Raw genomic sequence first — 57,671 nt, 5'->3', positions numbered from 1 at the left:
GTGGTCTTCGGCACCCATGCCGTCTTCCAGGAAGGTGTCGATTTCAAGACCCTGCAACTGGCCGTCATCGACGAGCAGCACCGCTTCGGCGTCAGCCAGCGCCAGAGATTGTTTTCCAAGGGTGAGGCTGTGCACTACCTGTCAATGTCTGCGACACCGATACCGCGTACCCTGGCCCTGACGCAGTATGGCGAGGCCGATCTCAGCATCCTCGACGAAAAGCCGGCGGGCCGCCAGCCGATCCACACCGCCGTCGTGCCGCGCGCCCGTTTGGCAGACGTCATGATACGATTGAAGGCAGCGCTGAATGAGGGCCAGCAGGCCTATTGGATCTGCCCCTTGGTTGAAGACTCTGCCGAGTCCGACCTGATCGCCGCCGAAAAGCGCCATGACGCGCTTCAAGAAGCGCTCGCTATCGAAATCGGCCTTGTTCACGGCCGTATGGCATCGGAGATGAAAGACGCCGTCGTGACCCGGTTCGCCGCCGGCGAACTGCGCGTGCTGTGTGCGACGACTGTAGTCGAGGTCGGCATCGATGTGCCCACCGCCTCGATCATCATTATTGAACAGGCTGAGCGCTTTGGTCTGGCGCAACTGCATCAGTTGCGAGGCCGGGTTGGCCGCGGCACCGCCAAGAGCGCCTGCATCCTGCTGTACGATGCCCCCTTGTCGCAGGTTGCCAAGGCGCGGTTGGAACTGTTGCGCGATACTGAGGATGGCTTCAAGATCGCTGAGATGGATTGGCAGTTGCGCGGTGAAGGCGACATCCTTGGCGCCAAGCAATCGGGCTTCCCAGACTATCGCTTCGTCGACCCGGTGCGCCACACAGCCCTAATTGGTTTGGCGGCGCGCGAGGCGGTCTATATCCTGCAGCAAGGCGAGGCCTTGCCGGCGCCGCGGCGCAAGGCGATCGAGGTATTAAAACAACTGTTCTACTGGCGCGCCGATGTCGCCGACAAACAGGACTAGAGCGCAATCCGATAAAGTGTGACGCACTTTTCGGACAAATTGCGCGACAAAACAAAAACTTAGAGCGAGATGGCGATTCTACAAAAGCCATCTCGCTATAGAGCGGGATGAGTTTTGATGGAATCAAAACACCGCTCTAAGTTTTTGTTTTGTCAAGAAAATTTTCCGATGCGAAGCGTCCGCTTAATCGGATTTCGCTCCAGGTCCCAAGTTATTGGACCTGGATGGCCCGGAAGGTCTGCCACCGGGTGTGAAAATCTTCTTGAAGATCTCCATAGAAAAGATTGTAAGCGTTGACTTTTTTGCGATCCTCCCAAGTGTTGGCGTCTTTGAAAGACGGTGAACCGGGCTTATCAACCATCAACATGCCACGGACACAGCGCGCCGACACCTTGCGCGGAATCAGCGCGGGCTCAACCCCCCATTCCAGCCCAGTGGCATTGGTGGCGCCCAGCGAATCCTTGGCTTCGGCGACGTGATCGCCGACAACGCCAAGAACCGGATTGACGCAAATTGCCTTCTGGGAATCGAGCGGCTCGAGACGGTCTCCATCCCAGAAGACCGCCTTCTGCAGGCGTTGCAGGGTCTTGTCGGGACGGTTGGCTTCGACGCTGAGATAGCTCAGGACGCACCCGGTCTGGATCCGCGACAGGCACGCGGGCATGAGACGGCCTTCGCTTCCGAACTGCTGTTCCGGCGCCAGAGTTTCGATGAGATAGGCTGACACCATCTGGGTCTTCAATTCCGGGTCCGGGGCAACGACGTCCCGCAAAACACGTTCGCTCAGCAAACCGCCCTGCTCGACCCCGACAATAACGAAGCCCCGGCCACCTTTGCGTTGGGCCATGAAAGCGCGGAAGGCAGACTCAACATCGCGGTAGGCGAACTGGCGTGCTTCGCGGGCGTCTTCGCGCAGCGTCAGTTGGGTATAGAGGCTGGCCTGGCGGTACTTCGGCGCGTAGACATTGCCCATGATAGCGTAGGGCGCGGCGTAGTTGGGGAGTTGGACCCGATGAACTTCCTGATCGATCGTCCGGCTGTCGACACGCCCGAGCCAGTCGCGCCCGCCATTGAAAGTCGTGCCATGCACGAAGAAGACGTCGACCTTGCGCGGGTCCGCATAGTAGCCCGCCATCGCCGGGTGGAGATGCCAGCCCTGGGCCTTGCTGTAGTTCGGTGCGGCCGGCGGCCGATAGACCTGGAACGGAAGCTTGGGGTCCAGCGCGTTGCGATGAATGTCGTTCTGCAGGTATATCCATGCCAGAGCCACGAAGGCGCCGATCAGGGCGCCGACTACCAGGCTCAGCTTGCGCTTCTTTACGATCTGCGACCACATGCTCATGCAGCAGATAACCTAAGGCTCGCGTAGCGAATTGACCAGATGACAGGATTCAATTTTTGTGACCCGGCGTTTCCGCTGCGGATTTGTAGGCGTCGTTTGGCCAGCGCTTGTGGACCCAGAACCACGCTTCCGGTCGCGCGCGAACGGCGTCTTCGATGAAGTTGCTGACCTTGCAGACCGTTGCATCGATGTCCTCGGACTTGCGACCCGTGTCGACCACGTTGATCGGATCGCATACAGTAACCCGAAACCGTGCCCGGTCGGTGCGTTCGACCGTCATCGGTTGCAGCACCGTGCCGAAACGCAAAGCCAGCCGGGCCGGGCCGGGCGCCGTATCGACCGGCCTGCTGAAGAACGGCGTCGAGACACCGCGGTTGAACTTCTGGTCGTTCATCAGCGCCACAGATTCGCCCCGCGCCATACCGGCCAGGAGTTCCTTGGCACCGTCGCCCCCCTTTGGCGCGAATAGCTGCGTGCCGTAGCGTTCACGTGCCTTGCGCCAGCGCGCGTCAACATAGGGGTTGTTGGCGGCGCGATAGGTCATCTGGCAGATGACGCCAGCTTCGTTGATCACCGACGGCATGATTTCCCAATTGGCGAAATGGCCAGAGATGAAGACGACAGGTCGACCTGAAAGCTTGATCTCTTCCAGACGCTCTGCATTCTGGACCACGATGCGGCCGTTGGCGATCGTGATACGGTCCATCATGGCGATCTCGGCAAAGGTCCGGCCCAGATTGTCCCACTGGGCCCTGCAAATGCGCGCCTTCCAGCCGACGTCCTTGTCGGGAAAGGCCAGGTCAAGATTGCGAAGGACCACCTTTTGGACCGGTGAGATCGGGCCCAGGGTCTTCAAAAGGCTGGCGCCCAGGTCCGATGCTGTATCGACCGGGAACAGTCGCAGCAAGCCAACGGTGGCGTCGAAGGCCAACGCTTCGAGGCGCCACAACAGATCTTGCCAGAAACCGACCTTTTCGTTCATGCTGGCGGTCCGTTCGTTGCTTGGCGGTTGCGTTTTGCGTCAAGGAATTTGAGGATGCGTTTGAAGCGCGCCTCGGCGGCGATGTGGCTTACACGCACGCCGTCGATGCCGCCGGTGAAATGGCGGCGGAAGATGTAGTAGCGCAGGAAGCCGAGCGGATACTCCAGTGGCAGGCGCGCCCAAAGCTGCCACGAGGGCTTTTTCAGGACCTTGGACTGGAGTGTGTTGTAGGCTTCGAACTTTTGCCGGATGTGGTCGAAGGAGCGCGACGAGAAATGCGTCACGGTGCCTTTGAGTTGCCCGACCGGTTCGTTACGGGTATCGACTGTATCGTGGACAGGGCTTTCTCGAAAACGCACGACGCGACGATCGTACAGACGGACATAGTTGTGAAAGTCGGCCCACAGGCGCGGCGCCGATCGGCCGGGATAGACATTCATGATGCGAAAGCGGTAGGCGTTGAGTCTGGGCCGTGAGGCGATCAGCGCCCTGATCTCGGCACAGAGTTCGGGCGTCATGATTTCGTCGGCATCCAGGTTAAGGATCCAGTCGTATGCCGCACAGTCTTCACTGAACCTCTTTTGTGGTCCATAACCCGGCCAGTCATGATGAATCACCCGCGCGCCCAGACCTTCCGCCACCGCCACAGTGTTGTCGGTAGATCCGCTGTCGACCACGACCACCTCGTCGACCAGGCCAGAAACAGCGCGAATGACATCACCGATCCTGTCGCCTTCATTCCTGGCGATAATACAACAGCTTAAGGGTGTCAAACGAGGCGGCTCCATGTTCGTCCTTGTGCCCAAGACCTCTTTGGCAGGCAAGTTCTTTCAACAACATTATTGTGACCTATGGCACTTTCAGAACATCCCGTTATCCTGTGGTTCCGCTTTGACCTGCGTCTGAACGACCATGCTGGCGTTGTCGCAGCTCTTGCCACAAAACGACCGGTTTGTCCGGTCTATATCTGGGATGACGGCCAGTATGCCCGTCCGCTCGGCGCAACCTCGCGCTGGTGGTTACACCAATCTCTTCATTCTTTGGATGAGGAATTACGCGGTCTGGGGTCAAGATTGATTGTTGACCGCGGGCCGAGCCACATGGTTCTGGCTGATATTTGCCAAAAAACATCAGCAAAAACTGTTATTTGTTCGCGAACTTTTGAGCCTAAAACCGAAGAGCGCGACTGTGAACTTGAAAATGCCCTGGCGGACATATCTGTCGCTTTAGAGCGTCACAACACCGCCTTCTTTACCGAACCAGGCACTATCAAAACCAAGGAAGGCAAGCCTTATCGCGTCTATACGCCGTTTTTTCGCGCTGTCGACGCGGCTGGCGTTCTGAATGTTGATTCCTTCCGTACACTGTCAACCCATCCATGGCCTGTGCTTGCGCAATGGCCAAAGTCTTTGGCGATCGAAGATCTGGGGCTGAAGCCGGAAAAAACGTCTTCGGGTAGCGACTGGACCGAAGGCTTTGCCGCTTTTTCACCTGGCGAAAGTGGCGCGCGAAAAGCCTTGCGCCGTTTTGTCAGTCACGGTCTCCCCGACTATGAAGACGGCCGCGATCGCCCGGATATGGATATCACGTCGCGGCTGTCACCGCACTTGCGTTTCGGGGAGATCAGTCCGCGGCGTATTCTCGCCGACGTCGATGATGCCGTCTGTGAGGCGCCGCGACTGGCTGCGCCGGCGGAAAAGTTGCGCAAGGAACTGGTCTGGCGCGAGTTCAACTACAACATTCTGCACCAGCAGCCGCAGCTGCATGAACGTAATTTTCGCGACGATTTCGATGGCTTTCCGTGGCGTGATAGTGACGGCGATTTCACCGCCTGGACCCGCGGCGAGACCGGCTACCCGCTTGTCGACGCCGGCATGAAGGAATTGTGGCGGACCGGCTTCATGCACAATCGTGTCCGAATGGTCTGCGCCTCCTTTCTCGTCAAACACCTGCTGATAGACTGGCGGCGCGGTGAGCAGTGGTTCTGGGATTGTCTGGTCGACGCCGATCCGGCCAATAACCCCGGCAACTGGCAATGGGTCGCCGGATGCGGCGCCGATGCCGCGCCCTATTTTCGCATCTTCAATCCGACGACCCAGGCCGACAAGTTCGATCCGAAGGGCATCTACCGTCACCGCCACGTGTCGGGCTATGACCGCGTAGTCGATCTGTTTGACAATTCGACCAAAGATGTCACCTATCCGCAACCGATCGTCGACCACGCCCACGCCCGCGACCGCGCACTCGACGCCTATCGCCGGAGAGACAGTAATGACGACTCAGATTGATGCCGAAGACCTTCACCGATTGATCGCGAACGGGACCGTCAAGGTGCTCGACGGTAGTTGGGCGCTGGATGGCACCGACATGCGGGCGCTGCACGAACAGTGTCATATTCCTGGCGCACAGTTTTTCGACATCGAAGTGGTCAGCGATCATTCAACCGAACTGCCGCATATGGCGCCATCGCCCAAGCAATTCGCCCAGGCCGTCGGCCGCCTGGGCATTTCCGAGCAAGATCACGTCGTAATCTATGATCGCCAGGGTCTGTTTTCGGCCGCCCGGGTGTGGTGGACCTTTCACATTATGGGGCATAAGTCGGTTCAAGTGTTGCGCGGCGGATTGCCGGCCTGGAAAGCAGCCGGCTTGCGGATCGAAGGCGGGGTTCCGGTTGTCGCGGAGGTCGCCTATACCCCTCGCCCGCTGGCGGAAAAGATCATCGGGTTGAAGAGCCTGCTTGGATGTTCTGAGAGATTTCTTGTGCTGGATGCCCGTTCGCGGGCTCGGTTCGAAGGAACGGTGCCCGAACCGCGAGCCGGTTTACGCTCAGGACATATGCCGGGCAGCCGCAGCCTGCCGTTTGGCGAGCTGATTCGTGACGGCGCTCTGAAGTCTGTGGCAGAGTTGCGCGAGATTTTTGCAGGAGCCGGTGTCGGTGGAAATGCGACCGTCGTAACGTCGTGCGGGTCCGGTGTGACCGCAGCCATCCTCAGTATGGCCTTGGCAGAAACCGGCCATACCTCGGCCCTACTCTATGACGGATCATGGGCAGAGTGGGGACAAGAAGGCTTGGGCACGCCCGTGGCAACGGGAGCAGCCTGACACAGGATGGTATAATTTGGTTGCGGGAGTCTTAACAAATGGCGACTCCGACAGGGCTCGAACCTGTAACCGTCCGCTTAGAAGGCGGATGCTCTATCCAGTTGAGCTACGGAGCCATAAAAACCTGGGCTCTAGAGCGCGATGCGTTTTGATGGAATCAAAAGTCCGCTCTAAGTTTTTGGTTTGTCGCGCAATTTTTCCGAAAAGTGCTGCACACTTTATCGCACTGCGCTTTAGTGCGTCCAACTCTGCCGACGCGTGTAGGCGAAGTTGTCGGCATAAGTCTTGATAATTTTCGGTGGCAATTCAGGTTCAATGAGACGGAACGGAATGCCATGGTGTTCGGCATAGGCCATGGCCTGGTCCTTGGTCTCGAAGGTCAGTTGCACCTGGGCTTCTGTGTCCGCCGACGACGTCCAGCCCATCAACGGATCAGGCGTGCGCGCCGATTTCGGTTCGAACTCCAGAACCCATTCGTGCGTCTTGGCGCGGCCGGATTGCATGGCGGTTTTGGCAGGCTTGAAAATACGCGCGAACATGAATGGCTCCATGAGCGGCAAGGAATCCGCTTGTCCGTCTGTTACTACAAAATCCAGCGCAGTTGCAACAAGGTGGTGGGCCTCACATGCTTATATCCGGAAGCTTATGGCATTAAGCGGTCCTTTTACTGCGGGGCGAAAACGTTGGCGTCTCTGCGCTTGCCACTCACTTCGCTCGCGGCTTACACCAACCTGCGAAAATCTTGACTCATCGTGGGTTGGCAAGCGCGCCAGAGAACGTACTTCGGGCGCCCGAGCATTTGCGAGGAGCTATGGGGGGCGCCTGGTCCGGCGCTTGAGCTGAAAAAAAAGCGAATACCAAGCGTCATTCTTTATGAGGCTTGGTATGAGTTCGTTTGGGGTGCCCCGATTAGCCAAAGTGGCAAGTCGCCACGCAACTCGCTCTTTTCGAACCTCTTGTGATTGTACTCTAACGTCTTATCCCGACCATTAAAAAAGCCACCCAGAAGGGTGGCCACTTTAATGGTCGGGGCGAGAGGATTCGAACCTCCGGCCTTCTGCTCCCGAAGCAGACGCGCTACCAGGCTGCGCTACGCCCCGACACTCACTTTATCTGTACCGGCGATTGGTCGGGGCGAGAGGATTTGAACCTCCGACCTGCTGCACCCAAAACAGCTGCGCTACCAGGCTGCGCTACACCCCGACGCTCTCAGCCGAGACTTGAGAGGCGCGCTACATGACATTTTAGATCAGGCTCCGCAAGCCCCATGTACCTCGAAAGCGTGCGATTTTTCCTCTTACCGGAAAAACGGGTGGATAACCCGGTCACCGGCCTTCAAGCCCAATTGATCACTCAGACCGCCGCGAACCTCCAGCACACCACTGGCCGGCCCTTTCGAGGGCAAAGGCGTGCGATCCAACGGCCGGGCGTTTTTTTGAATCGACACGATCCGTCCGTCAGGAGCGATGTATATAATGTCCAGTGAGATCAGGGTGTTGTTCATCCAGAAGGCCCGCTCTTGCACGTCCTGAAATTCGAACAGCATGCCCTCATTGTCAGCGATTTGTGTACGGCACATCATGCCCTGGGCGCGCGTTGCGAAATTCGATGCGATCTCGACTGAAAACAACCGTCTCCCCTTACCCGAATCGACTTCCAGTGACTCGCGCGGCGAATAAGGCGTGACATTCATGCTGCGGCATTCTGCCGGGGCCGCACTTAGCGGCACAGGGGCTGGCGTCGAGGCCTGAACACCGCACGCGCCGAGCACAATCGCACCCCATCCTAAAACAGCCAGCAGATGTCTGGACATGATCCACCCCGTGAAATCGCCATAAAAAGTAAAATGGAAACTGCCGTCGCTGCGTGGCCTTTTCAAGGCAAAAAGCGCAACAGTGACGGAGAGCGGGATGGCTTTAGATGGAATCGCCATCTCGCTCTAAGTTTTTGTTTTGTCGCGCAATATATCCGAAAAGTGGCTTCCACTTTATCGGATTGCGCTCTAGCGCATTTTTCGTCGGGAACCGACACGAATACTGACGTACACAAGCCTCATAAAGAAAGACGCTTGGTATTCGCACGCGTCAGCTTAAGCTCCGCTGCCCCCGATGGCTCCTCGCATGAGCTCTGGCGAGCAGCTGCCCTTGCCAAGGCGAGATGTGTAGAGGTCATCGAGGGTTGGAATCAAACCAGAGCCCTGGGGTGAACTTCCGTCACAACCAGGCCCTTGGGCCCCTCACCAAAGCGCACCATGATGGTGTCGCCTTGCTGCACATCTTCGAGGCCGTAACGGCGCAGGGTCTCGATGTGAATGAAGATGTCCGTGGGATCATTACCACGGACCACAAATCCATAGCCCTTGGTGCGATTAAACCACTTGATAGTAGCAATCTCCAGATCGCCGACACGCATACCTTCTGGCAAAGCGCGGCTCGAACGCGTTTGAACAGCGTCCTGTCGCACGTTCGGCTGTTCCGCCACCTGGTCGAGATGGTCGATGTCAATGACCTGCCAGCCCTTGGCACGCTTGGCAATCTTGCAGGTGATTCTGGCGCCTTCATGTGCACTATCGCGGCCGAGGTCGCGCAGGCTCGAGATGTGGAGCAAAACGTCACGCGTGCTTGTCAGCGTGGCATCCTGTGGAACGATAAAGCCGTAGCCCTTGGCGGCATCAAACCACTTTACATGACCTGAAATCGTTACTAACTCGTCGGCATCGTTCTTGTTATTGTAATCAAACAAACTCATCTATCCTCACCATGTCGCATGCAACTCAAGTGACATACGCAACCATAACACGGATATCTCGTATTGGCACTAAAAAGAGAGATATTTCGCAGAATTTGCGAATTTTAAGCCAAAAACTCACTTATAGCGAGTGATATTTTCTCCTGGTCACAGATTGGGACCGCTACCAAGCGAAGAAAATTTGTGGATAACTTTCCTCCGGCGGGTCGTCCGGGCGGAGCGGGCACATATTTTGACGGAAAGTGCTGAAATCTTGTGGCAGTCCCTAGGGGAGTCGAACCCCTCTCTTCAGGTTGAAAACCTGACGTCCTAACCGATAGACGAAGGGACCGCGATCAAGAGGTGCGCTTGTTACCTGTTCGTGTTTGGCGGTGCAAGCCCTATTTTAAAGTTTTTCACAGGCGCGTGACAGGACCGTTTATGCCAGCGCGATGTCTTCAATTTCAAGTTGTATTCCGCGGCGCCCCATGTAATCATCTGCTTTCAGGCGGCCCAGAAGGTGGATCTTGCCGGCCGGCCGCAACAGAGCGTCGCCCAGAGCGGTGCCTTCGGCGCGCCACATGATGGCTTTGACTTTTCCGCCGATGTCGTCGCAAAGCTCACAGCGGACATGGCCACCTTTCATGACCTGGGCAAAACCGACGCGGACATCGGTAAAAGCGAGCAGCGGCTCGGGATTGCCCTGACCGAACGGCGACAGCAGGTCGAACCGCTCGAGCAACTCGCGCGTTGCCGCCTTCAGGGTCAGGACGGCGTCAATGTCGACGGTCTCGACCTGGTCCTCTTCGGCAACGTGGGTGCGGACATAGTCATTAAGAAATCGGCGCAGGTCTCCGACGCGGTCACGTTCGACACTCAACCCGGCGGCCATGGCATGGCCTCCCCCCGATAGGATCAGGCCGATTTCAAAGGCGGACCCTACGGCTTCGCCCAGATTGACCCCGGCCTGAGATCGCCCAGACCCCTTGCCCATACCGCTGACCGGATCTATGCCAATGATAATGACGGGGCGATGCCAACGTTCTCGCAGGCGGCCAGCGACGATGCCGATAACCCCGGGATGCCAGTCTTCGTGCGCAACGACGATGACCGGATCGTCGCTGGGCCACAGGCCCTGGGCTTCCGCGACGAGGGCTGCCTGCTCCAGCACCTGGGTCTCAACGTCGCGCCGCAGCCTGTTGAGTTCGTCCAGTTCCTGAGCCAAGGCCGCGGCTTCACCGGGATCATCGGTGGACAGCAGGCGGACGCCGAGATCAGAGCGCCCTACCCGCCCGCCGGCATTGATGCGTGGACCGATGACGAAGCCAGAGTGAAACGTGCTCATCAGCTTGCCGGCCTCGTTGGCCGAGCCGGAGATCTCCATCAGCGCCTTAATGCCGGGGTTCTTTTGCTGCGACATGATTTTCAGGCCTTGAGCCGTCAGAGCCCGGTTGAAGCCGGTCAAGGCCGTAACGTCGCAGATGGCGCCCAGTGCCGTCAGGTCCAGCCATTGCATCAGGTCCGGCCGTTGGCGTCCCACGAACAGACCGCGCTTTTCTGCCTCGCGGTTGAGCGCCACCAGGACGACGAAGACGACACCGGCCGCGGCCAGGTTGCCCTGGTCCGAGGTGCAGCCGGGACGATTGGGATTAACGACGGCCAGGGCTCTGGGCGGATCTTCGCGCATCAGGTGGTGGTCGATGACAACGACATCGAGGCCGATCTCGGCGGCATGATCGAGCGCGCGGTGGGCCATGGCCCCGCAGTCGACCGTGATCACCAGGTCGGCGCCCTGGCGCTTCAGGCTGTCGAAAGCTGCATTGGACGGGCCGTAACCCTCGGTCACCCGGTCGGGGACATAGACGGTCAGATCGTGGCCCATGTGCCGAAACCATCGGACAAGTTGCGCCGCGCTCGTAGCGCCGTCGACGTCATAATCGGCAAAGACACATATGTTTGCGTCGGCCTGCAGCGCATCGAGCATGGCGGTCACCGCCCGGTCCATATCCATAAAGCAAGACGGGTCGGGAAACAGCGCCTTCAAGGTCGGGTGAATGAAGCCTTCCAGCGTGTCCGGCGTAATGCCGCGCCCAGCGATGAACCGCGCCAAGGGGTCGACAAAGGCGGCTTCGGCGACATTCATAAGACCCAAACGATGGATAATGTCGCGCAGGACCTCGGGCGCGACCTTGCGCGCCGCCAGTCGTTCACGCCAGGCGCGGCCGCTCAAAGAAGCGGAAACTCCAAGATAAGGCTCAGGGGCGGAGGCGGGGCGTAGTGCGGCGGACAGACTCATTGGGGAAATCTGTCACGCCGGCCAGTCGGTAGCAAGCTTTATGGGCCCGTTGAAAAACAACTGAATCGTCGCGCACCAATCTGCGCGAGATTTGGGCACGGCAGCCAAAGTTTTGAAGCCGCTATCCTTTAAAGAACACGCAAGGGTCTCCGCATGGAGAGTTTGCGCACTGTCCCGGTTTTGGAGATCATTACCAGGCTTTCCGTGGTGACGAAAACCTCGCCGCGCGCCGTCACCTCCTTACGTACGCCTTCCAGCAATGCGCCCTTAGTTACGCCGGTCGCGATAAAGACGGCGTCAGAGCTCACGAGATCGTCAAGATCGTATTTGCGGTCAAAATCGGTCAGCCCGAGGCGTTCGGCACGGGCCCGTTCATCCCCATTGCGAAAAACGAGTCGCCCTTGGAACTGGCCGCCGACGCATTTTAGTGCGGCACAAGCCAGAACACCTTCGGGCGCTCCGCCCTGACCCATATAGATGTCGATCCCGGTTTCCGGCTGGGCGGTATGGATCACGCCGGCAACATCGCCATCGGTGATCAGGTGCACCCGCGCGCCGGCCTTGCGCAGCGAGGTGATGATGCCGTCGTGGCGCGGCCGATCCAGCACGCAAGCGACGATCTCCGAAACATCGACACCCTTCGCTTTGGCGAGGGCGCGGACATTGTCTTCCGGCGTGGCATCGATATCGACGACACCCTTGGCATAGCCCGGTCCGATGGCCAGTTTGTCCATGTAGGTGTCGGGGGCATGAAGCATGCCGCCACGCGGAGCAAAAGCGATGACAGCCAGCGAATTAGCCATGGCCTTGGCGGCCAAGGTGGTCCCTTCCAGCGGGTCCAGCGCGATATCGATGGCCGGGCCGTTGCCAGTGCCTACCTTCTCCCCGATGTACAACATTGGGGCTTCGTCGCGCTCGCCCTCGCCGATTACGATGCGGCCATCCATCTCTATGGCATTGAGCGCCTTGCGCATGGCGTCGACGGCGGCCTGATCGGCAGCTTTTTCATCACCACCACCAACACAGGCATAGGCAGCGATGGCGGCTTCTTCGGCAACGCGGACAATGTCGAGACTGAGATCAAATCCGGAGGCATTGCTGGACATATTTTTCAAAATTTCAAGGGTTTCTGGCATTTTCACGTCTTCTGGCTTTAAGTTTCAAAAGCACGACTATCTGATTATTTTGCGTCGTGTGCTGGCGCCGACGTGGCGATCGGCACGTCATTTCGTGTATCAGACCCCATCAAGCTTGACCAGTCTGGCCGTGACCAGTCTGGGCTTGCACAGTCGGGTGCAGCGTCAATCTGCCATCGGCGGCGCTACAGCGCGGCGGCGCAGGTCGTCTGCCAGGCGTTCTATCTGCTCGACCGACAGGACGGCATCGACTGGCTTGAGATAGATCGGGTTGATGCGTGCGATTGCCGCGGCTGCAAAGGATTCTGGCTCGTCATTGTCCCATACAAGCGCGCGAACCTCCGCTGCCAGTTGAGTCGACGCGATCGCCTGGGTCTTCACCCGCGCGGCAATATCCGCGACGGTCGGAACATCGCTCGGTGGAACCGGGAATTCGGACCATTTTGGAAGGCCCGCCGCTACAGATGTTAAAGACGGAGCGACGGCAGGAATAGGCGCCACAGGACGTTGAGAAGCCGACTCGGCAGTTTCCTGCGCCGATGCACCGCCAGCCAGCACGAGACAAAATCCGGACAAGACAGCTGTCGCACGCAAAGGACGCATCCAAACCGGCAGTATCATGGCAACCGTCTCCGCATTGGCCAAAGGCTGCTGTCGGCAGCGTCAAGGGTCACATTTGAGCAAATTTCTAAGCTCGTGAACAGGCTTACGACAACAAAAATAAAATTTGAGTTGATTTTACGGCGCGTTGTATCGCACTGCAAGATCTTGGACGGCCCTTTGGTGTTGCGATTTCGAAGTTTGTGCGATTCGGTTACAGGTCTTGAGGCGAAATTCGCATTCAAAAGAAACCAGAATAGACGAAGTTGCGAGTGTCCGTTCGATCTTGAGATTCTCCGCAGGTCGAAACAAGGGCCCGCGAAATTCAAAATCAGGACAAGGGAGCATTTCCTCGATCACACCGATCGGTCGATTTGCTTGGGCCTTTGTTTTGTCGCACTTCTTGTCCGAAACGTGGCATCCACTTTGTCGGGAAGTGCTTTAGTCAGGCGAGGAAGCAGATGAGCAAGACACCGAAAGCCCCAGTGGCAGCCAAGGCTAACGCGAAAAAGGCGGCGTCAACCACAAAAGCCAGGGCCAGTGCCAAACCGATTGTTGCCAGTCCCGCGCCCAAGGCAAAGGTTCAATCCAAGCCCGACGTGGTGAAACCGGAAACAGCAAAGCCAGTCCGGCACACGGCAGTTCCTAAACCAGCGCCTTCCGCCAAGGTGACGCCTTCTGCAGAAGCGACGCTGTTTGACGGCGATACTGTCCGCCGCCTGGAGGCGTTGTCGGTTAATATTGCCAAGGCGACGATGACTGCGCAGACTGTTTTAGCCCGCACAGTCATGAAACAGCCCGACCTCGAAGCCGTCGGCGCGCCATCGGATCCTTTTCAGGTTGGCCCCGCCCTGACGCAGGTGATGAATTCGCTTGCAGCCAAGCCGGAAAAGGTTGTTGAGGCCCAGAGCGACTTGCTTAACGGCTATCTCGAACTGTGGGGACAGATGGCGCGCCGATCGCTGGGCGGCGATGTTTCGGTTGAGAAAAAGCCCATAAAGGACAAGCGCTTTTCTGACCCTCTCTGGGATCGAAATCTGGTTTTCGACATGATGCGCCAGTCCTATCTGCTGTCGTCTACCTGGCTAAACACTCTGATAAGCAGCGTTGATGACGTCGATCCGTTGGTCAAGCGCCGCGCCGAATTCTTCACCAAACTGCTTACCGACGCCATGTCCCCGGCCAATTTCCTGCTGACCAACCCGGTGGCCATCGATGCCCTGCTCGACTCCAAGGGTGAAACCCTGGTCAAGGGTATGCAGATGTTCGCCGACGATCTCGCACGCGGTGACGGCAAGCTGAAAATCAGCCAGGCCGACTATAGCCGTTTCAAGGTTGGCGAAAACGTCGCCACTACCCCGGGCAAGGTCGTCTATCGCGGCGACTATTTCGAGCTTTTGCAGTACACCCCGACAACCGAGCAGGTGTATGAGATTCCGCTGCTGATCTTCCCGCCGTGGATCAACAAGTTCTATATCCTCGACCTACAGGCCAAAAACTCGCTGATCAAATGGCTGGTCGATCAGGGTTTCACGGTCTTCGTTGTGTCGTGGGTGAATCCTGACGTCGAGATGAAGGACACAAGTTTCGAAGACTACATGTTCGGCGGTATCTTTGAAGCGACGAACAAGGTGCGCGAGCAGACCGGTGCCAAGACGGTCAATACGGTCGGCTATTGCATCGGCGGTACCCTGCTGGGCTGCGCCCTCGCCCACATGGCCGAAAAAGGTGATACGTCGATCGGGTCGGCCACCTTCTTTACGGCTCAGCACGACTTCACCGAGGCCGGCGATCTGCTGCTGTTCACTTCGGAGCACTGGCTCAAGGAATTGGAGCGTCAGATGGATGCCGCCGGCGGGGTTCTGCCGGGTTCGGCCATGGCCGACACCTTTAACTCCCTGCGCGCCAACGATCTGGTGTGGTCTTTCTTCGTGAGCAACTACCTTCTGGGCAAGGACCTGACACCGTTCGACCTGTTGTGCTGGAACGGCGATCAGACGCGCATGCCCAAGGCGCTCCACATCTTCTATCTGCGGACTTTCTACGGCAACAATGCCTTGGCCAAGGGCGAACTCACCCTCGGCGGGGTCAAACTCGACCTTAAGAAGGTCAAGATCCCGATCTATGAACAATCTGGCCGCGAGGACCACATTGCGCCGCCAGCTTCGGTCTACAAAGGTTCGAAACTGTTTGGCGGCCCGGTCACCTATATGCTGGCCGGCTCGGGCCATATTGCCGGTGTCGTCAATCCGCCGGCAGCGCAAAAATACATGCACTGGCTGAATGACGCCCATCCCGACACTTTGGAAGACTGGCTGGCCGGTGCAACCGAGCATCCCGGGTCGTGGTGGCCGCACTGGGCGGGCTGGTTGGGCAAGTTGTCTGGCAAGAAGATCGCCGCCCGCGATCCGTCCGAAGGGCAGTTGACGGTACTGGGCGATGCGCCCGGCACCTACGTCCTGGTTAAGTCCTGACCGGACAGCTGGAAACTCGCGCAGCCAAAGAATTCAACGATTCCAGATCTTTGAATTGAGACTCTGTGTTTTTGCCTTCAGGCTCGCAGGTGCTTGATCCCCATGTAATCAATGTTGAAATTTTGTGGATTACGCATAGAAAATATATAACGTTCAACACTCTATATGGTAAATATGCGTTAACATATTAGCTTAACCAAAGGCGCGCAGGAATCGACAATCAACATTGACTGGTTTAAACGAATTCGCCGTACAGGTGATCGATTTCACGTCGTTCCCCTGCGCGGCGTTTTCACGCCTGGCGCGACAAGTGTCAGGTGCGCAGGATGATGGTCTCGACGATGGGACGGCGGTCCCAGATAGCCTGTGCGGCCTTCTTGACGACTCGGGCGACGACGGTTTCCACAGTCTGATCGTCGTCCCGCGCCTCTGCCGGCAAGCCTTTCAGCGCCTTCTCGACCGTTTGGCACAGCGATTCGAGTTGGTCGGAAATCGTCTCCTCATTCTCGAACGCCAATCCCAGGCCGCGGACGTCGACCATCGAGGCCAGGCGGTTCTTGGCATCGAGAGCGAAGGCCACAAAGATCATGCCATTGTGGGCGGCATGGCGTCGTTCACGCAGGGCTTCCGAGGCTTCAGGAACCAGCATGCCGCCGTCGACAAACAACCGGCCGGCAGGAACCTCATCGATGATCTCGGGACGGCCCGGCGCCAGGCGAACCATGTCCCCGTTGCGCGGCGTTACCTGGTGCTTGATACCCAGTTCCGCTGCCAGGGCGGCATGTTTCAGCAGATGACGGCGCTCGCCATGGGTCGGGACGGCAATCATCGGCCGAACCCAGCCGTACATGTCCTTGAGTTCGTCCCGGCACGGGTGGCCGGAGACGTGGATGCCGGGATGGTCGCGCTCGGTGTGAATCTCGACGCCCAGGTCCGACAAGCGGTTCTGTAGCGAACGAATGGCGATTTCATTGCCCGGAATGACGCGCGAAGAAAAGACGCAGACATCGCCTTCTTTCAGCTTGACCTGGGGGTGGTTGCCGTCGGCAATGCGCGACAGTGCGGCGCGCGGTTCGCCCTGAGAGCCCGTGCACAGGTACAAAACCTGATGCGGCTTCAGATTGGCCGCCTCACCCTCGGAGATCGGATCCGGAATGCCCTTCATCAGGCCAACATGGCGCGATGCTGCCAGCATGCGGTGCATCGATCGTCCGACCAGGCAAACCTGACGCTTGCAGGCCATGGCTGCGCGCATCACTGAATCCATCCGTGCCACATTCGAGGCGAAACAGGCGACGGCGACGCGCTTCTTGAAGGTGCGAACCAGCTTTTCCAGTTCTTCGCGTACCGAGGCTTCGGAACCGGCCCGGCCCTCAACGAAGACATTGGTCGAATCACACACCATGGCCAGGACGCCCTGGTCGCCGAAACGAGTCAGGGTTGTGATGTCCGTTGGCTCACCCGTGATCGGCTCGTCGTCGATTTTCCAGTCGCCGGTGTGCAGGATCGTACCCAGGGGCGTCTTGATGGCCAGGCCATTGGGTTCAGGAATGGAGTGGGTTATCGTAATATAATCAATATCGAATGGCCCCAACTTCACGTTTCCGTTCAATGGAACCTCAGTGATGTCGGCGTCGTCGACCCCGGCTTCACGCAGCTTCTCGCGGATCAGAAAGGCCGTGAAGGGCGTGGCGAAAACTGGCGCCTTGATCTTGTCCCAAAGCCAGCCCAAGGCGCCGATATGGTCTTCGTGGGCATGGGTCAGAACGATGCCGAGAACATTTTCACCGACCAGGAACGCGGGGTCGGGCGCGATAACCTCTATCCCCGGCGTGGTCAAGTCGCCGAAGGTGACGCCGACATCGACAATGATCCATTGCCGGTCGTCGGCCGGCCCAAAACCGTACAGGTTCAGGTTCATGCCAATTTCATTGGACCCACCGAGCGGCAGGAACACGAGTTCGTTTTGATTTTTTTGCATTATTCAGCTGTGTGACAAGGTACGCTTATAGATTTCGAGGAGGCCGCGCAGGGTCAGATCGTGATCGAAATGATTAATCTTCTCCGTTGCACCTTCAAACAAGGACGCTACCCCGCCGGTGGCAATGACGCTCATCTTCTGGCCGTATTCGGCCTCAATAGCGATGATGAGGTATTCAATCAAGCCGACATATCCCCAAAAAATTCCCGACTGCATGGCACTGACCGTATCCTTGCCGATTTTGCGCGCCGGTTTCTCTATGGCGACACGCGGCAACTTGGCCGCTGCGGCGTGCAAAGCCTGGAGCGAAAGGTTGATTCCAGGGGCGATAGCACCGCCTTCATAGCCGCCGTCGGCCGCCACAACGTCGAAAGTGGTAGCCGTCCCGGAGTCGATGATCAGCAAGGGGCCACCATACGTAATGTAGCCGCCTATGGCATTGACCAGGCGATCGGCCCCGGCTTCACGCGGTTTGTCGATACGAACTTCCAAATCCAAAAATGTATTATCGCCAACAACATAGGGCGTCGTATTGAAGTAACGCTGCACCAGCTTGCGCAGATTGAACAAAGACTGCGGCACGACTGAGGATATGATGCAGTCGTCGATCTGTTCCAGGGCGAGACCATGCATCTGCATCAGTTGGTACAGCCATGGCGCATATTCATCCGCTGTGCGCCGGGTCTCGGTCGCCACACGCCATTGCGCCACCCAGTCGGTGCCATCGTGGATGGCGAATAAGGTATTGGTATTGCCCTGCTCAATGGCCAGAAGCATTGCGATTTTCCAGTTGTGTCATGTTTTTAGCGCGCCGTATTCAACGTCGCCGCCGGTGACGGTATAGATCTGGCCGTCAGCCGCCCTCACCTGGAGCCCGCCGAACTCGTCGAGCCCGGCAATTTCGCCACTGACCTTGACGCTGTCGACCGTGACGCTGACCGTGCGGTCGCGACCGTAGGCGCGCTTCATCCACGCCTTGGCGATGTCGCTGAAGTCCTTGTTGCGCCACAGGTCCAGAACGCCATCGAGATGGCCGTTTAACTTGTGCAGCATGCCGACGGCGTCCAGTGTACGCACGGCGTCCGGATTGATCTCTTTCAGGGCTACTGTCAGATAGCCTTCGATGATCGGCGCAACGCGCAGATTCATCCCCAAGCCGATGACGATGCCGAGATGTTGGGGCTCATGGGAGGCTTCGGTCTGGACAAGGATGCCGCATAGTTTACGCCCGCGGTGCAGGATATCGTTCGGCCACTTGATGCGCATGGAGGCATCCGTGTCAGGGATCAGCGGTCGCAGCATCTCATAGACGGCCAGGGCAGAAACAAAGCTGAGCTGCGGTGCCCGGCGAACATCCAGCGGCATGACCTCCCAACGCGAGGCCATAAAGTTGCCCTTCTGGCCGATCCAGGTCCGGCCGTGCCGGCCGATGCCTTTGGTCTGTTCGCGGGCCAGTACCCAGCCCGGACCCTTGCGGCCGGCGCGCAGACGCGAAAGACTCAGTTCCTGGGTCGATGGCAGTGTGTCGAAGATCTCGAAATCGGCCACTGCCATCGGGCCCTATTGGCCGCCGAAGCCGATGACCGCATTTGCGGCCAGGCCGAATCCGAAAATCAGGAAGACGATCACACCCGGGAAGGAGAAGGCCGCCGAGGTGAAGGCTATCCATTTGGCTTCGGCTGGCGCCTTGCCGAAATCCACAACCGGGGCATCAAACCACATTAACTTGATAAGGCGCAGATAATAGAATGCGGCGATCACGGAGGCGACGAGGCCGGCGGCGGCGAACCACCACAAGCCGCCCGCGATGGCGGCGCCGAAGACGAAGTATTTGCTCCAGAACCCGCCGAATGGCGGCATGCCCAAGACCGACAATGCCAGCATGGTAATGGCGATGGCCATGGGCATGTTGACCTTGGCCAGGCCAGCGAACTGATCGATACGAGTAATCGATTCTCCGTCCTTGCGGTTGAGCGACATCTGGGCGGCAAACAGGCCCAGGGTGTCGACCATATACAGGACGAAGAACATGAGCAGCGCCTGGATACCGACGACGGTGCCAGCGGCAACGGCCAGAAGGGCATAGCCCATGTTGGAAATGGACGAATAGGCCAGCAGGCGTTTGAAGTCCTTTTGCATCAGGCCACCCAGGCCGCCGACGACAAAGCTGAGGACGCTGAGGACAAGCAAGACCTGGCGCCATTGGTCGATGTTATGGATGAAGGCGGTTTCCAGAACGCGCGCGAGCAGCACCATAGCGGCGAACTTGGGCGCGCCGGCGGCAAAGGCGACCACCGGGGTTGGTGCGCCTTCATACACATCAGGCGTCCACATGTGGAATGGAGCCGCCGAAACCTTGAAGGCCAAGCCGGAGATAACGAAGACCAGACCAAAGATCAGGCCGACATTCATGTTGGTTTCCGCCGACTTGGCGATCTCAACGAAGTTCATCGACCCGGCGAAGCCATAGACCAGCGAGGCGCCATACAGCAGCAGGCCGGATGCCAGAGCGCCGAGGACGAAATACTTCAGGCCGGCTTCCGACGATTTGGCGTCGTCGCGGCGGAAAGCCGCCAGAACGTAGAGCGCCAAGGATTGCAGTTCCAGGCCGACATAGAGCGAAATCAGGTCGCCGGCAGAGACCATGACGCTCATGCCCAAAGTCGCCAGCAGGACCAGGATCGGGAATTCGAAGCGGCGGCTGTTCAGCCGGTCGAAATAGCCCTGCCCCAGAACGATGACGAAGGCGGCGGCGATATACATGGCCACCTTGGCAAAGACAGAAACACCGTCCGAGACGAAAGAGCCCGAAAAAACGATGCCCAGCGGCGACCAGGCGGCTGCGAAGGCCGCGCCGATCAGGGCTGCGCCGCAGAGCGCGCTGATCGAGGTCATGCCCTTGTCACCTCGGAAACTACCGAAGACAAGGATAAAGAGCGCACTCAGCCCGAGGATGGTTTCGGGAAGCGCCTCGTTCAAAGCAGGAAAGTCCATAGCGAAATCCATCCTCATCCGCCGATTGCGGCCTGATAGGCATTTACAAGCCCATCAACGCTGGCCGTGGTGAAGTCAAAAACAAATGCCGGGTAAACACCAAGCAGGATCGTTCCAATGATCAGCGGCGTGAAGATCGCGATCTCACGCAAGTTGATATCGGGGTATTTCTTCAGTTCGTCATTGGTAACGACGCCGAACATCACGCGCTTATACAGGGTCAGGGCGTAGACGGCCGAGAAGATGACGCCTGATGCGGCGACCAGGGCGACCCATGTGCCCCAGTCATAGGCACCGGCCATAGTGGTGATCTCACCGACGAAACCCGACGTTCCAGGCAGGCCGACATTGGCCATGGTGAAAAGCAGGAAGACGAAAGCGAAGTGTGGCATCAGCTTGGTCAGGCCGCCGTAAAAGGCAATTTCACGCGTATGCCAGCGGTCGTAGATTACGCCGACGCAGAGAAAGAGCGCGCCGGAAATCAGGCCGTGGCTGATCATCTGGTAAATGGCACCCTGAACGCCCAGGGCGTTGCCGGCAAAGATCCCCATGGTGACGAAGCCCATGTGGGCGACCGACGAATAGGCGATCAGCTTTTTGATGTCTGTCTGGCGAAAGGCCACAAGCGAGGTATAGACGACCGCGATGACCGACAGGGCCATGACCAGAGGCGCAAACATTTCCGACGCGTCCGGGAACATCGGCAGGTTGAAGCGGATGAAACCATAGCCGCCCAGCTTCAGCAGTATACCGGCCAACATGACCGAACCGGCCGTCGGCGCCTGAACGTGAGCGTCGGGCAACCAGGTGTGGACCGGCCACATTGGCATCTTGACGGCGAACGAGGCAAAAAAGGCGAACCACAGGAAGCCCTGAACATCGAGGCCGAATGGCCTTTCGGTCAGCAGGCGGGTCATTTCTGGGATGCTGGCCGTGCCAAGGGTGGTGACCAGATACAGCATTGCCGCCAGCATCAGTACTGACCCCAGCAGGGTATAGAGAAAGAACTTGTAAGCCGCATAGACCCGATCCTTGCCACCCCATATGCCAATGATCAGGAACATTGGCACCAGGCCACCTTCGAAGAAGATGTAGAAGAGGAAGATGTCGAGTGACGTGAAGACGCCAATGACCAGGGTCTCGAGCAGAAGGAAGGCGACCATGTATTCGGTCACGCGATGGCTGATCGAAGTCCACGAGGCGGCGATACACAGCGGCATCAGGAAGACCGTCAGTGCGACGAAGAGGATAGAAATCCCGTCGACTCCCATATGGTAGGAAATAGGTCCAAACCATTGATAGTGTTCGACAAATTGATAGCCGGGATTGTGTCCATCGAATTGCAGCAGCAGCACGACCGACAGCGCAAGGGTGACCAGCGTGGTCCACAGGCTGATCCATTTGGCGTTGCGGGAAATGACAGCCTCATCGTCCCGTCGCGAGAGAGCGCGCAGGATCATGATCACCGCTGCACCGAACAGGGGTGCAAAGGTGACGATGCTGAGGAGGTTGGGGATGGCAGGTAGCATTGTGTGTTCCGTCTCCCCTTAATGCGTAATACCGATGACAGCCCAGGTAAGCAGGCCGACAACGCCGAGGAACATAAAGAAGGCATAGTGATAGACGTAGCCGGTCTGGGTCTTGACCAGATTCTTCGCCGACTTCAATGCCGCCCATGCCGCCCCGTTGGGACCAAGGCCGTCGATGATCTTGATGTCACCGATCTTCCAGAACACATCTCCCAGCCACTTAGTCAGCTTGACGAAGGTCGCCTGATAGATCTCATCGAAGAACCATTTGTTGTACAGGAAGGTCCAGACCGGGCCTTCGTTGGCGGCCATCTTCTTGGGCAGCGACGGACGGTGCAGGTAATAGTACCAGGCCAGGGCCAGACCCAGCAGCGTCACGATCAACGGCGCCAGCTTGACCCAGACCTCCTTGATCTCGTGTGCATCGTGCATGACATGATTGGTCGGCGCCGTGTAGATGGCGTGTCCCCAGAAGTCGTGCGCGTGTTCTCCGATGAAGTAAGGCGCGAAGACAAAACCGGCTGCGACCGCCCCAACGGCCAGCAGGATCAGCGGCGTGAGCATGATCCACGGGCTTTCGTGCGGCGTGTGGGCGTGGCCCTGAGCGTCGTGGGCATGAGCGTCGTGGGCATGAGCGTCGTGGGCATGATGGTCCTCATGGCCGTGATCGTCGTGCGGATGGCCATGGTGGCCCCCGTCCCACTGCTTCTTGCCGTGGAAGGTCATGAAGATCAGTCGGAAGCTGTAGAAGGAGGTCAGCAGCGCGGCAAAGATGCCCATCCAGAAAGCGAACATGCCCTGTGGCGTGTCGTGCATGGCCCAGGCGGATTCGATGATGGCATCCTTGGAGAAGAAGCCGGCGAAACCGAACTCGGTATAGGGAATGCCCAGACCGGTGATAGCGATGGTGCCGATGGTCATGACAGCATAGGTGACCGGCAGGTACCTGTAGAGGCCGCCCATCTTGCGCATGTCCTGTTCGTGGTGCATGCCGTGGATGACCGAACCCGCGCCCAGGAAAAGAAGAGCCTTGAAGAAGGCGTGCGTGAACAGGTGGAACATCGCCGCCTGATAGGCCCCTACCCCGGCCGCGAAGAACATATAGCCCAGTTGCGAACAGGTCGAATAGGCGATAACGCGCTTGATGTCGTTCTGGGTAAAGCCGATCGAGGCTGCGAAGATGGCAGTAATCGCGCCGATATAGGCGACGATCATCTTGGCTTGGGGCGCGTGCTCGAACAGAGGCGACAACAGGCAGACCATGTAAACGCCGGCTGTAACCATGGTGGCGGCGTGGATTAGGGCCGAAACCGGCGTCGGGCCTTCCATGGCGTCTGGCAGCCAAGTGTGCAGGAAGAACTGCGCCGACTTGCCCATGGCGCCGATGAACAGCAGGAACGCAGCCAGGTCCAGCGCCGAGAAGTAGAAGCCAGCGAATTCCCAGGCTTTGCCTTCCTGGTTCTGGATCACAGCGAAAAACTCATGGAAATTTATCGTGCCGAACTGCCAATAGACCGTGAGGATGCCAAGGGCGAAGCCGAAGTCGCCGATGCGGTTGACGACGAAGGCCTTGATGGCAGCGGAACTGGCGCTGTCCTTTTGGTACCAGAAGCCGATCAGCAGGTAGGACGCAAGCCCCACCCCTTCCCAGCCGAAGAACAGTTGCATGAAATCGGCGGCGGTCACCAGCATCAGCATGGCGAAGGTGAACAGCGACAGGTAGCTGAAGAAACGCGGCCGGGAGTCATCCTCGGCCATATAGCCCCAGGAATACAGATGGACCAAGGAGGAGACCGAGGTGACCACGACCAGCATAGTCGCCGACAGGGCGTCGACGCGTATCGACCAAGCTGACTGGAACGTGCCGATATTGATGAAGTCGAGCAGCTTGACCGTGAAGTCGGGCATGCCGCCCCAAGTGTGCTCGATAAATATGTACCAGCCTAGAACACAGGACAAAAAGAGCAGCCCTGTGGTGACGGTCTGCGACGCAATATTGCCGATGCGCCGGCCGAAAAAGCCGGCAATGGCGGCGCCGACGATGGGCGCGAAAACACACAGGGTAACGATGGTCGCCATGCCTTCGGGCGGCAGGGCGGCAACAGCGCCGGCGACCGCATGGGTCGCTTCGGCGGCATGTACGGCCCCGTGCGCGGCGGGCTCGGCGTGAGCGGCGGTCTCGAAAAGCACGACGACCTATCCTTTCATCATGCTGGCGTCATCGACGGCGATGTCACCACGATTACGGAAGAAGGTCACAAGAATGGCCAGCCCGACGGCGGCTTCAGCCGCGGCGACGGTCAGGACAAACATGGCCATGATCTGGCCCTCCACATTGTGCAGGTAGCTCGAAAACGAAACGAAATTGATGTTTACTGCCAGCAGGATCAGTTCGATCGACATCAGAATAATGATGACATTGCGGCGGTTCACGAAGATCCCGAATACCCCGATGGTAAACAGGATGGCCGAGACGGTGAGATAGTGTTCCAGTCCGATCGACAGAGGTTCAGCGGGGGTCATTCCTGGATTCCTTCTCCGGACTTGGCCGGCACGACGGCGACCGCATCCTTGCGGCGACGCGTAACCTGCTTGAATATGTCCTGACGTTTGACATAGGTGCGGTGGCGCAGGGTCAGGACGATGGCGCCGATCATGGCGACCAGCAGGACAAAGCCGGCCGCTTCGAAAACAAAGGCGTAGGTCGTGTAGAGCTCGAAACCGATCGTCTGAATATTGGTTGCATCCGGACGTGACGCCATCGGCATCTTGCCAGACGCCGCGCCACGCTGCGAAATGGCCAGGGCGATCAAAATCAACTCGCCCATCAGTACCAGGGCAATTACCGCACCGGGCGCCAGGTAATTGGCGAAGCCCTGGCGCAGCTTTGAGAAGTCGACATCGAGCATCATCACGACGAACAGAAACAGTACGGCGACGGCGCCGACATAGACCACGATCAGCAGCATGGCCAGGAACTCTGCCCCGATAAGGACGAACAGGCCTGCAGCCGAAAAGAAGGCGAGGATCAGATAGAGCACGCTGTGCACGGGATTGCGCGCCGTGACGACCAGCAGGCCAGAGATGCACGTCACGGCTGACATCAGATAAAAAGCAATTGCCATCAAGGTCATGGGTTCAGTTCCTCATCTTACCTGTAAGGCGCGTCGAGTTCGAGGGCGCGAGCAATTTCGCGCTCCCACCGATCGCCATTGGCCAGCAGGCGGTCCTTGTCGTATAGCAGTTCTTCGCGCGTGTCGGTCGAGAACTCGAAGTTTGGCCCTTCGACAATGGCGTCGACCGGACAGGCTTCCTGGCACAGGCCACAATAGATACATTTCACCATATCGATATCGTAGCGCGTCGTGCGGCGAGAACCGTCATCGCGGGGTTCCGCTTCGATAGTGATGGCCTGGGCCGGGCAGATGGCTTCGCACAGCTTGCAGGCGATACAGCGTTCCTCGCCGTTAGCGTAGCGGCGCAGCGCGTGCTCTCCGCGGAAACGCGGCGAAATCGGCCCCTTTTCGAAAGGGTAGTTGATGGTCGCCTTGTGGCGGAACATGTACTTGATAGCCAGGCCAGTGGCGCCGACAAAGTCGAGAAGCAGCGCGGCTCTGAAACCATTGAGAATGCGAGAAATCACAGGACGCCTCCATAGACGCGGTAAGCGGCGATAATGACGACGGCCAGCAGAGAAACCGGAAGAAAGACCTTCCAGCCCAGACGCATCAGTTGGTCGTAGCGGTAGCGAGGCACGATCGCCTTGACGAGGGCGAACATAATGAACCACAGCACGACCTTGCCGATGAAGGTCAGCAGATAGACCAACGACAACAACCAGTCCGGCATGCCCAGTCCGTCGATCGGGAACGGCAGATACCAGCCACCGAAGAACAGGATGGTGATCATGGCGCACATCAGGACGATGTTGGCGTATTCACCGATCATGAACAGAAGGTACGGCGTCGAGGAATACTCCACCTGATAGCCGGCGACGAGTTCCGATTCGGCTTCCGGCAGATCGAACGGCGGGCGGTTGGTTTCCGCGAGCGCCGAGATAAAGAACATCACCATCATCGGGAACATGACCACCAGCGGAATCAACCCGTTGACCGAGGTCAGGCTCCCGCCCAGAAAGTTCCAGTTCCAGATACCGGCTTTCTGGTTGTTAACGATGTCACTCAGGTTCATCGAGCCGGTCAGCAGAATAACCGTTACCAGGATAAAGCCGATCGAAACTTCGTAAGACACCATCTGGGCCGCTGAGCGCAAACCGCCCAGGAAGGGATACTTCGAGTTCGACGCCCATCCGCCCATGATGATACCGTAGACGCCCAGCGACGAGATGCCCAGCAGATAGAGAACGCCGACATTGATGTTCGATACAACCCACCCGGGGGCAAAGGGAATGACTGCCCAGGCGGCAAAGGCCAGAACGAAGGTCAACAGCGGCGCCAGAAGGAAGACTGCCTTGTCGGCACCGGCAGGGATGATCACTTCCTTGAAAACGAATTTGAAGAAGTCGGCAAACGACTGAAACAGACCGAACGGACCAACCACATTGGGGCCCTTGCGCATCTGTACCCCAGCCCAAACCTTGCGGTCGCCCCACAGCAGGAAGGCCAGCGACACCATGACACCCATGATGACGGCCAGAGCCTGAAGCACCGTAATGATCGTCCAGCCGACCGGTCCTGCCCAAAAATTAGCTTCCATAGTCCAGGTTCCTTACTCGGCCGCGGCCTTGAAATGAGCGCCGCGTGCCGCCGAGCACTCCGCCATGGCGACGGACGCCCGGGCGATGGGGTTGGTCATGTAGAAGTCGACGATCGGCGACACGAACACCCTGTCCTTGATGTCGCCGCGATTGCCGACCGCCTTGAGGTCAAAGATCTTTGTCGCCGGCTTGGCGTCGACGCGGCCGAACACCGGATGATCGGTGATCAGCTTTTCGCGCAGTTGCGCCAGGCTGTCGTATGGGAGAGTGTGGCCAACCTTGTCCGAGAGGGCGCGCAAGATGGCCCAGTCTTCTTTCGCTTCACCCTTCGGGAAGACGCAGCGTTCGGCAATCTGAACGCGGCCTTCGAGATTGGTGTAGATACCCGACTTTTCGGTATAGGCCGCTCCAGGCAGGATGACATCTGCCATCGCCGCGCCCTTGTCGCCGTGCGAACCTATATAGACGACGAAGGTCTTGTCCAGACCGGTGAAGTCGAACTCGTCGGCGCCCAGCAGGACAAGGACATCAACGGCGCCCTTAAACATCGCGGTTGCGTCAATCGCCTCGCCCACCGGCACGAAACCGAGGTCGAGACCTGCGACGCGCGAAGCCGCCGTATGGACGATATTGAAACCGTTCCAGCCGTCTTTAACCACACCGCAACTATCAGCAATGTCAGCAACTTCGCGCAACACCGCCGCGCCGTCGTCACCTGACAAGGCGCCGCTGCCGACCAGAATGGCCGGGCGCCGGGCGCTTTTGAATACGTCTCGGAAGCTATTTTTCTTGAAGTCTTTCAAGGCTTTCGGACCAACACCTAAGTGCGTGTAGTCATAGGTCAGGTCGACCGCCTGACCGATCAGCCCGACCTGGACGGCATTGCGCAGCCAGGTCTTGCGGATCCGGGTATTGATCAGGCTGGCCTCATGGCGCAGGTCGCTGCCGACAATCAACACGGCGTCGGCGTTCTCGATGCCTGCGATGCCGGAATTGAACAGCCAGGATTCCCGCGGGGTCGATTGCGCCACCGGCCCGATCTTGGCGCCATCCTGACGGCAGTCGAGATTGGTCACGCCCATGCCGTAGAACAGGTCCTTGGCGGCCTTCATGGTCTCAGCATCGGCCAGATCACCGGCAACCACGCCGATCTTGTTCTTCGGGGTGCTGGTGAGTTTGCCGGCAAAGGCCGTAAGGGCTTCGTCCCAAGAGACCGGTTCCAGCTTGCCGCCCTTGCGAACATAGGGCCTGTCCAGGCGCTTGCGCGACAGCCCGTCGACGGCATAGCGCGACTTGTCGGTCAGCCATTCCTCGTTGATGTCTTCCTTCAAACGCGGAAGTGCGCGCAGCACGGCGGCACCGCGGTTGTCGATGCGGATATGGGCGCCCAGGGCGTCATGAATATCGATCGTTTCGGTCTTGGTCAGTTCCCACGGCCGGTAGTTGAACGACCACGGCCTGTGCGTCAGGGCGCCGACCGGGCACAGGTCATTGACATTGCCCGACAGTTCAGACGTTACGGCCTGCTCCAAGTAGGCGGTGATCTCGGCGCCCTCTCCACGCGAAATCATGCCCATTTCGCTGACGCCGGCAACTTCGGTCGTGAACCGGACGCAACGTGTGCACTGAATGCAGCGGGTCATAAAGGTCTTGATCGTTGGCCCGAGGTACTTTTCCTCGACGGCACGCTTGTTCTCCGTGTAACGCGAACCGCCCTTGCCGTAGGCCATAGACTGGTCCTGCAGATCGCATTCGCCGCCCTGGTCGCAGATCGGGCAATCCAGCGGGTGGTTGATCAGCAGGAATTCCATCACGCCTTCGCGAGCCTTCTTGACCATCGGCGTGTTCGTGAAGATCTCCTGGTTTTCGGCGGCCGGCAGGGCGCACGATGCCTGCGGCTTCGGCGGTCCAGGCTTTACCTCGACCAGGCACATGCGGCAGTTGCCCGCGATCGAGAGGCGCTCATGGTAACAGAAGCGCGGAATCTCCTCGCCCGCAAGTTCCGCCACCTGCAGCACGGTCATGCCGGGATCGAACTCGACCTCCACACCGTTGACTTTAGCCTTGGGCATCTGCCTCAACCTCAAAACATTCAAACAAATTGCGGATATTATTAAAAATTCCGCACCGTAACTTATCCATGGTCAGAACCATGACTTCTTTTCGACGACGTAGTCCTCATGGAAGCTCTGGTCAGTTTTTACCAAATAGATCAGCATCTCGACGAACGAGATGATGAAAGAAATGGGGGAAGTAACGACGAGACACGTCAAAACCAGCATGACAACGCCGGCACCGATGCGTCCGAGGTAGAATTTGTGAACCCCCAGCATCCCTATCAGGAACGGGCAGGCCAGAAGGGCGGCGATATAGCGATTCCGTTCGCCAACAAAAACCGAGTTAATGACGTAGACGCTGGTGGCGACATTGCCGTCCGGTTCGAAATCGACCGTGGCGCCCGCCGGAACATAGGTGGTTCCATCGCCCAGATCGGTTGCCGAGAAGGTATATCGACGGCCATCTTCGCCGCTGATCAAACCCGAAGTGCCGTTAAATGTCAGAACTTTGCCGCGCATTGTCTGTTCCTATTCCGCCGCTATGACATGGCCGGTATGGATGGCTCGTCGCGAGCGATAGGCCGCGATCCGGGCTTCGATCTCAGGCCGGAAGTGACGGATCAGGCCCTGGATCGGCCAGGCCGCCGCGTCGCCCAAGGCGCAGATGGTATGGCCTTCGACCTGGGTGGTGACTTCCAGCAAGGTATCGATTTCCGAAGGTTCGGCGTCGCCCTTGACCATCCGCTCCATCACGCGCCACATCCAGCCGGTGCCTTCGCGGCACGGCGTACACTGCCCGCACGACTCGTGCTTGTAAAAGTAGCTGAGACGGGCAATAGCGCGGATCAGGTCGGTCGACTTGTCCATGACGATGACCGCCGCGGTGCCCAGGCCCGACTTCAGGTTACGCAGGGTGTCGAAATCCATGGCCAGGTTTTCGCACTGTTCCGCCGGGATCATTGGAACAGACGAACCGCCCGGAATGACCGCCTTCAGATTGCCCCAGCCGCCGCGGATTCCGCCGCAGTGGTCTTCGACCAACTGGCGGAACGGGATCGACATGGCCTCTTCGACATTGCACGGCCGCTCGACGTGGCCAGAAATGCAGAACAGCTTGGTGCCCGTGTTGTTGGGTGCGCCAAATGAAGCAAACCAGGCTGCACCACGACGCAAAATAGTACCGACGACGGCGATCGATTCGACGTTGTTGACCGTCGTCGGGCAACCATAGAGCCCCGAACCGGCCGGGAACGGCGGCTTAAGGCGCGGCTGGCCCTTCTTGCCTTCCAGCGATTCCAGCAGGGCGGTTTCCTCACCACAGATATAGGCGCCGGCGCCATGGTGGACAAAGAGATCAAAGTCCCAGCCATGGAGGTTGTTTTTGCCGATCAGTCTGGCCTCATAAGCCTGCTTAACGGCAGCTTCCAGGCGCTCGCGCTCGAGCACGTATTCGCCCCGGATGTAGATGTAGCAGGCATGGGCCTGCATGGCGAACGAGGCGATCAGGCAGCCTTCGATCAGCAGATGCGGATCGTGACGCATGATTTCGCGGTCCTTGCAGGTCCCGGGTTCGGACTCATCGGCATTGACAACCAGATAGTGCGGCCGGTCCTTGACCTCTTTGGGCATAAAGGACCACTTCAGTCCCGTCGAGAAGCCGGCACCGCCGCGGCCGCGCAGGCCGGAATTCTTGACGTTGTCGATGATCCACGGTGCGCCATAGGACAGGATATCGCGGGTCGCGTTCCAGCAGCCGCGCTGCCTTGCCCCCTCCAGGCCCCAGTCATGGAAGCCGTAGAGGTTGGTGAATATCCGATCCTTGTCTTCCAGAATGCCGACCATCATGCCTTCTCCGGAGCGTTAGGGATCCTGATCGCCCTGGCGGCGGAGCCGTCATAAAGCTTCGGATCGGAAAGGGTTGTTGCACCACCCATCGGTTCCGAGGTCTTGCGGCCATTATAGGGACCGGCTTGTGGCGCCTTGCCGGCGGCGAAATCGTCGATAATCTGCGCCATGGTTTCCGGTGTCAGGTCTTCGTAGAAATAGTCGTTGATCTGTGCCATCGGCGCATTGCAGCACGCGCCCAGGCATTCGACCTCCTGCCAGGTAAACAGGCCGTCGGAAGACAGCTTGTCCTTCGGTCCGATCTTGGCCTTGCACACTGCCATAAGGGCTTCCGAGCCGCGCAGCATGCACGGTGTGGTGCCGCACACCTGGATCAGGGCCGCCGAACCGACGGGCTCCAACTGGAACATGGTGTAAAAGGTGGCGACTTCGTAGACGCGAATCTGCGGCATGGTCAGCAGGCGGGCAATGGCCGAAATGGCGGGTTCGCTGACCCAGCCTTCTTGCTTCTGCACCAGCCACAGGATCGGGATCACCGCACTCTGGCGGCGATTCTCCGGATATTTGGCAATCCACCAGTTGGCTTTTTCCATCGTTGCCGGGGAAAAGGCGAAACCGGCCGGCTGTACCGCTGCGAGACGACGTACGGACATCAGGCCTCTCTACACAAAAAGTCGGCGCCAGGCTTAAACCCGCAGCCAGTCAAATACAGTTCAGATTGCGCTGTTCTCATCGGTCGATTTCCCCGAACACGATGTCGAGCGAGCCCAGGATGGCGGAGACATCCGCCAGCAGATGGCCGCGGTTCATCCAGTCCATCGCCTGGAGATGCGGGAAGCCAGGCGCGCGAATCTTGCAGCGATAGGGCCTGTTGGTGCCGTCAGAGACGAGGTAAACGCCGAACTCGCCCTTGGGCGCTTCGACGCAGGCATAGACCTCGCCCTCGGGGGTTTTGAAGCCCTCGGTATATAACTTAAAGTGATGGATCAGCGCTTCCATCGAATTCTTCATCTCGGCACGGCGCGGCGGCGTCACCTTGTGATCTGACGACAAGACCTCGCCCGGGGTTACCTTAAGTTTGCCAAGGCATTGCAGCATAATTCTGACAGATTGCTTCATCTCTTCGATGCGGCATAAATAGCGGTCCCAACAGTCGCCGTTCTTGCCCAGCACAATATCGAACTCGAGTTCGTCATAGCATTCATAGGGCTGCGATTTGCGCAGGTCCCAGGCGACGTTTGAACCGCGGATCAGCACACCGGTAAAGCCCCAGTCCAGGGCCTGTTCCTTACTGACCACGCCGATATCGACGTTGCGCTGCTTGAAGATGCGGTTTTCAGTGACCAGGCTTTCTATGTCGGCCAGGGGCTTAGGGAAGTACTTACACCAGGCAATGATATCTTCGATCAGCTCCGGTGGCAGATCCTGGTGGACGCCGCCCGGGCGGAAATAGTTGGCATGCAGCCGCGCCCCACAGGCGCGCTCATAGAAGACCATCAGTTTTTCGCGCTCTTCGAAGCCCCAAAGCGGCGGAGTCAGGGCGCCGACGTCCATGGCCTGCGTGGTTACGTTCAGCAGGTGCGACAGGATGCGGCCGATTTCGGAAAAGATAACGCGGATGTACTGAGCGCGCTTGGGGACATCGATACCGATCAGCTTTTCGATGGCAAGACAAAAAGCGTGCTCCTGGTTCATCGGTGCGACATAATCGAGGCGATCGAAATACGGAATATTCTGCAAGTAGGTCCGCGATTCCATCAGCTTTTCGGTACCGCGATGCAAGAGACCAATGTGCGGATCGACGCGCTCGACGATTTCACCGTCGAGGTCAAGAACCAGGCGCAGGACTCCGTGGGCCGCCGGGTGCTGCGGGCCGAAATTGATCGTGAACTTGCGATCGTCCTCGCCCTTGTGTCCGACCTGAGATGTTACATCATCTGCCATAGGAATAATCCTTAGCCCTCAAACTCTTAGTTACCCAACATGCCCCGCGACCATCGCGTCAGGTCCTGGCCTTCTCGTCGCCTGGCAACACGTACTGCGCGCCTTCCCATGGGGACAGGAAATCAAACTTGCGATATTCCTGAACCAACTTGACGGGTTCGTAGACGACCCGCTTTTGCTCTTCGTCGTAGCGAACCTCAACGTGGCCGGTCATCGGAAAATCCTTGCGCAGCGGATAACCCGAAAACCCGTAGTCGGTCAGCAACCGGCGCAGGTCGGGATGGCCCGAGAACATCATGCCGTACATGTCGAAGGCTTCACGCTCGTACCAGTCAGCGTTGGGATAGACCGAACGAACGCTGGGCACAGGAACGACCTCATCGGTCGTTACCTTGACGCGCAGGCGGACGTTGTAAGTCAGCGAGAGCAGGTGATAAACAATGTCGAATCGCTCAGCGCGCTTCGGGTAATCAGCACCACATAGGTCGATAAGCTGATGGAAGCGGAAGGGCTCCTGCTTGAGCCTGGTTAGTATTTCGACGATGCGCTCGCGTGCCACAGTCAGGGTCAGTTCGCCGAAGGCGAACTTGGTCTCGAGTACGGCTTCCTTGAATGCGGCCTGCGCCCTTTCGGCGAGGGTTTGCAACTTTTCGATCGAAACTTGTGTCAACATTGGTGCCCCTCCCCCCTCAGCGACGGATATTGCCGGTACGGCGAATCTTCTTCTGCAGTTGCAGAAGGCCGTACAGTAGAGCTTCTGCCGACGGCGGACAGCCCGGAACATAGACATCGACCGGCACGATGCGATCGCAGCCGCGGACGACACTATAGGAATAGTGATAGTAGCCGCCGCCATTGGCGCAACTGCCCATCGACAGTACATAGCGCGGATCCGGCATCTGGTCGTAGACCTTGCGAAGGGCCGGCGCCATCTTGTTGGTAAGCGTGCCGGCCACGATCATCAGATCTGACTGGCGCGGGGAAGCGCGCGGCGCCATGCCGAAACGCTCCATGTCGTAGCGCGGCATCGAGGCCTGCATCATTTCCACGGCGCAGCAGGCGAGACCAAACGTCATCCACATCAGCGAGCCGGTGCGCGCCCAGGTAATGACGTCGTCGGCCGAAGCGACCAGGAAACCCTTCTGATCCAGTTCGGCTGAGACGCTCTCGAAGAATTTGTCGTGAACAGCTGGGTCGTAACCTTCAACCGAAGACCGTCCCGCCGAGCCCGCAGGTATAATCACTCCCATTCCAGGGCTCCTTTTTTCCACACATATATATAGCCGAGCGCAAGTTCAGCCAGGAAGATCATCATGGTCCAGAAGGCGTACTGCATGCCCGATGGCGTCATGTCGAACAGCGACACAGCCCACGGAAAAAGGAAAGCCGCTTCGATGTCGAAGACGATGAAAAGGATCGAGACCAGATAGAACCGGACGTCGAACTTCTGCCGCGCCGAATCGAAGGCCGGGAAGCCGCACTCATATGCCGACAGCTTTTCTGTATCTGGCGCCTTGGGCGCCACGACCAGGGCGGCGATAAGGAAACCCAACCCCAGGGCGGTGGCGATCGCGAAAAAGATAATGATCGGCAGGTAGTTCTTCAGAAAAACGACCATTTCTTCCGTCATGGACAATACCTCTACACAGCCGGACAGAGCCGCATTAACGCTGCGGCGGACTCAGAACATCTGCCTATTAGACCAGTCCGCGCTGCGCTTCAAACCATTGCGGTGCAAAAAAGCCAGCTTTTGGCCATTTTCTTTGTTTTTTCGGCGAGGGGTGCGGCAATTTGCGCGCGCCAAGTCAGGAAAGTGAAACGCATTCGCATAAGGTTTGTAGTTTCATAAAGATTGTCGAATTATTCGCTACATGACGCTTGACACTGCCGCCTGCCCCGCATATCAAGCGCACCTCCTCGACGGCGGCGACGCCCGACAGGGCAAGGGATGCGGGTGTAGCTCAGTTGGTTAGAGTATCGGCCTGTCACGCCGAGGGTCGCGGGTTCGAGTCCCGTCACTCGCGCCACCTTTAACAGGTGGCACCGCATTCCCTTTTTTTCTTAAAAAATCAGTTTTTCCTTGCGGGTCACGAAACGTGATCCGCCGGGGAACTGATGGCGCTCGTGGCCTTAATTAAGCCCTCATTCTTTTCAAGTTTGGCAGCCAAATTCGCCCCGCCTGTGGCCGAAAGGTCGTGGGACGCCTGAAACTGTGTCGGACACCTTTCCCAACACAGCTTTTAAGGTTAATAGGTGGCAACTGGCAAAGGGGCGGTATATGACCGTTCTGACACACGAATCGTGACTGAAGAGCACCTCAGGGAAGCTGATGCATATGCGCAAAAACCGACTTATGACCGCAACCGCCCTTAGCTTGACGCTTGCGGCCTTGAGCCTCACCGTGAGTCTGGCTGGCCCTGCGCTTGCGGCCACGACGATTTCCACGGCCACGACGGTGCCGGTCAATACGACGACGACCGGCGATCTGACGGTCAACAGCTCAGGCAGCATTACGCTGACGACGGGTACGGCCATCACGGTCAATTCCGACAATGATGTCACCCTCGATGGCAAGATTGATATGGCCAAGTCGGCCGCGGGCTCGACCGGCATATGGGTGGACGGTGGGCGCACGGCCGACCTGACCATCAAGGCCAATATCACCGTCACCGACGATTTTGTCGCCACTGACAGCAAGAACGCCGACACACTTGTCGATGGACCGTTCGCCGACAGCGCCACGCGCTATGGCATCCGCTCGACCGGCGCGACGCCGTTTGTCGGGAATGTCGTGATCTCTTCGGCCAGCACGATCGCCGTTGAGGGATCCAATTCTTACGGTGTACGCTTTGAAAACAACGTCCAGGGCAACCTTACCATGGACGGCACCATCAAAATGGAAGGTGACAACAATACCGCAGTCGCGCTCGAAAATGGCGTTACGGGTTCGACCTACCTTAGTGGAACCATCCAGACTCGGGGCACGAACAGCTCCGCTGTGAAACTGGCCGGTGAATTTGATGGTTCGGTCGTGATCGACGGCACCTATTCCGGGACAGGTTACGCTGCGACCGAACGCGCCGGGAATGACGCCATGAAGAAGATCCTGGCGACACCGGAGGACATGGGACAATCCGGCGTGCTTGTCGATATCGCCGGCAATGTCGACAAGGGCATCCTGATCGGCGCAGCGCTCACCAGCACGGTCGACGATGCCATCAACGACGACGAAGACGGGAACGGCATCATCGACAGCAGTCAAACGATTGCTGCTTTGACGAGCTATGGCGCGGCTCCTGCCCTGCGCATTGCTTCGGCGACCCAGGATCTGACGATCGGCGGGCTTGTCTACGACAGCAGTGCGATCAACATGCCGACAATCAACTATGCCCTGGCGATCCGCGGCAACGTACTCGGGAACGGTTTGTATCGTAATGTCGACGCCACCGGCGTACAATTGGGCGGCGTGGCCGGGGGGCGCTCTGTCTCTCTGGCCAACGGTGTCCAGGTCAAAGGTAATGTCATCGGCCGCGCTTACGGCGGAACGAGTACCGCACTGCTTTTCGGCGCTGGGGCGACAACTCCGCTCCTGGATATTGAAGGCACCATCCAGAGCGTAGCGGAACGCGATATCCTCAGTACAACGACCGGGACGACGACAACTTACGATGCGGTCGCAGCACACGCCCGCGGCATCGACATCGCCGCCGGAGCTAACCTCCCGACGATCAATGTTAAAAAAGGCGGCTCGGTCGCGGCGACATCGCTTGGCTCCAAGAATACCACGATCGCCATACGTGATCAGTCCAATACCCTCACGCAGATTACCAACAACGCCGGGATATCTGCCACTGTGCAGGCAACGGATGACGACGGTGACAAGGTTGCAGATACAATCCTTACGCGCGCTGTCGCGATTGATACGCGCACCAACACCGTCGGACTAACCCTGAATCAGGTAGATGTAGCGCCAGGAGACACCAAGGCTGAAACAGACATTCCGGCGCCTTTTATTAACGGTGACATCCTGCTCGGCTCCGGCAACGACGCCGTATCGTCTTCAGGTGGTCTGATCGCTGGCAGTATCGATTTCGGTGCGGGTAATGACAGTCTCACCCTTGCCGCCAAAGCAAGTCATCTGGGCAATATCGACTTCGGCGCTGGCAGCAACAGCTTTGCGCTCTCCGGCAAGGCAAGCTATCTTGGCAAGGCGACGGGAACGGGAACCGTTGCCCTGGATATCAGCGACGGTCTCGTCTTTTTCCAGGCGGGCACGAACCTGAACACGACGACGGTGAATGTCGGCGCGACCAGTACCCTGGGTGTGGTTTTGGATGTCGACAGTCCAACTGCGGCGCTTTTCACTGGCTCCGGCGCGGTGACCATTGCCAATGGCGCAACAATTGACGTGGCTCCCAGCAAAGTGTTCACAGCGCCCAAGACCTTTACTGTTCTAACAACGACCTCGACCGTTAGCCTTGGAACGGTTACTACGCGGATTCCCTACGTATATCATGTCGACGTCGCCAAGGGCGCGCTTACGACAGGTGGCGAGGCGCTGACGGCTAATGTCCGATTGAAGACCCAGGCAGAAGCGGAATACTCCAACAACCAGTATGCGGCACTTGTTCCTGTCCTGACGGTTATGGGCCAGGACGTCTTGGGCTCGAGGGCTGTTTTAACGGAATACACACGCGAAGGCTTCGATCGCGTTTACAATCAGTACCTTCCGGACTATTCCGGCGAAAACATCCTGGGCCTGTCTTTGGGGTCTACTTCGCTGAACCGTTCACTCGGTTCGTTGAGCCTGATTCCGACCAATGGCGCCGGCCAGTACTGGCTGCAGGAATACGGTTATCAGACAAAGCGCGATTACGCCGATACCGCAGGCTTCGAATCGACAGGCTTTAGCTTTGCCGGCGGCCGCGAATCGGAGGTTTACGGTAACCAGACGATCGGTTTCTATCTCTCCTACACCTCGGCGACACCGGCCGACACGTTCGCTATCAGCGAAGAAGAGATGATCAACTCCGACGTCACGGTCGGCGGCTACTGGCGTCTAAAGACGGGCGCATTCAAGGGCTGGGCCCACGCCGGCGTCGGCTTTACCAACTTCGAATCGATCCGTCAAAACTCGACGCTGGCCTATACCTCCAAGGCAGAATGGGGGGGCTTCTCCTACAGCGGCGGCGTCGGTGCTTCGGTCGACTACAAGCTGGGCAAGTTGAGCGTCACACCGATGGTGCTGGCCGACTACTACGCCCTGAGCGAAGAAGAGCACAGCGAATCCGGCGGCGGCGATTACTTCGACCTCAGCATCGGCGAGCGCGACAGCCATCTGCTGTCCTCCACCGCCATGATCAACTTCAGCTATGGCCGCTTTTTCCTGAAGCCGGAACTGTGGTTCGGCTACAAGCAGAACATCTCGGCGGAGATCGCTAACACGATTGCCAATTTCAAGAACGGAACGGCTTTCACCCTGAGCGGTGGCGACCTGGAGGGCGGCGGCCCGATTGCCGGCTTCCGTATCTCGGCCGACAATGAATGGAGCTATTTCGGTCTGGAAGGCGACTTCGAACAGCAGGATACCTATACCAACTATAGTATCGCTCTGCGGACCCGGTTCCAGTTCTAGGTCAGCAAGAGTTGCTATCTATCTGAAGCCCTTTCCGTTTTCGGCGGAGAGGGCTTTTCTTTATGGGGGAATGATGCGCAGGTTCTGCTTCATTGGATTGGCGCTGGTTAGCGGACTGGCGGGCTTCGTTATCCTGCTCAGCCTGTTGCCTTGGCCCGGCGAGATGCTTGCGCCTTTCCGCCCGCAGATGCTGGTAGTGACCCTGGGCTTTGCGGCGACCAGCCTTCTCCTGTGGTCGTGGAAACTCACCCTGCCCATCCTGGCGGTCGTAGCACTAAACGGCGTACCCATGGCGGTGCGCTGGTTCGACCGGCCTGTTCTGCCCGCAACCGGCACGGCCAATCTCACTGTGCTGGCGTTGAATGTGCTGTATCACAATACGGACTACGATCGGGCTGAAGCCCTGATAAGGCGAGAGAATACAGACGTCGTTATTGCTTCCGAGACGGATCCGCAGTGGATACTGCACCTTCAGGGGCTGAAAGACATCTATCCCTACAGTCAGACGATTCCCGGCCGCGGTGCCTTTGGCCTGAGCGTACACGCCAAGGCACCCATGACGGTGGAGATCTTCGAACTGGGCTCCGAACGCCTGCCACTGATCCGTGCGGAGTTCGACGCCTATGTCGTTTATGCCGTGCACCCCATGCCGCCGGGTTCGGCTGCTATGGCAGTGGAAAACGCCGTCTATCTGCATCAATTAGCGGAGATAGCGCGCTCGGAAACCAAGCCCGTTGTTCTGGCTGGTGATTTCAACACGACCCTTTGGTCGGCGAACATCAAGCCTCTGCTCAAGGATCGCTGGCAATGGTCGTCTGGCGCCGGCGCGGCCTATACGTGGCCTGTGGGAAACCCGGTGTTGGGCATCCAGATCGACCACATTCTGACGCATCACATGAAGGCCGGCCGGTTCAAGGTTCTGGAACCCATCGGCTCCGACCATCGGCCGGTGCGCGCTGATTTGCAGTTTTGAGTCTAACGCAGGAAAGGCCAAAGCGATTCCGGGTCCAGGCCTCAGGCCCTGGTGGGCGATGACGGGTTCGAACCGCCGACCTACTCGGTGTAAACGAGCCGCTCTACCAGCTGAGCTAATCGCCCTTGCCTGTCGCGCCGTAGCCGTTTGGCGATGGCGGATCGAAGGGATGCCCGGTTTGCCGTGTACCCTCTGAAAAGTCAAGAGCCGTTTCCGCGTAAGCGGAAACGGCTCCCAAAAACCTGACTTCAGGTGAAAACCCTTAGTTCAGAGCGCCCTTAAGGCCTTCGCCGACGCGGAAACGCGCCGTGACGGAGGCCGGACGCTGCACGGTTTCCCCGGTACGCGGGTTGCGGGCGGTGCCAGCTTCGCGCTTGACGGCCAGGAAGGTGCCAAAGCCCACGAGACGCACATCGTCACCCTTCTTAAGGGCGCCGACGACGGAGTCGGTGAAAGCGTCGAGCGCCTTCTTGGCTTGATCTTTAGTCAGACCGGCCTGATCGGCGATGGCGGCCACGAGTTCAGCTTTCGTCATTTTGTTCTCTCCCTTACCCACGATCGGGCGGTTAGCTTCAGGCTCCCCGTTCGGCGCTTGTAAGGCAAGGCTTTGAGTCGCCAGCGGGTGAAGCCGATAGAGACTACAAAATTTAACAAGCGTCAAAGCAATAATCGCCGTTTATTGCACTGCAAACCGTGTTTTTTAAAGGGTTTGCGCGTTTTCACGCCGTTTTGACTGCTCCGTTCAAAGAATGAGACGCGAATTGGACGGGTCCAGACCTTTAACACCGCCTCTTTCGGCCAAAGCCTTGTAGTTAAAGGCCTAGTGATTCTTTTTCTTCTGCTCCGGCGCCACCGGTCGTCTCGCCACGCTTCAGCCCTAAGCAAGAAGAGCCGCCCAAGGGATTGGGCGGCTTTTCTGTACTTTAAACGTTGCGCGTCGGTGTCAGTGCGCCGTGGTGCTGTCAACTTCGTCGACCACGGCGGCGGTGGCCGAAGCGGCAATAACCGGCTCGATCCATTCCACCGGGGTCAGCGGCTTGGTCAGGGCGTGCTTGAGTACATCCTCAACCTGGCCCACGCAAATGATCTCCAGGCCCGACTTGACGTTGGCCGGCAGTTCGATCAGGTCCTTCTCGTTCTCCTTGGGGATGAGAACGGTCTTGATGCCCGAACGCAGTGCTGCCAGCAGCTTTTCCTTCAAGCCCCCGATTGGCAGGACGCGACCGCGCAGGGTGATCTCGCCGGTCATCGCCAGATCCTTGCGCACCGGAATGCCTGTCAGCACCGAAACCATGGCCGTAACCATGGCAACACCGGCCGACGGACCGTCCTTGGGCGTGGCGCCTTCGGGAACGTGGACGTGGACATCGGTCTTGTCGAAGATTGGCGGAATAATGCCGAAACGGGGCCCCAGGGCGCGGACGTACGAGTTGGCCGCCGAGACCGATTCCTTCATCACTTCCTTGAGATTACCGGTCACCTTCATACCGCCCTTGCCGGCCATCTTGATGGCTTCAATGGTCAGAATGTCGCCGCCGAACTCGGTCCAGGCCAGGCCAGTGACGATGCCGATCTGGTCGGTTTCGTCGGTGGCGCCGTAGTGGAACTTCTTGACGCCGGAATATTTGGCCAGACGCTCGTCGTCGATGGTGATCGACTTGACCTTTTCACGCGCCAAATCACGGATAACCTTACGCGCCAGATTGCTCAGTTCACGCTCCAGCGACCGCACGCCGGCCTCGCGGGTGTAGTAGCGGATGATATCGCGGATTGCAGCTTCCGGCACGACGAATTCCTCAGCCGACAGGCCATGGTCCTTCATCAGAGTCGGCAGGACGTGACGCTTGGCAATCTCAACCTTCTCGTCCTCGGTATAGCCAGGGATGCGGATGATCTCCATCCGGTCGAGTAGCGGCTGAGGCATGTTCAGCGAGTTGGCCGTGGTGACGAACATGATCTTCGACAGGTCGTAGTCGACCTCGAGGTAATGGTCGTTGAAGGTCGAGTTCTGCGACGGGTCCAGCACTTCAAGGAGGGCTGAAGCCGGATCGCCGCGCCAGTCTGCACCCATCTTGTCGATCTCATCCAGCAGGAAGAAGGCGTTCGTGGTTTTCACCTTTTTCATCGACTGGATGATCTTGCCCGGCATAGAACCGATATAGGTCCGGCGGTGACCGCGGATTTCCGACTCGTCGCGCACGCCGCCCAATGAGATACGGATAAACTCGCGACCCGTAGCTTTCGCAATGGACTTGCCCAGGGATGTCTTGCCAACGCCCGGAGGCCCAACCAGACACAGGATCGGCCCCTTGAGTGTGCCCATCCGCGCCTGGACGGCCAGGTGCTCGAGAATTCGTTCCTTGACTTTGTCCAGGCCATAGTGATCGGCTTCGAGGATGTCCTCGGCCTTTTGAAGATCGATCGTCTTCGGTTTGGCGGCGCCCCATGGGATCGCCAGAAGCCAGTCGAGATAGTTGCGCACGACCGTACTTTCGGCCGACATCGGCGACATGTGGCGCAGCTTGTTCAGTTCGGCCAGGGCCTTGGTCCGGGCCTCCTTGGAAAGCTTGGTACCCTTGATCTTTTTTTCCAGCTCGGCCAGCTCATCCTTGCCCTCGTCCTGTTCACCGAGTTCGCGCTGGATGGCTTTCATCTGTTCGTTGAGGTAGTATTCGCGTTGAGTCTTCTCCATCTGGCGCTTGACGCGCGAGCGGATCTTCTTCTCCACCTGCAGCACCGAAATCTCGCCCTCCATCAGGGCGTAGATCTTCTCCAGGCGCTTGGTGACCGATAACTGTTCCAGCAGGCCTTGCTTTTCCCCGATCTTGACAACCAGATGCGCCGAGATTGAGTCGGCCAGGGTACCAGGGTCGGAGATTTCGCCAATAGCCTGAAGGGCTTCCGGTGGAATCTTCTTATTCAGCTTGATGTAGTTTTCGAATTGCTCCGACACGGCGCGGACCAGGGCTTCCAGGTCGGGACCTTCGGACAGATTGGCTTCCAGCACATAGGCTTCGGCCTCAAAAAAACGCTCGGTACCCACAAAGCGCTTGATACGGGCCCGTGCCTTGCCTTCGACCAAGACTTTGACCGTGCCGTCGGGCAGTTTCAGCAGCTGCAGGACATTGGCCAGAACGCCAATTTCGTAGATCGCGTCGGTGTCGGGATCATCGTCGGCCGAATTCTTTTGTGTGGCCAGCAGGATCTGCTTTTTGCCGCGCATGACCTCGTCCAGCGCATGCACCGACTTCTCGCGGCCGACAAACAGCGGCACCACCATGTGCGGGAAGACGACTATGTCGCGCAGCGGCAGGACAGGAATGGTCAGGGTATCTAACATGGTAACTCCTTCACAAGACTCAGCCGCCACCTGACCTTAGCTTAAGAGCCTAGGCTCGCGTGCTCAACAGAGTCTTAACACTAGATGCGCATCACCGGCGACGGGAGATAAAAGTGTCACGGTTTATCGCTTCCAGTCCCATGTGGTGTGTTCCGCCGATTTGTGCAAGTCGGCAGCTTAATGCCACCAGGACCTTGCCATTATGTCTGTAGGTTGGCGGCAGAATGACGGACGAACCTGACGGCTTGGCAACACGCTACAATCGGCTTAAAGCGGGGCCATGACCTTCATGCCCGCCCCTGCCCCCTTCCCTCTGGCCCGCCCGCGCCGTCTGCGCCAGTCCGCCTGGATCCGCGACCTGGTGGCGGAAAACCGGCTGCATGTCTGCGACCTGATCTGGCCGATCTTCGTCCATGATCGCGATGTGGCGCGCGAACCGGTCGCATCGCTGAAGGGCGTCGACCGTCTAAGCGTTGCCGAATCGGTCAAGGAAGCGAAGGAAGCACAGGCTCTGGGCATCAAGGTCCTGGCCCTGTTTCCGCATTTAGACGAGCGCCTGCGCACAGGTGACGCGAAGGCGGCTCTCGACCCCAACGGCCTGATCCCGACGGTGTGTCGCGCCATCAAGGCCGAGATACCCGATATCGGTCTGCTGGTCGATGTTGCGCTCGATCCCTACACCGACCATGGCCATGATGGTCTCCTGGTCGATGGCCGGATCGTCAACGACGCCACGGTCGCGATGCTGATCGAGCAGACCCTCATTCAGGTCGCCGCCGGAGCCGATATCGTGGCACCATCCGACATGATGGATGGTCGTATCGGTGCCATCCGTAAGGCGCTGGAGGCCGCCGGTCACCACGACACGCTTATCATGTCCTATGCCGCCAAATACGCCTCGGCCTTCTACGGCCCCTATCGCGACGCCATCGGCGTCAAGGCATTGAAAGGCGACAAGACGACCTACCAGATGGATTCGGCCAACAGCGACGAGGCCTTGCGCGAAGTCGCCATCGACATTTCCGAAGGTGCCGACATGGTCATGGTCAAGCCCGGCCTGCCCTATCTCGACATTGTCCAGCGTGTGACAGAGACGTTCAAAGTGCCGACCTTCGTGTACCAGGTTAGCGGCGAGTATGCCATGATCAAGGCCGCCGTCGACAAGGGCTTCATGGATCACGACCGCGCGGTCATGGAGACACTACTCGCTTTCAAGCGCGCCGGTGCGTCAGGCATTTTGACCTATTTCGCCAAACACGTGGCGCAATTGCTCAAGGCGTGATCAATTTCAATCACCGATAAACATTTTCGCTTGACGACCGAACCGTAGCGGCCCTTATTTCCTTTGAAAACAGGGGGAAACATCATCCCCAAACCTTACCTTATCAGCGCACTCCCGCTGATTTCGGTGCTTTTCGTCACAGCCGGACCGCTCTTGGCCCAGGATATGCCACCGGCGCCCGAATACTCACCAGAGCCCAACGCGCAGACGATCGTCATTCAGGGCAAGAAGGTTCGCCGCGACCGCAAAAGCGTCCGCATTGATGCCCGTACCGGCAGTTCGTGCGCCTTCATGCGTGACTTCAGTCCCTATGACGAAGACGTCATGCAGGACTACCTGGACCATTTCGGCGGCAACCGCGATTCCGCTATCAACGATCCAGGCGGCGATGAAACCGATCCACTGCGGCCGGGCGCCCGGGTTCGCGACATAGCACCCTTCGGCAATGCCTCTCAGGACAATAGTGGTCAGGGGAGTTCACCCGGCGACCGGTTTACCTCGACCACGCCAGGCGGATGCACTCAGGCCGACGTAGCCGCCGCATCCGGCCGCAATTCCATTCTTCGCCACGACAAATCTCTGACCAAGGCCTTTGAAGCTTTCGACTCAGGTGATTACCCCAAGGCGCTGGATCTGTTCGAAAAATCTTACCAGAAGATCGGCTATGATGACGCCGCTTTCATGTTGGCCAAGATGTACCTGGCCGGTCTTGGCACGAAGGCAGATCCGAAGAAAGGCATTTTCTGGCTGAAGAAAGTAGCAGAAGCCCCCTTCGACCCCAAGGACGAAGAAAAATTTGACCCGGCCGATCCCTACGCCATGACCACGCGCGCCGATGCGACCATGACCCTGGCGAACATCTACCTGACCGGCGCCGGCGTGCCGCGCGACCCAAAGGAAGCGCGCAAATGGTATGACAAGGCCAACTCCATCGGCTTCATCCCCGCCGCCCATATCCTGGGCCAGATTCACCAGAACGGCCTGGAAGTCCCGGTCAACGCCGACAAGGCGATCAAATACTTCACCAAGGCCGGCGAATTCGGCTTTACGCCGTCTCAGTATGAGTTGGGCCTGATTTATTACGCGGGCGCCGGAGTGGAGGAGGACCGCAAGCTGGCGGCCCAGTGGCTGATGGCGGCGGCCAGCGGCGGCCATCCTGACGCTCTGTACGAGGTTGGCCGAATGTACGACCTGGGCGACACCCTGCCCCAGGATTCGGCGAGGGCCCTGGTGTATTACAAAGAAGCCGCGTTGAAGGACCAGCCAGCCGCCCAGAACGCGCTTGGCACCTATTTTTACACAGGCGAAATCCTGGACAAGGATCTGGTGATCGCGCGCAAATGGTTCGAGGTCGCCGCCAACAACGGCGAGCCTGAGGCCATGTTTAACCTTGCGGCCATGTTGCTTGGCGGCGAAGGCGGTGACAAGAACCTGGCACTGGCCTATGTGTGGTTGAAGTTGGCGGAGATGTCCGGGTTGGAAAAAGCCACCGCAGCCGCAGCCAAGATCGAGGAAAAACTGTCGCCGGAAGAGCGGGCAACGGCCGAGGCCATCCTCAATCCGCCTGGGTCCTGAGTGCGTTTGTCAAACGGTTGCTTTGCGGCTACTTTTGCGGCGGAATTCATCCGGGGGGTATTTTCATGATCCGCGCTGTCGTTCTGGCGATCTTCCTGTCCTTGCTTACAAGCCCGTCGCTGGCCCTGACTCACGAAACCGGCTGGTTGGGCCGGCCGATAGAAGACGTCCGCGTGGCTGCCGAGGCCGGCGACGCGCAGGCCCAACTCGAAATGGGGCTGCGCTACTACCATAAACGCGATATCAAGGACGATGCTGTCGCCTTGGCCTGGTTCAAAAAGGCCGCCGCCCAGGGCCTGCCGGGCGCCGAATACGAAGTTGCCACCATGTATGCCCTGGGTGAAGGCACGCCGGTGGACTATGCCCAGGCCATGATCTGGTTCCGCAAGTCGGTCGACCATGGCGTCGTCAAAGCCTATCTCGACATCGGCGTGATGTACCTGATGGGCGAAGGCGTCGAACCCGACCCGGTCGAGGCGGTGCGCTGGTTCCGCCAAGGTGCCGAATTGGGCGATCGTGAATGCCAGTTCTGGCTGGGTATGACGCTGCGTGACGGCAAAGGTGCGCCCCAGGACTACGTCGAGGCCATGAAATGGTTGCGTGCCGCCGCTGCACAGGGTCATGCCAAGGCCGCCTATGCTTTGGGCGACATGATCAAGGCCGGCCACGGCACCGAAAAAGACCTTGTGGTCGGTCAGGCCTGGCGCATCATGGGAAAGTATCTCGAGGCGCCGGCCGGCCCGGACGGAAGCACCGTTGTCGGCGCCATACTGGTGTCTCCCGACCTGACCAAGGAACAAAACCAACAGGCGCAGGACTACTACGGCCGGCTCATGGAAGAGCTCGGCTTCAACCAAGTCTGATCACTTCACATACAATGTCCGCGGTTGGCTATCGACGGTCGTCCCATCCTTGCGCGTGGCACGGATAGACAGTTTGTGTTCGCCGGGCGTGAGCGCGCCATCGGGGAATTTGAAATCGAACTGAACCCGGGGATAGTTGGGATCAAAGGTCAGAACATCCGGCATGCGCGCGCCCTCCGGGTCCAGGCCATAGCGCGTAGGTGTCGTCACCTGGCCGTCGATCAGTACGTCGACCTTGGTTATGCCGATCGGGTCGACGGCGACACCGAAATAGTTCGTCTTGTCGTCCGTCGTCAGGTAGGCGCCGCGCGTCGGCTGGCCAACATAGAGCGACGGCAGCAGGGGACACGGCCCGGCGAACGGCTTGGTTGTCGCCCTCACCCGCGCCGTATACAGTTGCAAAGCCACGCGGCCGGGCGGCAACTCGGTCACGCCGAAGGGTTCAACATCATCGAATAAACCGCAGATATCCTTGTAAAAATCGACTTCCGCCTTGCCCTCGTGGTAGACATAGTCCGGCGCGTTCAGAACCAGCACAACGCCCTTGCCGGCATGGTCGCGAACGAGAGAATCGCGGTCCAACCGCCATTTCGCTCGCGCTTGGACAAAACGTGTCTTCAGGTCGTCGGGATCGTTTAGCGTATAAACCTGCCGCCCCTTAACTGCCGGGAATTCCAGCCGCACGGCGCTGTTATGCCCGTTGGCAGCAATAGCAATGTCCGGGCCGAACCGCGTCTTCGCCCGCGCCAACGCGGCGGTCAGGTCGGGCTCGGCCAAGGTCCAGTTTTCGGTCTCAGACGAATCCAGCTCGCGCAGGCTGTAAGGAATCGGCATCTGGTTGGCGCTGACATAGGCCATCACGCTGAACACAACGCCCGCCACGATGGTAATCGCCGGCCCCAGCGCGACCAGGACGGTACGAAAGACGCGCCCCCGGTCGGACGCCGCCCGGTCGACATATCCGATCAGCACGCCCGGAGCAAAGACCAACAGCGGCACGAAAGCCATCAGCGGCCAGTGCGGCATGACGGTCTTGTTGAACAGAGCCTGCACAACGTAAAAGCCGAAAACACCGACGCCGATATAGCCGAGAAGCGCGGCCGGCTTGTCATGTTCATCCCACAACGCCTTTTTGGCGCCCGCGGCCATGGCAATGAAGAAGACCGGATTGGCAAAGACTATCTGAGTCACGACCAGGGTGACAACAAACTGCAGGTCAAGCCCCAGTCGGGGCCGCTGCACGACATGGAACTGCAACGCCGGCCAGTCGTTAGCGATGTTGTAGATCACCGCCGGAAGCAACCCCAGCGCTGCAAGCCCGGCGGTTACATAAAGCCCCGGCTGACTCCATTGACGGCGCCCCAGCGGATGGGCCAGCAGAAATGCGAACACCGCCAGCCCCGGAACGACAAAGCGGTAGTGCGCCAGCAGCCCCAGCCCGGCACACAACCCGGCCCCGACCCACCACTTCAGCCCATTATCGGTCATGGCGCGCAACAGGCATCCCGCCATCAGCGCCAACAGAAGTTGCAACCCACCTTCTGGGTAGAAGATCGGCCCATTCATCGTTACCGCCGGACAAAGCAGGGCGATGATGGCGGCCCAGATCGCATTGCGCTCGCTGGTCACCGGCCGGGCCATAAACCAGACAGCGAAGGGAATTGCCGTCGCAATCGCCAGCGCCACAAGGCGCAACGGCAAAACGTTCCAGCCGCCGATAGTGGTGACCAATCTCGCCAGCCACGGATACCCCGCCGGAATATCGGGATAGGCCAGGTCCAGATGGGCGCCTGATATGACGAAGTGGGCTTCGTCCCAAAGCACGTTGGTGATCAGGGCGACGTAGAGTTTCCACACGGTCATGACGGCCAGCAGGATCAACCCGGCACGAATCAACAGACGGTCATCGCCAATAATCTGGCCGCGCGGCCCCAAAGCCGGTTTTTCGGCCGTCAGTTCATAGAATTGCGTCATGACATCCCCGGACCAGCAACATCACCTAAAAACGAATCCCGGCACTTGTCCAGACGCCGTTATTTTTCCCGCCGCGCTTCCAGGCGAGCGTGCAGGCTGGACGTATCCCAGCGCGCCCCGCCCATCGCCTGGACTTCACTGTAGAACTGGTCGACCAGGGCGGCCAGGGCCAGGTGGGCGCCGTTCGACCGCGCCTCATCCAGCGCGATGCCCAGATCCTTGCGCATCCAGTCGACGGCAAACCCGAAATCGTACTTGCCATCATTCATGGTCGGCCAGCGGTTGGACATCTGCCATGACCCTGCCGCTCCGGCCGAAATGGCCTGCAGCACCAGATCGGGGTCCAGTCCGGCGCATTTGCTGAAATGCAGCGCCTCGGCCACGCCCTGGACCACCCCGGCAATGGCGATCTGGTTGGCCATCTTGGTCATCTGCCCTGCTCCAGCCGCCCCCAAATGGGTGATCGACTTGGTGTAGGGTTTGACCAGATCGACCACTTCGCCGAATCGCCCCGCCTCACCGCCGACCATAATCGATAGCTGGCCATTGACTGCGCCGGCCTGACCTCCCGACACAGGCGCATCATAAAAAGAAAAATCTTTTTCGTGACATATAGACGCCAGCTCACGTGTCAGTTTCGCTGAAATCGTCGTATGATCGATGATCAGTGCGCCCCTTTTCAAAGCCGGCAGGGCGGCGGTCACCGTATCGCGGACATCCTCGTCGCGGCCGACACACATAATGAGCGCATCGGCGTCAGCTATCGCGTCTTCGAGCCGTGACTCTGCAGTGGTGCCATAGTCACAAGCCCATTCCTGCGCCTTGGCGTGGGTGCGGTTAAAGCCGACCACGTCGTGGCCCGCCTTGACGAGATGCCCGGCCATCGGGCCGCCCATAATACCCAGACCGGCAAAACACAATTTCACTGGACAGTTCCTGTCAGGCCGTACTTACCGCGAAAATAGGTCAGTCCCTGATGGCGCTCATCCATATCGAACGCGGTTACCTTCCCGACGATGACCAGGTGGTCACCGACGATGCGGGTATCAAACACCTCGCAGGCCAGGAAGCCGATAACGTTGTGCAGGCGAAGCGAATGCTCATTGCGTGTCAGCATGTCGTCCGGAACAATATGGCTATCCTGTTTGGCAAACCGCCGCGAAAGGTCTTCCTGACCGGAACTGAGAATATTGACCCCGAAAACGGTGGCGTCGGCATAGATCTGAAAGCGGTTGCCCTTGACATCGATGCACCACTGGATCAGCGGTGGGGCCAGAGACACGGAACTGAACGAATTGGCCGTGATCCCCAGTATGCGGCCACTCGCCCTATCGGGATCAGGCGTTGTCATGACGCAGACCCCTGTTGCAAAGGTCCCAAGTGTCTGCCGTAAGCTCTTGCTATCCATAGTCAACTGCACCTTCTCGGCTTTGCGGCCCGGCGTTACGGCCCGGCGTTACGGCCCGGCGTCACGGCCCAGCGTCACGGGTAGCGTAGCTCGCCTGGCAAGACAATGAAAAACCCTACGAACCTCATCGCTTCAACGTGCTCTTAACCTTAACCCGGCTAAGTTCGCAGAATCTGTATTTGTCGAGACCGAAAATGGCCAGCCGCGACGCTCCGATTATCATCAAGAAGATCAAGAAGGGCGGCGGTGGCGGTCACCATGGCGGCGCGTGGAAGGTGGCCTACGCCGACTTCGTCACGGCCATGATGGCCTTCTTCCTGTTGATGTGGCTGATTAACACGACTTCCCCCGAGCAAAAGCGCGGCGTCGCCGATTATTTTGCTCCAGCCAATGTATCGCCCTCGACCTCCGGCTCGGGCAGCATCCTCGAGGGGGCCGCGCTCGGGGTCGAAGGCGACAAGAATGAAGGCACCATGTCCTTTATCGAGCAGATGGCGCCCAAGCCACCCGACACCCAGGACCGCGACGGCCAGTCAACGGATGCAGGCAAGCAGTCGACAACCGGCGCGCCGGCTGAGTCGCAGGACGACCAGCAACAACAAGAAAATGACGCTTTCCAGTCAGCAGCGGAATCGCTGCGTCAGGCACTGCAGGACCTGCCGGAACTGGCCGAACTGTCGAAAAACATACTGGTGGACCAGACACCTGAAGGCCTGCGCATCCAACTGATTGATCAGGAAGGCCGGTCGATGTTCGGCGAAAACTCAGCCGTGCCCAACGAACGCGCCAAGTTGCTTATGCGCGCCGTTGCCAAGGTCATTACCACCCTGCCCAACCGGGTGTCGATCACCGGCCACACTTCAGGCGTAGCGGGTGTCGGCGGGCAAAACCCCAAGGACTGGGCCCTTTCGACCCAGCGCGCTGACGCGGCGCGCGGCCTGTTGCAATCGGCCGGGGTTGATCAGGACCGCATCGCCCAGATCCAGGGCAAGGCTGCCAAGGAGCCGCTTTACCCCGACGATCCGTCCCTGGCCGGCAATCGCCGCATTGCCATTGTCCTCCTGCGCGAGGCACCGGTTTTGCCCCGAAATCCCTCTCTCTAAAAGAAAACCCTTCCCTGTAGAAGGGGCTTCGAAAGGGTCTTGCTCCGTGCTAGGTTTTGAGTTCAAGTGTGGGATCACGAGTCCCGGCGCAGGGCAGTAGAGTACGCAAGGTTATGAGTGAGCATTTCCCAGGGCGAAAACTCAGATATTATCTGACCATACCCGGTCCCTGTCCCTACTTGCCCGGGCAGGAAGAGCGCAAGGTCTTCGTTCATTTACCGCCGCTGGAGGCCATCAGCGTCAATGACCAACTGTCGGCCATCGGTTTTCGCCGTTCTCAGAACATCGCCTACCGTCCGGCCTGCCAGACCTGCCGGGCCTGCCAGAGCGTGCGCATCCCGGTCCGCCGCTACGCCTTTTCCAAGTCCGACAAACGCGTGCTCAAGGTCAATGCCGACCTCGTCAAGATCTTTGTCGAGGCCGAAGCCAGCCGCGAGCAGTTCGACTTGCTGCAAAAGTACCTGAAGACCCGCCACCCCGATGGCGGAATGATGGACATGACCTGGCCGGATCTGGTCGCCATGGTCGAGGATACCCTGGTCAGAACCCATCTGATCGAATATCGGCTGGATGGCCGGCTGGTCGCTTGCGTCCTGGTCGATGCCCTGAATGACGGGCTGTCCCTGGTCTACAGCTTCTATGACCCCGATCTGATGACGCGCTCTCTTGGCCGCTATATTATCCTGGACCATGTCGACCAGGCGGCGCGCGCCGGCTACGACTATGTCTATCTCGGCTACTGGGTCAAGGGTTCACCCAAGATGGACTATAAGGCGCGCTATCAGCCGCTGGAAGGCCTTACCGACCTCGGCTGGCAGACCATCACTCCGAACGCGAAGCAGGACTAGAGCGGGATGCGGTTTGATGGAATCAAAAACCCGCTCTAAGTTTTTGTTTTGTCGCGCAATTTTTCCGAAAACGGGAGCGCCCATGCGGTGGCGTCCACTTTATCGGATTGCGCTCTTGGCGATGTGATACCAATCCGCGCACTTTTTGATACACTGCGGGTTGGCAAGGCTGACTGGCCGCCCGAGCTTTTGCGAAGAGCCATTGGGGGCTCCCAGTGCGGCGCTTGAGCTGAAAAAATGCGAATACCAAGAGTCATGCTTTGTGAGGCTTGGTATCAGGGATCTTGCACGTTTCGAATTCGCGACACCAGCCACTTCGACCCTCGTGCAGGGGGGCTGGGACTTGTTACGTCCGAAGTTTCCGCAAGCCGCGCGGCGCCATCTTGCCGGCGGTCGCCCGGCGGCCGATGTAGTCCTTGATGTCCTTGAAGTCGCGCGCCTTGCCCGAACCATCGAACCATTGCGGCGAGCCATTCGAGTCATAAACGGTGATGTCCTTGACTCCGCCGTCCTTGTAAGCCTGCAGCTTGACGCCCTTGCCGCGTGCCATCTCGGGCAGTTCAGACACCGGATAGACCAGGACCTTGTTGTTCTCACCCAGCACGCAGATCAGGTCGCCCGTAACCTGAAGCGCCGCCATGGCCTCGGTGCCATCGACCGTCATGGTCTGCTTGCCGGCGCGCTTGTTGGCGACCGCATCCTCTTCGTTCATCACGAAGCCATAACCGTTCTTGGCGACCATCACGCGCTTGGCGCCAGGCGTGTAGGCAAACACGGTCACAATTTTGGCCGACTCTTCGATATCCAGCATCAACCGTAGCGGCTCGCCGTGCCCGCGCGCTGACGGCAACTTGTCGCCGGCCAGCGTCAGGAAACGGCCGTCGGTCGTCAGGATCAGGAACTTGTCGGTCGTATAGCCCGGCACCAGGAAGCTGAGTTCATCGCCTTCTTTGAACTTCAGCTCAGACGGGTCCTCGACCTTGCCCTTGGCAGCACGAATCCAGCCGCGCTTCGACAGAATGACCGTGATCGGTTCCTTGGGAAGATAGGATTCAATCGCAGCGACCTCAATGCCTATCGGGGCGTCGGCATAGGTGGTGCGGCGCGGCGAGTTCAGCTTCTTGCGTACCTCGACCAGTAGTTGGTCGATGCGCTTCCATTGCAATTTTTCGTTGCCGAGCAAAGCAAGTATGCCTTCGCGCTCCTCGGCCAGCTTTTTGTGTTCATCCTGAATGACCATTTCTTCCAGCCGCGCCAGCTGCCGCAGGCGGGTATCCAGGATGTAGTCGGCCTGCAATTCGGACAGGCTGAATCGGGACATAAGCATGTCCCTCGGCTTATCTTCCTCGCGGACAATACGGATCACCTCGTCCAGATTGAGGAAGGCGATCATGAGGCCGTCGAGCAGGTGGAGGCGTTTCTCGATCTTTTCCAGCCGCCAGTTCGACATACGCAACAGCACGACGCGGCGGTGATCCAGCCAGGCGATCAGGCAGGCGCGCAAACCCATGACCCGTGGCGTGCCGGTGGCGTCCAGTACGTTCATGTTGATGGGGAAGCGTGTCTCAAGATCGGAAATCTTGAACAGACTCTCCATCAGCACTTCGGGCTCAATGTTGCGCGACTTCGGTTCCAGCACCAGACGGATGTTCTCATCCGACTCATCGCGGACATCGCCCAGCAGCGGCGCCTTCTTGGCTTCGATCAGGTCGGCCAGTTGTTCGATCAGGCGTGATTTTTGAACCTGATACGGGATTTCGCGCACGATGATGCGCCACTGGCCGCGGCCTGCGTCCTCGACTTCGTAACGGGAACGCACCCGCACCGAGCCTCGGCCGGTTTCGTAGGCATCCTGGATGGCCTTACGGCTTTCGACGCAAACCCCGCCGGTTGGAAAGTCCGGACCGGGGATGAAATGCATCAGGTCTTCGGTCGTCGTGGCGTGGTTCTGCAACAGCTTGCGGCAGGCATCGACCAATTCGACAACATTGTGGGGCGGGACCGAGGTCGCCATTCCGACGGCGATACCAATAGCGCCATTGGCCAGCAGGTTGGGGAAACCGCCGGGCAGGACGACAGGCTCTTCTCGCTGGTCGTCATAGGTGGCGCGGAAATCGACGGCATCTTCGTTGATGCCGTCCAGCAGCATCATGGCGGCAATCGTCAGCCGGCATTCGGTGTACCGCATGGCGGCCGCATTATCGCCGTCGATATTGCCAAAATTGCCCTGGCCCTCGACCAGTTGGTAGCGCTGGGCAAAGTCTTGCGCCATGCGCACCAGAGCATCATAGATGGCCTGGTCGCCGTGCGGGTGGAAATTACCCATAACCTCACCAACAACCGCGGCGCATTTCCGTGCCGCGGCGTCGGGGGTCAGGCGCAAATTGCCCATAGCATAGAGCACACGACGATGAACCGGTTTCAGGCCGTCACGGACATCAGGAAGTGCGCGGTGCATGATGGTTGACAGGGCGTAGGCCAGGTAGCGCTTGGACAGCGCATTGCTCATCGGCTCGTCGACAATCCGGCCGCCGGAATCAGGAATCAAAACGTCACTCATGATTCGTGTCTAGAACCGGAACGGAAGGAAAACAAGAGTCAGAGGTGTTTCGCAACACGCATCCTGCGATGAAGTAAGCGCAGGAAGATCCGAGTATCGCTTAGGATGCGGATTAGAAACAGATTCCAGAGCGGGATGCGTATTGATGGAATCAAACTTCCGCGCTAAGTTTTTGTTTTGTCGCGCAATTTTTTTAAGAACTTGGACGCCCTTGCGGTGGCGCCCACGTTGTCGGATTTCGCTCTGGCGACCAGACTTGCCAGCCATCAAAACAAGGCGTCGACTTCGTTCTGCAGGTTGGTCTCGACGCGTTCGGCGCGGCCGTGAATATGCGAATCCATCTCGACCACCAGGGCCTTCATATCGCGCAGTCGCTCGGAAAGGTCCGCCCTCGCCAATCTGTCATCAAGATTGGAGCTGAGCAGGATGTTGATCGATGAGTCGAAAGTCGAAAGGGCGTTCTCACAGCATTCGTCGAAGGCGCAACGACTGTCTGTCGGCGCATGGCGATAAGCCCAGATCACCACGTCTTTCATCTCAAACCCGGAGTGCTCGAAATGATGAATGTAGTCGCGTCGCTGCCAGTCTGCCAGTTCCTCGGCCATGTCCGGCATGTCGAGGCCCATTTCAAACAACATAATGGCTTCGTTGAACAGGTTGAGATAGTCCGTCGCCAGTCCGGTGGCCGGATTGACGTTGGCGGCTAACAATTCCTCTTCGCTGTAAACGGTCATGTACCCACGTGCTCTGTAACTCCGTTATGACACATAGGCGTTACCAAATGCCTTAAGCTGTTCAATCGTTTGCGTAAACTAATTTCGTTCGCTTGAGTCGGCAAGCGCTTGCGCTAATCGAAGGCGCACATCGGGCAAGGGTTTGTTGTGAGGATGGAAAACATGCCGTTCCAGAAAAAATGCTGTCAGTTTCAGACCGTTGGCTATGTCGCCACCGCTCAAGCCGCTCTGGCTCGACAGTAGAAACGGCGGCAGGGCCAGCAGTTTTTCACGATAGGGCTCCCCGGCTTCACGGCTGACGGCGCGAGCGGATTTGGGGCTGACATAGACCAGATCGTCGCGTGACCCGGTGACGGCGCAGGCGCTCAGGTCAAGACCGTATCCCAGCTCTTCCAGCAGACCAGCTTCATAACGGACATAGATGGCCGGCCAGATATCGGAAATCGCGAACGCGCCCAAAAGGGCGGACAAGGCGTAATAGGCACCGCAATGACGCTCGCGTTCGGGCAGGACCTGGAGCGTCATCAGGCAGGCACATTGCAGCCCCAAAAGGGCGAATGCATCGTCGAGTACATCCGGACCTGCGCCCGACGCCTCGAGGGAAGCCGCCCCCAATTGTTCGGCATGACGGGCGCGAAACCGAAACAGAACGCCGGCGCCGGGCTGAAGCGCTGCCTTCATCCGCCTTGATGCGCCGCCGGCGATGTGGGCGGCATAGACGCCGTGGTTTTCGGTAAGGACATGAACGATGGCCCCACTTTCGCCGTACGGCTTCGCTCCCAGTACAATCGCTTCGTCTTCGAATTCCGTCATTTACGGCCAAAACTTAGAGCGCGACCAGAAAAGCGTCCGGCACTTTTCTGGTCGCGCGAAAACGAAAAAATTGAGCGGGGTTTTGCTTCCATTAAAACACATCGCGCTCAAAGTCAGGAGTTATAGTCCAGGCCGAACTGGGCATACAGTGCGCGGTCGTCGCTCCACTTTTCCTCGACCTTGACCGTCAGGAACAGGTGCACCGGACGGTCCAGGAGCTTGCCCAATTCCTCGCGCGATTTCTGACCGATCCATTTCAGCGTTTGGCCGCCTTTACCAAGCACGATGGCGCGTTGGCCGTCGCGTTCGACATAGATGGTCTGTTCAATCCGCACCGAACCGTCAGGTTTATCGGTAAACTCAGTGGTCACCACGGCAGCTGCATAGGGTAATTCCTCATGCACCCGCAGAAACAGCTTTTCGCGCGTGATTTCAGCGGCCAGTATGCGTACCGGGGCGTCGGCTGCCTGATCCTCGGGGTACAACCATGGCCCTTCAGGCATGCGCCCGGCCAGCAGTTTCTTCATATCCTTGACCCCGTGGCCCTTCTCTGCCGAGATCATCAGGACGTCCTCGACGATGCCGGTCTTATACAGATCGTCGGCGATGGCCAGCAGGTTCTCGCTCTTCATCAGATCGATCTTGTTAAGCGCCAGAATGGCCTTACGCCCATTTGCCTTCAGACCTTCGATGATCATCTCGACGTCCTCTACCGCCTTATGGTCGGCGCCCGTCGCTCTTGGTTGCCCTGACGCCTCGCTGCCTGAGGGCATAGGGTCACCAGGAGCGCGTCGCCCGGTCAAGGACTGGGAAACCGCAAGCTGGGCTGCAGCGTCAATGAGCAGAACCACACAGTCGGCGTCGTGCGCACCACCCCAGGCCGATGCCACCATGGCGCGGTCCAGCCGGCGGCGCGGCTTGAAAATGCCGGGCGTGTCGACCAGCACCATCTGGGCTTCGTCTTCCAGGGCGATGCCGCGCACCGGAAAGCGCGTCGTCTGCACCTTCTGGGTGACGATCGATACCTTGGTGCCGACCAATTGGTTGACCAGGGTCGACTTGCCGGCATTGGGCGCGCCGATGATAGCGACAAAGCCGCAGCGGAGGGTTGGTTCGGTCAATTCAGTTGTTCTCGTTCTATGAGTGCCAAAGCCGCGGTTTTTTCGGCTTCCTGCCGTGACTTGCCGGTGGCGGATTGCGGTTCCAGGCCGTCAATGACGACCTCCATGGTGAAGACGGGCGCGTGGTCGGGCCCGCTCCGTTCGATCAGATTATAGGCCGGTGGCCTCTTGCCGACGGCCACCGCCCATTCCTGCAGGAAGGATTTGGGATTGCTGCGCGAGATATTTCCGCTGTCTTGCAGGGCCTGACTCCATAATGGCGCGAAGCTTTTCACCACAGCATCATAGCCACCGTCGACATAGACAGCTGCCATCAGGGCTTCGCACGCGTCGCCCAGAATTGTAGGATTGCTGCGCCCTCCGCTCTTGGTTTCGCCAGCCGCTAGCCGCACCGCCTCGCCAAGTCCCAGCTGGCGGGCGACATCGGCGCAGGCCTCGCGCGATACCAGAGCATGGAAGCGACGCGACAACTCGCCCTCCTCGGCTTCCGGAAACGTGTCCATCAAGGCTTCGGCGATCATCAATCCGAGCACCCGGTCGCCCAGGAATTCCAGCCGTTCATTGTCGGCGATTCGACGCGCACCTTCAGCAACGCTGGCGTGTGTCAATGCCAGTTCCAGAAGGCGTTTGTCACGAAACCGGTAGCCCAGGCGGTCCTGGACGGTCTCGATCGCAGAATGACGGGTATTGTGCGGGCGCGCGGTCATCGGCACGCTTTAGCCTTTGCGTGCTGCAAAGTCTATAATC

The 57,671-nt window shown here is 58.7% G+C and carries 48 protein-coding genes and 6 tRNA genes (1 of these 54 running past the window's edge); 12 read left to right on the top strand and 42 right to left on the bottom strand.

What is annotated here, in order from left to right:
• Nucleotides 1-969: the 3' end of an ATP-dependent DNA helicase RecG gene (gene recG, locus ABAC402_RS26350; protein WP_023448692.1), read on the top strand. It extends 1,098 nt beyond the left edge of the window; 969 of the gene's 2,067 nt are visible here — the last part of the coding sequence; the start codon falls outside the window, past its left edge; the stop codon is at nucleotides 967-969.
• Between the two features lie 211 nt (nucleotides 970-1,180).
• Here the strand turns inward: recG and ABAC402_RS26345 are convergent, their stop codons facing one another.
• Genes ABAC402_RS26345 through ABAC402_RS26335 form a run of 3 tightly spaced genes read right to left on the bottom strand, consistent with a single transcriptional unit; the run spans nucleotide 1,181 to nucleotide 4,081 of the window.
• Entirely contained in the window at nucleotides 1,181-2,311 is a 1,131-nt protein-coding gene (locus tag ABAC402_RS26345; RefSeq protein WP_023448691.1) for a DUF3089 domain-containing protein, read from the bottom strand.
• Nucleotides 2,312-2,360: 49 nt separating this feature from the next.
• Complete coding sequence (locus ABAC402_RS26340) at nucleotides 2,361-3,293, bottom strand: lysophospholipid acyltransferase family protein (protein WP_023448690.1); 933 nt, start codon at nucleotides 3,291-3,293, stop codon at nucleotides 2,361-2,363.
• Nucleotides 3,290-4,081, bottom strand: coding sequence for a glycosyltransferase family 2 protein (locus ABAC402_RS26335; RefSeq protein ID WP_023448689.1), 792 nt, complete (start codon nucleotides 4,079-4,081; stop codon nucleotides 3,290-3,292). Before ABAC402_RS26335 ends, ABAC402_RS26340 begins: the two co-directional genes overlap by 4 nt.
• 63 nt (nucleotides 4,082-4,144) lie before the next feature.
• Here ABAC402_RS26335 and ABAC402_RS39655 point away from each other — a divergent pair, with 63 nt between their 5' ends.
• On the top strand, nucleotides 4,145-5,581 hold the full coding sequence (locus tag ABAC402_RS39655; protein WP_031235306.1) for a deoxyribodipyrimidine photo-lyase: 1,437 nt from the start codon (nucleotides 4,145-4,147) through the stop codon (nucleotides 5,579-5,581).
• Nucleotides 5,565-6,395, top strand: coding sequence for a sulfurtransferase (locus ABAC402_RS26325; protein ID WP_023448687.1), 831 nt, complete (start codon nucleotides 5,565-5,567; stop codon nucleotides 6,393-6,395). The genes ABAC402_RS39655 and ABAC402_RS26325 overlap by 17 nt, the downstream gene beginning before the upstream one ends.
• A gap of 39 nt (nucleotides 6,396-6,434) precedes the next feature.
• Here the strand turns inward: ABAC402_RS26325 and ABAC402_RS26320 are convergent.
• The 10 genes from ABAC402_RS26320 to ABAC402_RS0119905 all read right to left on the bottom strand — a co-directional run bounded on the left by ABAC402_RS26320 (nucleotide 6,435) and on the right by ABAC402_RS0119905 (nucleotide 13,175).
• Nucleotides 6,435-6,511: transfer RNA gene (locus tag ABAC402_RS26320), tRNA-Arg, on the bottom strand.
• A 117-nt stretch (nucleotides 6,512-6,628) separates the two neighbouring features.
• The gene (locus ABAC402_RS26315) at nucleotides 6,629-6,934 is read right to left on the bottom strand and encodes an ETC complex I subunit (RefSeq protein ID WP_031235305.1); all 306 of its coding nucleotides are present in this window, start codon (nucleotides 6,932-6,934) and stop codon (nucleotides 6,629-6,631) included.
• Nucleotides 6,935-7,418: 484 nt separating this feature from the next.
• A tRNA-Pro gene (locus ABAC402_RS26310) sits at nucleotides 7,419-7,495 on the bottom strand.
• A 26-nt stretch (nucleotides 7,496-7,521) separates the two neighbouring features.
• Nucleotides 7,522-7,598: transfer RNA gene (locus ABAC402_RS26305), tRNA-Pro, on the bottom strand.
• A gap of 94 nt (nucleotides 7,599-7,692) precedes the next feature.
• On the bottom strand, nucleotides 7,693-8,328 hold the full coding sequence (locus ABAC402_RS26300; RefSeq protein WP_023448685.1) for a DUF192 domain-containing protein: 636 nt from the start codon (nucleotides 8,326-8,328) through the stop codon (nucleotides 7,693-7,695).
• A gap of 251 nt (nucleotides 8,329-8,579) precedes the next feature.
• On the bottom strand, nucleotides 8,580-9,143 hold the full coding sequence (locus ABAC402_RS26295; RefSeq protein WP_023448684.1) for a cold-shock protein: 564 nt from the start codon (nucleotides 9,141-9,143) through the stop codon (nucleotides 8,580-8,582).
• A 256-nt stretch (nucleotides 9,144-9,399) separates the two neighbouring features.
• Nucleotides 9,400-9,474: transfer RNA gene (locus ABAC402_RS26290), tRNA-Glu, on the bottom strand.
• A gap of 87 nt (nucleotides 9,475-9,561) precedes the next feature.
• The gene (gene recJ, locus ABAC402_RS26285) at nucleotides 9,562-11,418 is read right to left on the bottom strand and encodes a single-stranded-DNA-specific exonuclease RecJ (protein ID WP_031235303.1); all 1,857 of its coding nucleotides are present in this window, start codon (nucleotides 11,416-11,418) and stop codon (nucleotides 9,562-9,564) included.
• Between the two features lie 128 nt (nucleotides 11,419-11,546).
• Complete coding sequence (gene glpX, locus ABAC402_RS26280) at nucleotides 11,547-12,524, bottom strand: class II fructose-bisphosphatase (protein ID WP_031235301.1); 978 nt, start codon at nucleotides 12,522-12,524, stop codon at nucleotides 11,547-11,549.
• A gap of 195 nt (nucleotides 12,525-12,719) precedes the next feature.
• A complete protein-coding gene (locus tag ABAC402_RS0119905; protein ID WP_155847330.1) occupies nucleotides 12,720-13,175 on the bottom strand; it encodes a hypothetical protein in 456 nt (151 codons plus the stop codon).
• Nucleotides 13,176-13,615: 440 nt separating this feature from the next.
• On the opposite strand from ABAC402_RS0119905, the gene phaC reads away from it, so the two are divergent.
• On the top strand, nucleotides 13,616-15,628 hold the full coding sequence (gene phaC / locus ABAC402_RS26275) for a class I poly(R)-hydroxyalkanoic acid synthase (RefSeq protein WP_031235299.1): 2,013 nt from the start codon (nucleotides 13,616-13,618) through the stop codon (nucleotides 15,626-15,628).
• A gap of 313 nt (nucleotides 15,629-15,941) precedes the next feature.
• Here the strand turns inward: phaC and ABAC402_RS26270 are convergent, their stop codons facing one another.
• From ABAC402_RS26270 to ndhC, 18 genes are all read right to left on the bottom strand, one after another.
• Complete coding sequence (locus ABAC402_RS26270) at nucleotides 15,942-17,609, bottom strand: ribonuclease J (protein ID WP_023448679.1); 1,668 nt, start codon at nucleotides 17,607-17,609, stop codon at nucleotides 15,942-15,944.
• 3 nt (nucleotides 17,610-17,612) lie between these two features.
• Nucleotides 17,613-18,386, bottom strand: a complete 774-nt coding sequence (locus ABAC402_RS26265; RefSeq protein WP_023448678.1) for a type III pantothenate kinase — start codon at nucleotides 18,384-18,386, stop codon at nucleotides 17,613-17,615.
• Between the two features lie 18 nt (nucleotides 18,387-18,404).
• On the bottom strand, nucleotides 18,405-19,163 hold the full coding sequence (locus ABAC402_RS26260; protein WP_023448677.1) for a biotin--[acetyl-CoA-carboxylase] ligase: 759 nt from the start codon (nucleotides 19,161-19,163) through the stop codon (nucleotides 18,405-18,407).
• Nucleotides 19,164-19,169: 6 nt separating this feature from the next.
• Nucleotides 19,170-20,615 carry an NADH-quinone oxidoreductase subunit NuoN gene (gene nuoN, locus ABAC402_RS26255; protein ID WP_031235298.1) on the bottom strand — a complete coding sequence of 482 codons (1,446 nt, stop codon included), beginning with the start codon at nucleotides 20,613-20,615 and terminating at the stop codon, nucleotides 19,170-19,172.
• 2 nt (nucleotides 20,616-20,617) lie between these two features.
• Complete coding sequence (locus tag ABAC402_RS26250) at nucleotides 20,618-22,132, bottom strand: NADH-quinone oxidoreductase subunit M (RefSeq protein ID WP_023448675.1); 1,515 nt, start codon at nucleotides 22,130-22,132, stop codon at nucleotides 20,618-20,620.
• Nucleotides 22,133-22,150: 18 nt separating this feature from the next.
• Nucleotides 22,151-24,211, bottom strand: coding sequence for an NADH-quinone oxidoreductase subunit L (nuoL, locus tag ABAC402_RS26245; protein ID WP_031235297.1), 2,061 nt, complete (start codon nucleotides 24,209-24,211; stop codon nucleotides 22,151-22,153).
• Nucleotides 24,212-24,328: 117 nt separating this feature from the next.
• On the bottom strand, nucleotides 24,329-24,655 hold the full coding sequence (gene nuoK, locus ABAC402_RS26240) for an NADH-quinone oxidoreductase subunit NuoK (RefSeq protein WP_023448673.1): 327 nt from the start codon (nucleotides 24,653-24,655) through the stop codon (nucleotides 24,329-24,331).
• Nucleotides 24,652-25,266 carry an NADH-quinone oxidoreductase subunit J gene (locus tag ABAC402_RS26235; RefSeq protein ID WP_023448672.1) on the bottom strand — a complete coding sequence of 205 codons (615 nt, stop codon included), beginning with the start codon at nucleotides 25,264-25,266 and terminating at the stop codon, nucleotides 24,652-24,654. The genes nuoK and ABAC402_RS26235 overlap by 4 nt, the downstream gene beginning before the upstream one ends.
• Before the next feature lie 17 nt (nucleotides 25,267-25,283).
• Nucleotides 25,284-25,775 (bottom strand): NADH-quinone oxidoreductase subunit NuoI, encoded by a 492-nt coding sequence (gene nuoI / locus ABAC402_RS26230; RefSeq protein WP_023448671.1) that lies wholly within the window; start codon nucleotides 25,773-25,775, stop codon nucleotides 25,284-25,286.
• Nucleotides 25,772-26,848, bottom strand: a complete 1,077-nt coding sequence (gene nuoH / locus ABAC402_RS26225) for an NADH-quinone oxidoreductase subunit NuoH (protein ID WP_023448670.1) — start codon at nucleotides 26,846-26,848, stop codon at nucleotides 25,772-25,774. Before nuoH ends, nuoI begins: the two co-directional genes overlap by 4 nt.
• 12 nt (nucleotides 26,849-26,860) lie before the next feature.
• On the bottom strand, nucleotides 26,861-28,921 hold the full coding sequence (gene nuoG, locus ABAC402_RS26220; RefSeq protein ID WP_023448669.1) for an NADH-quinone oxidoreductase subunit NuoG: 2,061 nt from the start codon (nucleotides 28,919-28,921) through the stop codon (nucleotides 26,861-26,863).
• A gap of 72 nt (nucleotides 28,922-28,993) precedes the next feature.
• Entirely contained in the window at nucleotides 28,994-29,425 is a 432-nt protein-coding gene (locus ABAC402_RS26215) for a TM2 domain-containing protein (RefSeq protein ID WP_023448668.1), read from the bottom strand.
• Nucleotides 29,426-29,434: 9 nt separating this feature from the next.
• The gene (nuoF, locus tag ABAC402_RS26210; protein ID WP_023448667.1) at nucleotides 29,435-30,748 is read right to left on the bottom strand and encodes an NADH-quinone oxidoreductase subunit NuoF; all 1,314 of its coding nucleotides are present in this window, start codon (nucleotides 30,746-30,748) and stop codon (nucleotides 29,435-29,437) included.
• Nucleotides 30,748-31,404 (bottom strand): NADH-quinone oxidoreductase subunit NuoE, encoded by a 657-nt coding sequence (gene nuoE / locus ABAC402_RS26205; protein ID WP_031235295.1) that lies wholly within the window; start codon nucleotides 31,402-31,404, stop codon nucleotides 30,748-30,750. Before nuoE ends, nuoF begins: the two co-directional genes overlap by 1 nt.
• A 76-nt stretch (nucleotides 31,405-31,480) precedes the next feature.
• Complete coding sequence (locus ABAC402_RS26200) at nucleotides 31,481-32,695, bottom strand: NADH-quinone oxidoreductase subunit D (protein WP_023448665.1); 1,215 nt, start codon at nucleotides 32,693-32,695, stop codon at nucleotides 31,481-31,483.
• 58 nt (nucleotides 32,696-32,753) lie between these two features.
• Complete coding sequence (locus ABAC402_RS26195) at nucleotides 32,754-33,368, bottom strand: NADH-quinone oxidoreductase subunit C (RefSeq protein ID WP_023448664.1); 615 nt, start codon at nucleotides 33,366-33,368, stop codon at nucleotides 32,754-32,756.
• Between the two features lie 16 nt (nucleotides 33,369-33,384).
• The gene (locus ABAC402_RS26190) at nucleotides 33,385-33,945 is read right to left on the bottom strand and encodes an NADH-quinone oxidoreductase subunit B family protein (RefSeq protein ID WP_023448663.1); all 561 of its coding nucleotides are present in this window, start codon (nucleotides 33,943-33,945) and stop codon (nucleotides 33,385-33,387) included.
• Nucleotides 33,936-34,313: an NADH-quinone oxidoreductase subunit A gene (gene ndhC / locus ABAC402_RS26185; RefSeq protein ID WP_031235294.1), complete on the bottom strand. Its 378-nt coding sequence runs from the start codon at nucleotides 34,311-34,313 to the stop codon at nucleotides 33,936-33,938. Before ndhC ends, ABAC402_RS26190 begins: the two co-directional genes overlap by 10 nt.
• Nucleotides 34,314-34,645: 332 nt before the next feature.
• On the opposite strand from ndhC, the gene ABAC402_RS26180 reads away from it, so the two are divergent.
• The 3 genes from ABAC402_RS26180 (at nucleotide 34,646) to ABAC402_RS26170 (ending at nucleotide 39,303) form a co-directional block, all read left to right on the top strand.
• A tRNA-Asp gene (locus ABAC402_RS26180) sits at nucleotides 34,646-34,722 on the top strand.
• Nucleotides 34,723-35,048: 326 nt separating this feature from the next.
• On the top strand, nucleotides 35,049-38,330 hold the full coding sequence (locus ABAC402_RS26175) for an autotransporter outer membrane beta-barrel domain-containing protein (protein WP_235079917.1): 3,282 nt from the start codon (nucleotides 35,049-35,051) through the stop codon (nucleotides 38,328-38,330).
• Between the two features lie 73 nt (nucleotides 38,331-38,403).
• The gene (locus ABAC402_RS26170; RefSeq protein ID WP_162148503.1) at nucleotides 38,404-39,303 is read left to right on the top strand and encodes an endonuclease/exonuclease/phosphatase family protein; all 900 of its coding nucleotides are present in this window, start codon (nucleotides 38,404-38,406) and stop codon (nucleotides 39,301-39,303) included.
• A gap of 49 nt (nucleotides 39,304-39,352) precedes the next feature.
• On the opposite strand, the gene ABAC402_RS26165 is transcribed toward ABAC402_RS26170, so the two are convergent.
• The 3 genes from ABAC402_RS26165 to lon all read right to left on the bottom strand — a co-directional run bounded on the left by ABAC402_RS26165 (nucleotide 39,353) and on the right by lon (nucleotide 42,643).
• Nucleotides 39,353-39,428, bottom strand: a tRNA-Val gene (locus ABAC402_RS26165).
• Nucleotides 39,429-39,565: 137 nt separating this feature from the next.
• Nucleotides 39,566-39,838 carry an HU family DNA-binding protein gene (locus ABAC402_RS26160; protein ID WP_023448659.1) on the bottom strand — a complete coding sequence of 91 codons (273 nt, stop codon included), beginning with the start codon at nucleotides 39,836-39,838 and terminating at the stop codon, nucleotides 39,566-39,568.
• 408 nt (nucleotides 39,839-40,246) lie between these two features.
• A complete protein-coding gene (gene lon / locus ABAC402_RS26155; RefSeq protein WP_023448658.1) occupies nucleotides 40,247-42,643 on the bottom strand; it encodes an endopeptidase La in 2,397 nt (798 codons plus the stop codon).
• A gap of 280 nt (nucleotides 42,644-42,923) precedes the next feature.
• Between lon and hemB the strand changes: the two genes are divergently transcribed.
• The 3 genes from hemB to ABAC402_RS0119895 all read left to right on the top strand — a co-directional run bounded on the left by hemB (nucleotide 42,924) and on the right by ABAC402_RS0119895 (nucleotide 46,363).
• Complete coding sequence (gene hemB, locus ABAC402_RS26150) at nucleotides 42,924-43,925, top strand: porphobilinogen synthase (protein WP_023448657.1); 1,002 nt, start codon at nucleotides 42,924-42,926, stop codon at nucleotides 43,923-43,925.
• Between the two features lie 153 nt (nucleotides 43,926-44,078).
• On the top strand, nucleotides 44,079-45,500 hold the full coding sequence (locus ABAC402_RS39150; RefSeq protein ID WP_155847329.1) for a tetratricopeptide repeat protein: 1,422 nt from the start codon (nucleotides 44,079-44,081) through the stop codon (nucleotides 45,498-45,500).
• A gap of 65 nt (nucleotides 45,501-45,565) precedes the next feature.
• Nucleotides 45,566-46,363 (top strand): tetratricopeptide repeat protein, encoded by a 798-nt coding sequence (locus ABAC402_RS0119895; RefSeq protein ID WP_023448655.1) that lies wholly within the window; start codon nucleotides 45,566-45,568, stop codon nucleotides 46,361-46,363.
• Here ABAC402_RS0119895 and ABAC402_RS26145 read toward each other — a convergent pair whose 3' ends face one another.
• From ABAC402_RS26145 to ABAC402_RS26135, 3 genes are read right to left on the bottom strand one after another with little or no spacing between them, the layout of a single operon-like run.
• Nucleotides 46,364-48,337: a glycosyltransferase family 39 protein gene (locus ABAC402_RS26145; RefSeq protein WP_023448654.1), complete on the bottom strand. Its 1,974-nt coding sequence runs from the start codon at nucleotides 48,335-48,337 to the stop codon at nucleotides 46,364-46,366.
• 59 nt (nucleotides 48,338-48,396) lie between these two features.
• Entirely contained in the window at nucleotides 48,397-49,263 is an 867-nt protein-coding gene (locus tag ABAC402_RS26140; protein ID WP_031235290.1) for an NAD(P)-dependent oxidoreductase, read from the bottom strand.
• Entirely contained in the window at nucleotides 49,260-49,745 is a 486-nt protein-coding gene (locus ABAC402_RS26135; RefSeq protein ID WP_031235289.1) for a flavin reductase family protein, read from the bottom strand. Before ABAC402_RS26135 ends, ABAC402_RS26140 begins: the two co-directional genes overlap by 4 nt.
• A 194-nt stretch (nucleotides 49,746-49,939) precedes the next feature.
• On the opposite strand from ABAC402_RS26135, the gene ABAC402_RS26130 reads away from it, so the two are divergent.
• A complete protein-coding gene (locus ABAC402_RS26130; RefSeq protein ID WP_023448651.1) occupies nucleotides 49,940-50,848 on the top strand; it encodes a flagellar motor protein MotB in 909 nt (302 codons plus the stop codon).
• 113 nt (nucleotides 50,849-50,961) lie between these two features.
• On the top strand, nucleotides 50,962-51,696 hold the full coding sequence (locus ABAC402_RS26125) for an arginyltransferase (protein WP_031235288.1): 735 nt from the start codon (nucleotides 50,962-50,964) through the stop codon (nucleotides 51,694-51,696).
• A 346-nt stretch (nucleotides 51,697-52,042) separates the two neighbouring features.
• Here ABAC402_RS26125 and parC read toward each other — a convergent pair whose 3' ends face one another.
• The 5 genes from parC to rnc form a co-directional block, all read right to left on the bottom strand.
• Nucleotides 52,043-54,256: a DNA topoisomerase IV subunit A gene (gene parC / locus ABAC402_RS26120; RefSeq protein ID WP_023448649.1), complete on the bottom strand. Its 2,214-nt coding sequence runs from the start codon at nucleotides 54,254-54,256 to the stop codon at nucleotides 52,043-52,045.
• Between the two features lie 266 nt (nucleotides 54,257-54,522).
• Nucleotides 54,523-54,990: a hypothetical protein gene (locus ABAC402_RS26115; RefSeq protein ID WP_023448648.1), complete on the bottom strand. Its 468-nt coding sequence runs from the start codon at nucleotides 54,988-54,990 to the stop codon at nucleotides 54,523-54,525.
• A 78-nt stretch (nucleotides 54,991-55,068) separates the two neighbouring features.
• Nucleotides 55,069-55,803 carry a DNA repair protein RecO gene (recO, locus tag ABAC402_RS26110; RefSeq protein ID WP_023448647.1) on the bottom strand — a complete coding sequence of 245 codons (735 nt, stop codon included), beginning with the start codon at nucleotides 55,801-55,803 and terminating at the stop codon, nucleotides 55,069-55,071.
• 113 nt (nucleotides 55,804-55,916) lie between these two features.
• Entirely contained in the window at nucleotides 55,917-56,924 is a 1,008-nt protein-coding gene (era, locus tag ABAC402_RS26105; RefSeq protein ID WP_023448646.1) for a GTPase Era, read from the bottom strand.
• On the bottom strand, nucleotides 56,921-57,631 hold the full coding sequence (gene rnc, locus ABAC402_RS26100) for a ribonuclease III (protein WP_023448645.1): 711 nt from the start codon (nucleotides 57,629-57,631) through the stop codon (nucleotides 56,921-56,923). Before rnc ends, era begins: the two co-directional genes overlap by 4 nt.
• Between the last annotated feature and the right edge of the window lie 40 nt (nucleotides 57,632-57,671).

The sequence above is a fragment of the Asticcacaulis sp. AC402 genome (assembly GCF_000495835.1).
Classification (GTDB): Bacteria; Pseudomonadota; Alphaproteobacteria; order Caulobacterales; family Caulobacteraceae; genus Asticcacaulis.
Note: the sequence above shows the minus strand (reverse complement) of the source record. Positions and strands in the feature narration are given on the sequence as shown.

Coding starts and splice junctions, on each gene's coding strand:
- ABAC402_RS0119895 (WP_023448655.1), top strand. CDS start 45,566: ATGATCCGCGCTGTCGTTCTGGCGATCTTCCTGTCCTTGCTTACAAGC.
- ABAC402_RS26145 (WP_023448654.1), bottom strand. CDS start 48,337: ATGACGCAATTCTATGAACTGACGGCCGAAAAACCGGCTTTGGGGCCG.
- ABAC402_RS26345 (WP_023448691.1), bottom strand. CDS start 2,311: ATGAGCATGTGGTCGCAGATCGTAAAGAAGCGCAAGCTGAGCCTGGTA.
- ABAC402_RS26130 (WP_023448651.1), top strand. CDS start 49,940: ATGGCCAGCCGCGACGCTCCGATTATCATCAAGAAGATCAAGAAGGGC.
- ndhC (WP_031235294.1), bottom strand. CDS start 34,313: ATGGTCGTTTTTCTGAAGAACTACCTGCCGATCATTATCTTTTTCGCG.
- ABAC402_RS26260 (WP_023448677.1), bottom strand. CDS start 19,163: ATGGCAGTGGCCGATTTCGAGATCTTCGACACACTGCCATCGACCCAG.
- ABAC402_RS26300 (WP_023448685.1), bottom strand. CDS start 8,328: ATGGCGATTCCATCTAAAGCCATCCCGCTCTCCGTCACTGTTGCGCTT.
- ABAC402_RS26160 (WP_023448659.1), bottom strand. CDS start 39,838: ATGACGAAAGCTGAACTCGTGGCCGCCATCGCCGATCAGGCCGGTCTG.
- ABAC402_RS26335 (WP_023448689.1), bottom strand. CDS start 4,081: ATGGAGCCGCCTCGTTTGACACCCTTAAGCTGTTGTATTATCGCCAGG.
- ABAC402_RS26250 (WP_023448675.1), bottom strand. CDS start 22,132: ATGCTACCTGCCATCCCCAACCTCCTCAGCATCGTCACCTTTGCACCC.
- ABAC402_RS26195 (WP_023448664.1), bottom strand. CDS start 33,368: ATGTTGACACAAGTTTCGATCGAAAAGTTGCAAACCCTCGCCGAAAGG.
- nuoK (WP_023448673.1), bottom strand. CDS start 24,655: ATGACCCCCGCTGAACCTCTGTCGATCGGACTGGAACACTATCTCACC.
- nuoL (WP_031235297.1), bottom strand. CDS start 24,211: ATGGCGACCATCGTTACCCTGTGTGTTTTCGCGCCCATCGTCGGCGCC.
- ABAC402_RS0119905 (WP_155847330.1), bottom strand. CDS start 13,175: ATGATACTGCCGGTTTGGATGCGTCCTTTGCGTGCGACAGCTGTCTTG.
- ABAC402_RS26135 (WP_031235289.1), bottom strand. CDS start 49,745: ATGGATAGCAAGAGCTTACGGCAGACACTTGGGACCTTTGCAACAGGG.
- nuoG (WP_023448669.1), bottom strand. CDS start 28,921: ATGCCCAAGGCTAAAGTCAACGGTGTGGAGGTCGAGTTCGATCCCGGC.
- glpX (WP_031235301.1), bottom strand. CDS start 12,524: ATGTCCAGCAATGCCTCCGGATTTGATCTCAGTCTCGACATTGTCCGC.
- ABAC402_RS26340 (WP_023448690.1), bottom strand. CDS start 3,293: ATGAACGAAAAGGTCGGTTTCTGGCAAGATCTGTTGTGGCGCCTCGAA.
- nuoE (WP_031235295.1), bottom strand. CDS start 31,404: ATGTCCGTACGTCGTCTCGCAGCGGTACAGCCGGCCGGTTTCGCCTTT.
- rnc (WP_023448645.1), bottom strand. CDS start 57,631: ATGACCGCGCGCCCGCACAATACCCGTCATTCTGCGATCGAGACCGTC.
- phaC (WP_031235299.1), top strand. CDS start 13,616: ATGAGCAAGACACCGAAAGCCCCAGTGGCAGCCAAGGCTAACGCGAAA.
- recO (WP_023448647.1), bottom strand. CDS start 55,803: ATGACGGAATTCGAAGACGAAGCGATTGTACTGGGAGCGAAGCCGTAC.
- ABAC402_RS26315 (WP_031235305.1), bottom strand. CDS start 6,934: ATGTTCGCGCGTATTTTCAAGCCTGCCAAAACCGCCATGCAATCCGGC.
- ABAC402_RS26295 (WP_023448684.1), bottom strand. CDS start 9,143: ATGAGTTTGTTTGATTACAATAACAAGAACGATGCCGACGAGTTAGTA.
- ABAC402_RS26125 (WP_031235288.1), top strand. CDS start 50,962: ATGAGTGAGCATTTCCCAGGGCGAAAACTCAGATATTATCTGACCATA.
- ABAC402_RS26200 (WP_023448665.1), bottom strand. CDS start 32,695: ATGGCAGATGATGTAACATCTCAGGTCGGACACAAGGGCGAGGACGAT.
- ABAC402_RS26190 (WP_023448663.1), bottom strand. CDS start 33,945: ATGGGAGTGATTATACCTGCGGGCTCGGCGGGACGGTCTTCGGTTGAA.
- ABAC402_RS26175 (WP_235079917.1), top strand. CDS start 35,049: ATGACCGCAACCGCCCTTAGCTTGACGCTTGCGGCCTTGAGCCTCACC.
- ABAC402_RS26265 (WP_023448678.1), bottom strand. CDS start 18,386: ATGCTTCTGGCCATTGAGCAGGGCAATACCAATACCTTATTCGCCATC.
- recJ (WP_031235303.1), bottom strand. CDS start 11,418: ATGAGTCTGTCCGCCGCACTACGCCCCGCCTCCGCCCCTGAGCCTTAT.
- nuoN (WP_031235298.1), bottom strand. CDS start 20,615: ATGGATTTCGCTATGGACTTTCCTGCTTTGAACGAGGCGCTTCCCGAA.
- ABAC402_RS26170 (WP_162148503.1), top strand. CDS start 38,404: ATGCGCAGGTTCTGCTTCATTGGATTGGCGCTGGTTAGCGGACTGGCG.
- ABAC402_RS26215 (WP_023448668.1), bottom strand. CDS start 29,425: ATGCGCGGCAAAGTTCTGACATTTAACGGCACTTCGGGTTTGATCAGC.
- ABAC402_RS26115 (WP_023448648.1), bottom strand. CDS start 54,990: ATGACCGTTTACAGCGAAGAGGAATTGTTAGCCGCCAACGTCAATCCG.
- ABAC402_RS26325 (WP_023448687.1), top strand. CDS start 5,565: ATGACGACTCAGATTGATGCCGAAGACCTTCACCGATTGATCGCGAAC.
- ABAC402_RS26235 (WP_023448672.1), bottom strand. CDS start 25,266: ATGACCTTGATGGCAATTGCTTTTTATCTGATGTCAGCCGTGACGTGC.
- nuoH (WP_023448670.1), bottom strand. CDS start 26,848: ATGGAAGCTAATTTTTGGGCAGGACCGGTCGGCTGGACGATCATTACG.
- ABAC402_RS39655 (WP_031235306.1), top strand. CDS start 4,145: ATGGCACTTTCAGAACATCCCGTTATCCTGTGGTTCCGCTTTGACCTG.
- lon (WP_023448658.1), bottom strand. CDS start 42,643: ATGTTAGATACCCTGACCATTCCTGTCCTGCCGCTGCGCGACATAGTC.
- ABAC402_RS26270 (WP_023448679.1), bottom strand. CDS start 17,609: ATGCAAAAAAATCAAAACGAACTCGTGTTCCTGCCGCTCGGTGGGTCC.
- nuoF (WP_023448667.1), bottom strand. CDS start 30,748: ATGGTCGGCATTCTGGAAGACAAGGATCGGATATTCACCAACCTCTAC.
- parC (WP_023448649.1), bottom strand. CDS start 54,256: ATGAGTGACGTTTTGATTCCTGATTCCGGCGGCCGGATTGTCGACGAG.
- hemB (WP_023448657.1), top strand. CDS start 42,924: ATGACCTTCATGCCCGCCCCTGCCCCCTTCCCTCTGGCCCGCCCGCGC.